This window comes from Methylobacterium sp. D53M, from assembly GCF_053345625.1.
This window is the reverse complement of sequence record NZ_JBKFAL010000009.1, coordinates 114141-168293: the sequence shown is the minus strand read 5'-3', so window position 1 is coordinate 168293 and position 54153 is coordinate 114141. Positions and strand designations below refer to the sequence as shown.

Sequence of the window (54153 nt, the reverse complement as noted above, 5' to 3'; positions counted from 1 at the left end):
CAGCGTCTCGGTCACGGGCCGCCTGCGCGGGTCCGCCGGGACCGGCCGCTGGACGCTGTCCGGGCTCGGTGCCTGCGCGGGGCGCTGGACGGCCCGCCGCACCGGCTAGGGAGAGCGGGCGGTCGGCCCCTTTCCGGCCCCTTTCCGGCCGAGGCGCGGCGGTTAGACGGTCAGGACGGCCCAGCCGTGGGCCGGAAGGGTCACGCAGGCGCCGGTGCTGCCGGCCTCGGCGAGATCGCCGGTGCCGGCCTCGATCGCCCGGGCTTCCGGCACCGGCAGCGTCGCGTCCGCGTCGGCGAGGTTCAGGGCCGTCAGCACCCGCGCGCTCCCGTCGCCCAGCGCGAGCACGATCTGCGCGTTGGCGAGATGCAGCGCCCGCGCCCGCGCGCGGTGGAGCCCGGCGTGGCGCCGCCGGAGGGCGATCAGGTCCCGGTGCAGCCGGTAGATCGGCCAGCCGTAGGGAGCGAGATCCGCGGGCGTCGGCGGGAAGGCCGGCCGGATGGCGTCGTCGCCGCCGACCCGCTCCTCCTTCACGCCGCGGAAGGCCTGCTCGTCGCCGGCGTAGATCGAGGGCGTCCCGCCGCAGGTCAGCAGGATCGCCAGCGCGTGCGGCAGGTGCCGCTCGTCGGTGAGCCGGCTCGCGATGCGCGTCACGTCGTGGTTGCCCACGAAGGTCAGGGGCGCGAACCTGTCGAGAAGGCCGTTGTGCCGGTCCAGGGCGTGGGCCAGCTCGAACAGGTTGCGATCGTTGAGGGCGCTCCAGATCGCCTTCCAGAGCTCGTACTGGGTCACCGAATCCATGCCGGTGTCCTGCACGATGCGGGCGTAGTCGCCGTGGATCACCTCGCCGACGATGTAGGCCTCCGGATGCGCGAGGCGGACCTGCCGCAGCGCGCGCGCCCAGAAGCGCGGCGGCACCGCGTAGGCCGCGTCCAGCCGCCACCCGTCGGCGCCCCGGGCGAGCCAGTGGCCCATGACGGCGGCGACGTGGTCGGCGACGCGCGGGTCGTCGTGGTTGAGCGTGACGAGCTGCCGGTGCCCCTCGAAGCAGGCGTAGTCCGGCTCGACGCCCGGGCCGGAGCCCCGCGGCCAGGACAGCCGGAACCAGCCGGCCCGCTCGGATTCGGGCCCGTGCCGCAGGACGTCCTGGAAGGCCGGGTGCGCCCGCCCGACATGGTTGAACACGCCGTCGAGCAGGACGCGGAGGCCGCGGGCCCGGGCCGCCGCGACCAGGGCGTCGAAATCGGCCGCGTCGCCGAGGCGCGGGTCGATGCGGAAATGGTCGACCGTGTCGTAGCCGTGCGTGGAGGCCGCGAAGATCGGCCCGAGCGCCAGCCCGGACGCGCCGAGCTCGACCGCGTAGTCGAGCCAGCCGTGCAGGTGGGCGAGGCGGTGCGTGACCGGTGCGGCCGGATCGGCTTCGTCGGGGGCTCCGACGAAACCGAGGGGAAAGACCTGCCACCAGACTGCCTGTTCGATCCAGGACGCCACGCGACCTCCTCCGTCTCCGATCGGGACCGAACCCTGCCGCGCCGCGATGGTTGCAGGCTCGCCGCCGGCCCGGACGCGGCCTCGGCTCGCGGCGGGGGATCTCCGGGCAGCCCGGACCGAGACCTGGAGCCAGGCGCGGTCACGGGTCGGGATGTGGAATCGGGCAGGTGGCGCGGGGCGGGAAGCGATCTCCGCGGACCGGCGCTAAGTCCCGGCCGCGCCAGCGTTATCGCTGCGGAACCGGGACGCAGTCTTGTCACCAGGAAAGCCTGGTGGAGCTGAGGGGATTCGAACCCCTGACCTCCGCAGTGCGATTGCGGCGCTCTCCCATCTGAGCTACAGCCCCGTCGAGGCGCCGGCCTTGTAGGCGCGGGCGGCTCAGCCTGTCAATTCCCTGTTTCAACGTCGCCCGCCGCGCGCCGCTCCGGCGCTGGGGTGCGGGCGGCCCGAAGGATACGCGCGGACCCGCATGAACGCCCTGATCTGGCTCTTCGACACGGTCGTCCAGCTTTTCATCTACGTCCTCATCGCAAGCGCGGTTCTCAGCTGGCTCGTCGCGTTCAACGTGGTGAACGTGCGCAACCCGATCGTCGCGCAGATCGGCGAGGTGCTCTACCGGCTGACCGAGCCGGTGCTGCGGCCGATCCGCAACCTGCTGCCCAATCTCGGGGGCGTCGACATCTCGCCGATCATCCTCATCCTGCTGCTGCTGTTCATCAGCCGTCTGCTGCATGAATACGCCGTGCCCGCAGCTTACGTTTACACGCAGTAGGGTCGAACGCCCGTGAAGACGAATCCCGGCCGCTTCTTCGAGGATTTCCGCCTCGGCGAGACCATCCGCCACGCCACCCCGCGCACCGTGACGGTGGGCGACGTGGCGCTGTACACGGGCCTCTACGGGCTGCGCTTCGCCGTGCAGTCGTCGGACGCCTTCGCCCGGGCCATCGGCTACCCGAAGAGCCCGCTCGACGACCTGCTCACCTTCCACATGGTGTTCGGCAAGACCGTCCCGGACGTCTCCCTCAACGCGCTGGCCAATCTCGGCTACGCCGAGGGCGGGTTCCGGCGGCCGGTCTACCCGGGCGAGACGCTCTCCACCGTGTCGGAGGTGATCGGCCTCAAGGAGAGCTCGAACCGGCAGACCGGCGTGGTCTACGTCCGCTCGGTGGGCTCCGACGAGCGCGGCGAGACCGTGCTGAGCTATTGCCGCTGGGTGCTCGTGCGCAAGCGCGACCCCGAGGCGGCGATCGCCGAGGAGCACGTGCCGAGCCTCGCCAAGGTGGTCGACCCGCAGGACCTCGCGGGCGCGCTGCCGAAGCTCTCGGCCGCCGCCTACGACACCGACCTCGCCGGCAGCCCGCACCGCTTCGCGGATTACGCGGTGGGTGAGAAGATCGACCACGTCGACGGCATGACCGTCGAGGAGGCCGAGCACCAGATTGCCACGCGCCTGTTCCAGAACACCGCCAAGGTGCATTTCGACGGGCTGGCCGCCAAGGACACCCGCTTCGGCCGGCGCCTGATCTACGGCGGCCACGTGATCTCGCTGGCGCGGGCGCTGAGCTTCAACGGGCTCGGCAACGCCTTCGCCCTCGCGGGCATCAACGCCGGCCGCCACGTGGCGCCGCTCTTCGCCGGCGACACGGTCTATGCCTGGAGCGAGGTGCTGGCGACCGCCGATGTCGGCCGCGACGATGTCGGGCTCCTGCGCCTGCGGACGGTCGCCACCAAGAACCAGCTCTGCGGCGCCTTCCCGGACCGCGCCGGCGACGGCTATGACCCGGCGGTGATCCTCGACCTCGACTACTGGGCGTTCGTGCCGAAATAGGCGGCCACGCCCCGGACGGCACCGCTCGGCGAGGCCGGCGGGGGCGCGCCTCAGCGGATCCCGCCGCCGACCACGCCCGCCTCGACCGCCAGCGACAGGCGGTCCGTGACCGCCCACTCGACGCCCACGCCGGCCACCGGTCGCACCGCGATGTCCTGGCGCGCGAACGGCAGCGACCCCGGGGTCGGCCCGACGCGCAGCGTCTGGTGCAGGGCCAGGGCGCCGGTCTTGGCGTAGACCAGCACGTCCGGCGCGACGAGGGTGCCGACCTTCACCTCCAGGGATCCGGCGAAGTCGTTGGAATAGGCGAGCCGCCCGTAGCCCGGCGTGAGGTTACCGCCGAGGCCGGCGAGATAGTCGAACCCGCCGCTGATGCCGTAGAGGATCGGGCCCTCCTGCCACATCCGGCCGCCCTCGAACCCGATGGTCGGTCCCGAATAGCTGCCGAGATGCCGGGACGTGCTGACCGCGTAGCCGGTCGACAGGCGGGCATAGGAGCCGGTCCAGCGGCCATACGCGTCCTCGGGCATCTGCGGCCACGCGAAGGAGGGCAGCGGCGCGAAGCCGATGGACGGCCAGAACAGCGCCTGGGCGGCGGCGGGACCGGCCGGGAGCCAGCAGGCCCCGAGCACGAGGCCGGCCGCGAGGCGGCGGAACGGACGGGAATCGGCGCGTCTGCTCATGCCGCCATCCTACCCGAAGGCACCGGATCGGGACAGGCTCGGCCGTGGCCGCCCGCGGGATCGTGCGCGCCCCGCCCGCCGCTGACCGGGCGACGCCGCAGGGCGGTCGACCGCCGCGGCGCCGGGCGCTCAGATTTTTCCGTCGAGGCCCATCTGGTAGTACTTGTGCGTGATCTTGTCCTGGTTCTCGAGGAGCCAGTCGATCGAGGGCTCGTTGGTCATGGCCTTGCGGATGGCCTCGGTCATGCCCCGGCGCTGGATGTCGAACAGCGCCTTGTGGTCGACGTGCTGAGCCTCGATGACGCCGGGGCTGAGCCAGACCGAGCAGATGATGCCGAGGTCGTTGGCCTTGTGCTTGGGGATGTAGCCGGCGCGCACGGCGTCCAGCACGCCGTTGGCGATGGCGAACTGGACGGTGCCCATCAGGATCGAGGTGTACTTGCTCTCGGTGACGCTGACCTTGGACACGCACAGGGTGACCGGGCGGACCATGATGTCGGTGTTGAGCAGGGCGAAGACGCGGCTGTGGCCGACGACCTGATCGCCGGTCAGCGTGGCCAGGGCGGTGCCGACCGGCCCGTCGAGCTCGCCGATGATGACCTCGGGCTCGGAGGCGGTGTTGGGCGGCCCGCCCGCGACCAGGGCCTCGCCGGCCCGCAGGATGATGCGCTCGTTCATGCTGTCCCTCGTGGCGGTCGGGCGATCCGGCTCTGCCCGACGGCGCGGCTCCTAACACCGGCCCGCCGCGCCTGTCGACGCGGGCGGGCGCACGCCACCGGCTGCGGCTCCGCGGCGCGGGAGGAGGGGGCGGCCGGAGGGGGGCGGCCGTCGCGGCCGCCCGCCCGGTCAGTCGCGCACGATGACCTTGGTGCCGACGCGGACCCGGTCGTAGAGGTCGGTCACGTCCTTGTTGGTCATGCGGATGCAGCCAGACGAGACCGCCGCGCCCATCGTCTCGGGCTCGTTCGAGCCGTGGATGCGGTAGAGCGACGAGCCGAGATAGAGGGCGCGGGCGCCCAGCGGGTTGTCCTGGCCGCCGGCCATGTACCGCGGCAGGTCGGGGCGGCGGGCCAGCATCTGCTGCGGCGGGCGCCAGTCCGGCCACTCCTTCTTCATGGTGACGGTCTTGGTGCCGGACCACGAGAAGCCCTGCCGCCCGACGCCCACGCCGTAGCGGACCGCCGCGCCGCCGCCGAGCACGTAGTAGAGCCGGCGCTGGCGGGTCGAGACCACGATGGTGCCGGGCTTCTCCTTGCCGGTCCACGCCACCGTCTCGCGCGGGATCGCCTGGCTGCGGAAGATGTTGAGGAAGTCCGCGATCGGACCCCTGTCCAGCGGATTGGCGGCCGCCGCCGGGGCGCTCCCGAGCAGCAGGCCCGCGAGCCCGAGTAGCGCGATCCGTCTCGCCATGGTCTTCCGTCCTCCGTTCGTCGCGGCGCGGTTCTTCGCGGATCTCGGCGAGTCTTCGCAGATCTCGGCCAAGCCCGCGCGGAACCCCTGCGCGCATGGGGCGAGCCGGCCCGGACTTCACGGCAAGGTTGAGGCCGGGCCGCCGGTATGGCCACTTCCGGGCGCAGCTGTGTGCTGCGCGCAACACTGGGCGGGTGGCGCGACGCCGTGGGTGATTGCGCGCGGCGACAGCCGTGCTTATCTCAGACTCGTGATCCGATCCGCCGCTCTCCTGACCCGCCGCGCCGCGGGCCTGCCGGACCGCCTCGCCCGGGGCCTCGCCGCGCTGGCGCTGCTCGTGCTCGCGACGGCCGCGCTGGTGGCCGCGCCCGCGCGGGCCGAGGCCGCGCGCCCGGAGGGCCCGGCCTGCGCCATCGCGAGCCCGCGCCTGACGATCCTGTCCGGCACGCCGGACGCGCAGCCCGAGGCCAAGCGGTCCGAGGCGAAGCGTTCGGTCTTCGGCCGCACCGATCTCTGCGCCGCCGACAGCGAGATCCTCACCGAACTGGGGCTGCCGCGCCCGCCGGTCGACGCGCCGCGCCCCCGTCACACTGTCAACGCATCGTTCGACTACAGGTCCGACAGCGTACCGGCCTCCGCGCCGGACGGTTCGCCGCACCGGCCTCCACGCCGGGCCTGACGCGCGCGCCGGTCTCGCGGCCGGCATGATGGCGCGCCCGTCCTGATCTTCGTCCGACCGGCCTCGTGACCGGTCCCGGGATCTGACTCGACGATGCGCGGGCCCACGCTCCGCGCCAGCCTCAGCAGACGCATGCTTTCAGGAGCGTCGGTAATCGTGACCCGCACTTTGTCCGCCAGAATCCCGTCGTCGTTCCGCGCCTCGGCCCGCGCGACCGCCCTCCTGCCCGCGGCCCTGCTCCTGCTGGGTGTCGCCGCCTGCAACCCGAAGCAGGTCGCCGCGCCGACCCCGCCGGTGCCGGAGGTCGGGTTCGTCAAGGTCGAGCCCCAGGCGATCCCCTACCTGCGCGACCTGCCGGGTCGCGTCGCGCCGATGCGCATCGCCGAGGTCCGCTCCCGGGTCTCCGGGCTCGTGGTCAAGCGGCTCTTCGAGCAGGGCAGCCAGGTCAAGGAGGGCGACATCCTCTACAAGATCGACCCGGCACCCTACGAGGTCGAGCTCGCCAGCGCCGAGGCGGCCCTCGCCCGCCAGGAGGCCGCCCTGGTGCTCGCCCGCCAGCAGGCCGACCGGCTCGAGCAGCTGCTCTCCCGCGCCACCGCGAGCCAGGCGCAGTACGACGCCGCCTTCGCGGCCAAGAAGCAGGCGGAGGCCGAGGTGGCCGGCGCCAAGGCGACCCGCGACCGCGCGCAGCTCAACCTCGGCTGGACCGACGTGCGCGCGCCGATCACCGGCCGCATCGGCCGGGCGCTGCTCACCGAGGGCACGCTGATCGAGCCGGGCTCCACGGGGGCGCTCGCCACGATCCAGCAGCTCGACCCGATCTACGTCGACATCACCCAGTCGGTCGGCGAGCTGAACCGCCTGCGCCGGGACCTCGCGAGCGGCGAGCTGGCGCGGCTGGAGGACAACACCGCCAACGTCCACCTGATCATGGATGACGGCTCCCTCTACCCGCTGGCGGGCCGGCTGCTGTTCTCGGACGTCACCGCCGACCCGAGCACCGGCCAGGTGACGCTGCGGGTGCAGTTCCCGAACCCGCACGACGAGCTGTTCCCCGGCATGTACGTGCGGGCGCGGATCAAGCAGGGCATCGATTCCGACGCGATCGCGGTGCCGCAGCAGGCGATCCAGCGCACCGACGACGGCCGCGCCGAGGTCTGGATCGTGCGCGCCGACGAGACCGTGATGCGCCAGCCCGTCGAGGTCGGGCCGGTGGTCGGGCAGAACTGGCTGATCCGCTCGGGCCTCAAGGCCGGCGAGCGCGTCATCATCGACGGCTTCCAGAAGATCACCGTCGGCGCCAAGGTGAAGCCCCTCGACCAGACCCCGGTCCACGGCGAGACCGGACCGAAGCACGACACCGACGAGGCACCCGACGTGCCGGGCGACAAGGCGGAGGTCACCCCGCGGGCCGCCGCCGTCCAGCAGCGCCACTGAGTCCGGGAGAGCCCGATCATGGCACGCTTCTTCATCGACCGCCCGGTCTTCGCCTGGGTGGTGGCGCTGTTCATCTGCCTCGGCGGCGCGCTCGCCATCCCGAACCTGCCGGTGGCGCAGTACCCGGTGATCGCCCCGCCCTCCATCGCCCTGTCCACGGCCTATCCGGGCGCCTCCGTGGAGAGCCTCTACATCGGCACCACCCGGCTCATCGAGGATGAGCTGAACGGCGCCGCCAACATCATGAGCTTCGAGTCGACCACCGACTCGTTCGGCTCGGTCAACATCACCGCCACCTTCCAGCCCAGCACCGACCCGTCGCTCGCCTCGGTCGAGGTGCAGAACCGGCTGAAGCGCGTGGAGGCGCGTCTCCCGGCCGAGGTGCGCCAGCAGGGCATCCTCGTGGAGGAGGCCTCGGCCGCGACCCTCAACATCATCACCCTGGTCTCCAAGGACGGGTCGATGGACGAGGTCGGCCTCGGCGACTTCCTGATCCGCAACGTCATCAACGAGATCCGCCGCATCCCCGGCGTCGGCCGCGCGACGCTCTACTCGACGGAGCGGTCGCTGCGCGTCTGGGTGGATCCCGACAAGCTGCGCGGCCTCTCGCTCAGCGCCTCGGACGTCACCGACGCGATCCGCAACCAGAACGTCCAGGTCGCCTCAGGCTCGGTCGGCGCGCAGCCCAGCCCGACCCGGCAGGCGCTCACCGTGCCGATCATCGTGAAGGGCCAGCTCGGCACGATCGAGGAGTTCGGCGCCATCGTGCTGCGGGCCAATCCCGACGGCTCGAACGTGCGCCTGCGCGACGTCGCCCGGATCGAGCTCGGCGGCGACGCCTACCAGTTCTCCACGCGCCTCAACGGCGGCCCCGCCGCCGGCATCTCGGTGACGCTCGCCCCCGACGGCAACGCGCTCGAGACCGCCAAGGCGATCCGCGCCAAGATGGTCGAGCTGTCCCAGTTCTTCCCGCCGGACCTGAAGTGGGACATCCCCTACGACATCACCCCGGCGGTGGAGGCCTCCATCGAGAAGGTGCTGCACACGCTGGTCGAGGCGGTGGTGCTGGTCTTCCTCGTGATGTTCCTGTTCCTGCAGAACATCCGCTACACCCTGATCCCCACCATCGTGGTGCCGATCGCCCTCATGGGCACGGTCACGGTGATGTGGATCTCGGGCTTCTCGGTGAACGTGCTCACCATGTTCGGCATGGTGCTGGCCATCGGCATCCTGGTCGACGACGCCATCGTGGTGGTGGAGAACGTCGAGCGGATCATGAACGAGGAGGGGCTGCCCCCCAAGGAGGCCACCAAGAAGGCCATGGGGCAGATCACCGGCGCGATCATCGGCATCACCCTGGTGCTGATCGCCGTGTTCATCCCGATGGCGTTCTTCCCCGGCTCGGTGGGCATCATCTACCGGCAGTTCTCGATCGCGATGGTGACCTCCATCGCCTTCTCGGCGCTGCTCGCCCTGTCGCTGACGCCGGCGCTCTGCGCGACCTTCCTGAAGCCGATCGAGAAGGGCCACGGCCACGCCAAGGGCGGCGTGTTCGGGATGTTCAACCGTTTCGTCGATCGCGAGACCGCCCGCTACGGCCGCGGCACCGCGGCGTTCATCCGGAAGTCCGGCCGGGTGATGCTGGTCTACGTCGCGCTGGTGGCGGGCACGGCCTACGCCTTCGTCAACCTGCCGGAGGGCTTCCTGCCGGTGGAGGACCAGGGCTTCTTCACGGTCGACATCCAGACGCCCCCGGGCGCCTCCTACAACCGCACCCAGGAGGCGGTGCGCAAGGTCGAGGAGCACCTGCTGGCGCAGCCCGGCGTCGCCACCGTGACGATGCTCAACGGCTTCTCGTTCTCGGGGCAGGCCCCGAGCACCAGCCAGGCCTTCGTCACCCTCAAGCCGTGGAGCCAGCGCGACGCCAAGAACTCGGCCGCCGCGCTCGTGGCCGGCACCAACGCGGCGCTCGCCACGTACCGCGACGCCACGGTGGACGCGCAGGAGCCGCCGCCGGTCGACAACCTCGGCAACGCGGCGGGCTTCTCGTTCCGCCTGCAGGACCGGGCCAACCGCGGCTACGCGGCCCTGCTGTCGGCCCAGGAACAGCTCCTGAAGCTGGCCTCGCAGAGCCCGGTTCTCCAGAAGGTGAAGATCGAGGGCCTGCCGCCGACCCCGCAGGCGGAGCTGGTGATCGACCGCGAGAAGGCGGCCGCGCTCGGCGTGAAGTTCGAGGACATCAACAACACGATCCAGCTCAACCTCGGCTCGGTCTACCCGAACGACTTCCCCAACCGGGGCAAGATGCAGCGGGTCTACGTGCAGGCCGAGCAGCTCCAGCGCATGAACGCGTCGGACATCCTCAACTACGCGGTGAAGAACGCCACCAACACGATGGTGCCGATGTCGTCCTTCGCGGAGCTGAAATGGAGCATGGGGCCGAGCCAGATCGTCGGCTTCAACGGCTACCAGTCGGTGCGCTTCACCGGCGAGCCGAACCCCGGCTACACGTCGGGCGACGCCATCGCCGAGATGGAGCGGCTGATGCTGCAGCTGCCGAAGGGCTTCGGCTACGCCTGGACGGGTCAGTCCTACCAGGAGAAGCAGGCGGGCAGCCAGGCGAGCCTGCTGCTCGCCCTGTCGGTGCTGATCGTGTTCCTGTGCCTCGCCGCGCTCTACGAGAGCTGGGCGATCCCGGTCTCGGTGATGCTGGTGATCCCGCTCGGCGTCATCGGCGCGGTGGCGGCCGTGTACCTGCGCGGCATGCCCAACGACGTGTACTTCAAGATCGGGCTGATCACGATCATCGGCCTCTCGGCCAAGAACGCGATCCTGATCGTGGAGTTCGCCAAGGACCTCTGGAAGCCCGGCACCTCCGTGGTGCGGGCCGCGGTCGAGGCGGCGACGCTCCGGTTCCGGCCGATCGTGATGACCTCGCTCGCCTTCATCTTCGGCGTGGTGCCGCTGGCCATCGCCACCGGCGCCGCCTCGAAGAGCCAGCAGGCGATCGGCACCGGCGTGATGGGCGGCATGATCACCGCGACCGTGTTGGCGGTGTTCTTCGTGCCGGTCTTCTTCGTCGTCGTCATGCGCCTGTTCCGGCGCAAGGCGGTGGCGGAGGGCGAGGCGGCGGAGGCCGAGGCGCGGCACGAGCCGGCGCGGGTGGCGGCCGAGTAGGCCGGCGCCGGCCGCGCGCTCCGTCATCGCGAGCGGAGCGACGTGACCCGGGGCAGCGCGCCGTCGCGCGGCGCCGCCCTGGATGGCTTCGCTGCGCTCGCCAAGACGGGGCGCGTCGAAGCCGCGATTCTGTAACGGGGATGAAGCGGGGAAAACGCGCTTCGGAACGCGCTTCGAAAGACACGAGATGTCGCGCCCCCGCGACAGGCTCGGCCCTCGTCTTGTATACAGATGGTCCGATGCTTGCTGACGCCGCGGTGGACACCGCCGGGGCAGCCGGCCGGTGGCGCATTCACGGTCTCGGAGATCCGCTTGTCCCGCTCAGCCCTGAAGACCCTCGCCCGCGGCGTGGCCGCGAGCACGGTCGCGACGTTCGCGCTCGCCGCGCTGCCCGCGCAGGCCGCCAACGTCTTCCGCTTCGCCTTCCAGGGTGACCTGAAATCCCTCGACCCGTACTCCCTCAAGGAGAGCTTCACGGAAGGGATGCAGCAGGCGGCCTACGAGTCCCTCGTCACCCTCGACAAGAACCTGAAATTCGCCCCCGGCCTCGCGGAATCCTGGGAGACGCCCGAGCCGACCCGCTGGCGCTTCCACCTGCGCAAGAACGTGAAGTTCCACGACGGCACGCCGTTCACCGCCGACGACGTGATCTTCTCCGCCCAGCGCGTCCGCGCCCCGGGCTCGAACTTCACCACCAACGTGCCCGCCGACGCCGAGTTCGTGAAGGTCGACGACTTCACCGTCGACATGGTGCTGAAGAAGCCGAACCCGATCGCCATCGCCCAGTTCCCGACCTGGGTGATCATGTCGAAGGCGTGGTCCGAGAAGAACGGCGTCGTGCAGCCGACGCCCCCCAGCGCCACCAGCCCGAGCTACGCCACGCTGCACGAGAACGGCACCGGCCCGTTCGTGATCACCGAGCACCAGCCCGGCGTGAAGACCGTCTTCAAGAAATTCGACGGCTACTGGGGCAAGGTCGAGTCGAACCTCGACGAGGCGGTGCTCACCACCATCGCCAACCCGGCGACCCGCGTCGCCGCGCTCCTCTCCGGCGAGGTCGACTGGATCGACCCGGTGCCGCTGCAGGACCAGCAGCGGGTCAACGCCAGCGGCACCGCCACCGTGATGGCGGGACCTGAGCTGCGCACGATCTTCCTCGGCATGGACCAGGACCGGGACGAGCTGAAGGATTCCAGCGTCAAGGGCAAGAACCCGTTCAAGGACATCAAGGTGCGCGAGGCCTTCTACCTCGCCATCGACGAGGACACGATCGCCAAGCGCGTCATGCGCGGGCAGGCGGTGCCCTCCGCGCTGATGATCGCTCCGGCCCTCTACGACCGCGGCGCCGAGTTCAAGCGCCCGGCCACCGACCTCAAGCAGGCCAAGGAGCTGATGGCCCAGGCCGGCTACCCGGACGGGTTCTCGCTGACCATGGATTGCCCGAACGACCGCTACGTCAACGACGAGGCGATCTGCCAGGCGGTGGTCTCGATGCTGGCTCGCATCAACGTCAAGGTGAACCTGAACGCCCAGCCGAAGGCCAAGTACTTCGCCAAGGTGCTGGCGCCGGCCTACGACACCTCGTTCTACCTGCTGGGCTGGACCCCGTCCTCGCTGGACAGCCACAACATCCTCTACGAGATCGTCGGCTGCCGGAAGCCCGGCGACAAGTCGGGCCGGGGCAGCTGGAACCTCGCGGGCTACTGCGACCCGAAGATCGACGCGATCGCCGACAAGGTCGAATCCGAGACCGACAAGACCAAGCGCGACGCCCTGATCAAGGAGGGGTTCGACGTCCTCAACGCCGACTGGGGCTACATCCCGCTGCACCAGCAGGCGCTGGCCTGGGGCGTCTCCAAGAAGGTCCACCTGACCCAGCGCGCCGACAACCTGCTGCTGCTCTACTGGGTGTCGAAGGACCCGCAGTAGGGGCCGGGGCGTGCTCGCCTTCCTGCTGCGCCGGGTGATCCAGGCGGCCGCGGTCCTCGCGGTCGTCGGGCTCATCGCCTTCGCGATGTTCCGGTTCGCGGGCGACCCCGTGAACCAGATCGTCGGGCCCGACACCACCGTGGCCGAGCGGGCCCAGATCCGGACGGATCTCGGCCTCGACGACCCGGTCCTGGTCCAGTTCGTCCGCTACGCCGGCAACGTGGTGCGGGGCCAGTTCGGCATCTCGTACCAGTTCCGGCAGCCGGTCTCGCAGCTGCTCGCCGAGCGCATGCCGGCGACGCTGGAGCTCGCCTTCTGCGCCACGATCTTCGCCCTCGTGGTAGGGATCCTGATGGGCGTGTACTGCGCGCTGCGCCGCGAGTCCTGGCTCGCCGGACTGTTCCAGGCGGTCTCGCTGATCGGGATCAGCCTGCCGACCTTCCTGATCGGCATCCTGCTGATCTACCTGTTCTCGGTGACGCTCGGCTGGCTGCCCTCCTACGGGCGCGGCGACACCGTGCGGCTCGGCTGGTGGACCACCGGCTTCCTGACCGCCTCCGGGCTCAAGGCGCTGATCCTGCCCTCGGTGACGCTCGGCCTGTTCCAGATGACGCTGATCATGCGGCTGGTCCGCGCCGAGATGCTGGAGGTGCTGCGCACCGACTACGTCCGCTTCGCCCGGGCGCGGGGGCTCACCACCCGGGCCGTCCACCTGCGGCACGCGCTGAAGAACACGCTGGTGCCGGTGATCACCATCGCGGGGCTGCAGCTCGGCTCGGTCATCGCCTTCTCGATCATCACCGAGACGGTGTTCCAGTGGCCCGGCATGGGCCTGCTCTTCGTCCAGGCCGTGCAGAACGTCGATATCCCGATCATGTCCGCGTACCTGCTGCTCGTCGCCCTGATCTTCGTGACCATCAACCTCGTGGTCGACATCCTCTACACGGTGGTGGACCCGCGCCTGCGGCTGCCCGCCGGGCGGACGGCGTGAGGTCGGACATGACGGACTCCTCCGCCTGGCCACCCCGTCATCGCGAGCGCAGCGAAGCGACCCAGGGTAGCGCGCGTCCGGTCGGCGTGGCGCTGCTGGATTGCTTCGCTCCGCTCGCGAGGACGGTGGCTGCCTCCCTGAGCTTCCCAATCGGACACGGCGTGAGGGGCGGCCGATGAGCGGATACGACCTCGACGCGGGCGACGCCCCGCCGGTCCCGCTGCCGGAGGCGAAGCCCTCGCGGCTCGCGCGCTGGCGCGACTCCGACCTGCTGGCGAACTTCCTGCGCTCGAAGGTGGCGGTGGCGGCGCTGGTCGCCACGCTGCTGATGGTCGGCCTCGCCTTCGCGTCGCCCTGGATCGCCCCGCAGAACCCCTACGATCCGGCCCAGCTCGACCTGATCAACTCCAACCTGCCGCCGATCTGGCAGGCGGACGGTCAGGCGCCGTTCTACCTCGGCACCGACGACCAAGGCCGGGACGTGCTCTCGGCGGTTCTGTACGGCCTGCGCCTGTCGCTGATCGTCGGCGTGCTCGGGGTGCTGACCTCCGGCATCCTCGGCATCGCCCTCGGCCTGATCGCCGGCTACGCGGGCGGCTTCCTCGACACGCTGATCATGCGGGTCGCCGACGTGCAGCTCACCTTCCCGGCGATCCTGATCGCCCTGGTGGTGGACGGCGTCGCCAAGGCGAGCTTCGGCAGCGCCCTCGACGTCGGGCCCTTGATCGGGCTGATCGTGGTCTCGATCGGCCTGTCCTTCTGGGTGCAGTACGCCCGGACCGTGCGCTCCTCCGTGATGGTCGAGAAGGGCAAGGACTACGTCCAGGCGGCGCGGCTGATCGGCCTGTCGCCGCCGGTGATCATGGCCCGCCACGTCCTGCCGAACGTCACCGGCCCGGTCTTCGTGATCGCGACGATCAACCTCGCGCTGGCGATCATCACCGAGGCGACCCTGTCGTTCCTCGGCACCGGCCTGCCGGAGACCATGCCGTCGCTCGGCACGCTGATCCGCACCGGCAACCGGTTCCTGTTCTCCGGCGAGTGGTGGATCGTCGCCTTCCCGGGGCTGGCGCTCGCCGGGCTCGTCATCGCCATCAACCTCCTGGGGGATTGGCTGCGCGACGCGCTCAATCCGAAGCTGCAATGATCGGGCATCGTCATCGCGAGCGCAGCGAAGCGACCCAGGGCAGCGCGACATTGGTGACCATGGCGCCGCTGGATTGCTTCGCTCCGCTCGCAAGGACGGGAGTGGCCGTGCGACGGCCGGACGCCGGAACGGCCAAGGCATGACCGACACCATCCTCTCCGTGCGCGACCTGACGGTCGCCTTCGACACCCGCCGCGGGCCGCTCACCGCCATCGACCGGGTCTCGTTCGACATCGGCCGCGGCGAGATCCTGGGCGTGGTCGGCGAGTCCGGGGCCGGCAAGTCGGTGACCGGCTCGGCGGTGATCGGGCTGATCGACCGCCCCGGCCGGATCGCCGGCGGCGAGATCCGCCTGCGGGGCGAGCGCATCGACAACCTCTCCCCCGAGGCGATGCGGCGCGTGCGCGGCAAGCGCATCGGCATGATCTTCCAGGATCCGCTGACCTCCCTCGACCCGCTGTTCCGCGTCGGCGACCAGATCGTCGAGACCCTGCGCACCCACACCGACCTGTCCGCCAAGGCGGCCCGGACCCGCGCCATCGACCTGCTGGCCGAGGTCGGCATCCCGGCGCCGGAGCGGCGCATCGACGGCTACCCGCACGAGTTCTCCGGCGGCATGCGTCAGCGGGTGGTGATCGCGCTCGCGCTCGCAGCCGAGCCGGAGCTGATCATCGCGGACGAGCCGACCACGGCGCTCGACGTCTCGGTCCAGGCCCAGATCATCACGCTGCTGAAGCGCCTGTGCCGCGAGCACGGCACCGCGGTGATGCTGGTCACCCACGACATGGGCGTCATCGCCGAGGCCGCCGACCGGGTGGCGGTGATGTATGCCGGGCGGGTGGCCGAGATCGGCCCGGTCGCCTCGGTGATCGCCAAGCCCCACCACCCCTACGCGGTCGGCCTGATGGGGGCGATCCCGACCCTCTCGCAGGAGGCCGACCGGCTGAGCCAGATCCCGGGCTCGATGCCGCGGCTCACCGCCATCCCGAAGGGCTGCGCCTTCAACCCGCGCTGCCCGAAGGTCTTCGCGCGCTGCCGGGTCGAGCGGCCCGAGCCGATCCCGGTCGACGCGAGCCGGGTGGCCTGTCACCTGTACGATGCAGCGGAGCGCGCAGCGTGAGCGCCTACGTCGAAGTCACCGACCTGCGCCGCCAGTTCGACGTCTCGAAGCCCTGGCTCAACCGGGTGATCGAGCGCGAGCCGCGGAAATTCCTCACGGCGGTCGACCGCGTCGGCTTCGAGATCCGGAAGGGCGAGACCTTCGCGATCGTCGGCGAATCCGGCTCCGGCAAGTCGACGGTGGCCCGGATGGTGGTCGGCCTGCTGCCGCCGAGCGCCGGCGAGGTGCGGATCACCGGCGTCTCGATGACCGACCCGCGCCAGGCCGCGGCGCGGCGGCGCCTGCGCGCCCGGATCCAGATGATCTTCCAGGACCCCTACGCGTCCATGAACCCGCGCTGGCGGGTGGGGAAGATCATCGCCGAGCCGATCCGGGCCTTCGACCTGATCCAGGGGGAGGGGGCGATCCGCGCCCGGGTCGGCGAGCTTCTCGGCCTCGTCGGCCTCCACGCGGATGATTCCAAAAAATACCCGCACGAATTCTCAGGCGGGCAGCGCCAGCGGGTGGCGATCGCGCGGGCGCTGGCGAGTCAGGCCGAGTTCCTGGTGGGCGACGAGCCGACCTCGGCGCTCGACGTCTCGGTGCAGGCGCAGATCCTCAACCTGATGCGCGACCTGCAGGACCGGCTGGGGCTGACCTACCTGTTCATCTCCCACAACCTCGCCGTGGTCCGCCACATGGCGACCCGCGTGGGCGTGATGTATCTCGGCCGCCTCGTGGAGGTCGCGTCCGCCAGGGACCTGTTCGCGACGCCGCGCCACCCCTACACGCGGATGCTCCTCGACGCGGTACCCGACCTCGCCCATGTCGGCCGCGCCCGGGTGCCGGTCTCCGGCGAGATCCCGAACCCGATCGACCCGCCGCCCGGCTGCACCTTTAACCCGCGCTGCCCGCTCGCCAACGACCGCTGCCGGACCGAGGTGCCGGCGCTCCTCGACGGCGTCGCCTGCCACGCCGTGCAGGAAGGGCGGGCCTGACAAGCGGACCCGGGGGGCGGCCCCGGCCGGCCGTTGCGCTCGGCCCGCGCAGGCGCTATGGGCCGTCCCCGATGGGGATGGAGTTCCCCGAAACCGCCCGTCAGGGCTGATGACTCCTACCGCGAAACCGGCGGTGGGAGTGCGTCTTGCAAGCACCCGCCGCGACGGCGGGTTTCTCATGCCCGCCCGACGTACTGGAGCGCGCATGTCCTTCACCACCTGCATCCTGGTCATGATCGGCGGTGCCCTCGGCACCCTGGCCCGCTACGTCGTCTCGGTGCTGGCGCTGCCCATCAGCCGCGACCTGCCCTGGGGCACGATCCTCATCAACGTGACGGGCTCGTTCATCATCGGCCTGTTCGGCACGCTGACCCTGGCGCACGGGCGCTTCCCGGTCTCCGAGAACGTCCGCCTGTTCGTGATGATCGGGCTGTGCGGCGGCTACACGACCTTCTCGTCGTTCAGCCTCCAGACCCTCGACCTCATGCGGAACGGCGCGGTGGTCCGGGCCATGGTCAACGTGTTCGCCTCGGTGGTGCTCTGCGTCCTCGCGGTCGCGCTGGGCCACGTCGTGGCGGCCCACTGGAACGGCGGCGCCGTGCAGATCGCCCAGGTCAGCATCGAGGAGGACGGCTGACCGGGCGGCGGCCGCGCGCATCGGCGCGGCCCGGCCCTCACGCGTCGCGCCACTGGGCGAAGGTCGCGGCCTGCCCCACCGTCGCGCCGTCGCGGTCGAGCTGCCAGACCACCGCCTCGTCGATCCAGAAGCGCCGGCCGTCCTTGGCGATCCGCAGGCCGCGATAGCCGCGGCTGAAGCCGTCCCGGGTGACCGCGTCGAGGAGCCGCTGCCGCTCGGCCCGCTCGGGGGCCTCGGCCGAGAGCCGCGAGGGCAGGCCGACGAGCTCGTCCCACGCGTAGCCGAAGCAGGCCTGCGCGGTCCGGTTGGCGTAGACGAAGCGCGGATCCGCGCCCCCGTCATGGGCGAGCACCGCGAACGGGGCCGCCGCGTAGAGCCAGTCCGCGTCCGCATCCGCCGGCACCAGAGGCTCGCCGAGGCGCCGCGCGTAGCTGCCGGTGAGCAGGGCGAAGAAGTCCGGGTCGTGCGAGAGGTCCGTCATGATCCGCTACAGGACTGGGTCGGCGTCGATGCGCATGCGCAGGATCGCGTAGGGCGGCTGCTGCAGGTCCCGGCCGCGGTTGAATTCCGGCCGCCGGTTGACCTGGGCCGCCGAGATATAGAGCCACCGGTCCGGGGTGATCCAGAACGTGTCGGCCCAGACCAGCCGGTCGTCGGCGGCCAGCACCTCGACGGTGCCGTCCGGCAGGCGCCGGCCGACCGCGTTGTGCTCCTGCAGGCTGAGATAGACCCGGTCCTGGGAATCGGTGGTCAGTCCCCCGGTCATGCCCTTCTCGCCGAGATCCGTGACGGCGGCGGCCACGGCCGCGTCCGCGACGCCCGGATCGCGCAGGGCCGCGGTCTCGACCGCGTAGAGCCGCCGGCTCATCAGCGGCGCGTAGTAGAGGCGGCGGCCGTCCGGGCTGATCGCGATGCCGTTGGCGCCGCCCTTCGGGCTCTTCTCGGGCGCGTCGCCCTTCCGCTCCATCACGGGGCGGCGCTCCACGAACTTGACCAGGCCCTCCTCGGACCGCGTGCTGACGTGGTCCGCGAGGCGCCGCACCACCCGCCCGCTGTCGAGGTCGACCGCCAGGATCGCGCCCGCGCCGGACTGGCCCTGGTCGGTGACGTAGGCCAGAGCCCGCCCGTCGCGCACGTCGACCCGCAGGTCGTTCAGGGAGGAATCCGGGCCGATGCCCGCGTCGAGGGGGATCGTCCGGCGGACGCTGTTCCGGCCGATATCGATCGCCAGGATCTTCGCGCCGCCCGGCACCGGCCGCCCCTTGCCCGCGGGCAGGCCGGCATCGAGGATCCAGAGGGTGTCGTCGCGGTCGAAGACGCCGTTGGGGACGTGGAACAGCGACGCCTGCGGCGCCCCCGAATCCGGGCGGTTGGTCGCCGCGTCCGGGTAGGGCTTCACCGACCCGTCGGGCAGCACCTCGCCGAGGGTGATCGGCTCCGCGCCGGTGAAGCGCGGCATCATCACGAAGATCCGGCCGCCCCGGGCGATGGCGAGCCCCGTGGGGGTCGAGGGCGCGTCCGCCGCGATGGCGAGCTCCAGCGTCCCCACGGGCCGGCTCGTCGGGGGCGACGGCGTCGCGGCGCGCGCCGCGGGGGCGGCGAGGGCCAGGAGACCGGTTCCGAGCAGGCGGCGGCGGTCGAGGCGCATGGGGATCCTGTCGCGGAGCTTGTCGGGGCGAGGGTCTTGGCGCGCCGCTCAACCTGTGGGGATGCCGGCCCAACGCGCGGGCCCGGCGCGCGATCCCGCGATGCGGTAGCGCGGCGGCCTCGCGGCGTAATTCCGGGACCGGTCCCCGGGCCCGGTGATCGGGAGCCGCCTCGGGGCGGTCCACAGGTGCCGGGGCGCGACGCTGGCTCCGGCCCACGCCGTCACGCTAAGCACGGTCGTGCCGGGCGTTCGATTCGGCGCCGCCCGGGCCGCGGCCCGGCTGGCAGATGTGGAGAGGTGGGACACGCATGGATCCCGAAGGATCCGAACCGGCGCCGGAGACCGCGGCCCGGCCCGCCGCCGGGCCGCTGCGGGTCCTCGCCCTGGCGGTGCAGAAGGGCGGGACGGGCAAGACCACCCTGGCGGCCTCCCTGGCGGTCGCCGCCGCGGAAGCGGGCGAGCAGGTGACCGCCCTCGATCTCGACCCGCAGAGCTCGCTGGCCGGCTGGGGGGCCCTGCGCAAGGCCGACGGCAGGAGCGACCGCGCGCGCGACGCCGTCGCGGTCGACCGGGTCCAGCCCTGGGAGATGGGCCAGCTCTCGGAGATCCTCGGCATCCTCGCCGAGCAGGGCACGACCCTCGCCGTCCTCGACACCGCCGGCAGCGCGTCCGGCCTCGCCCCGGCCCTGAAGGACGCCGATTTCGTCCTGATGCCGGTCCGCCCCTCCCGGCTCGACATCGTGGCCGCCCGGCCGACGCTCCAGGCGCTGGTCGGCCTCGGCCTGCGGGAGCGGCTGGCCCTGGTGCTGAACCAGTGCCCGCCGCCGCCCTCGCCGCGCACCAGCGCCTACGCGGCGCAGCTGCGCGCCCTGGGCGTCCTGGCCGAGCCCGGGATCATCCACCGGGTCGACCACCAGGACGCCCTGGCGACCGGGCTCGGCGTCACGGAATTCGCCCCCGGCAGCCAGGCCGCCGAGGAGGTTCGGGCGCTCTGGGCCTGGGTCGACGGGAAGATGCGGGCGGCGCCCGCCCGCTGAGATCGGCCTTCCGCCGGGATCAGCCCTGGCCGAGGGCCGCGAGGATCCGCGCCCAGGAGCGCGTGCCCTTGTGGAAGCTCGTCAGGTCGTACTTCTCGTTCGGCGAGTGGATCCGGTCGTCGTCGAGGCCGAAGCCGATCAGCAGGGTGTCGCGCCCCAGGATCCGCTTGAAGTCGCCGACGATCGGGATCGAGCCGCCCGCGCCCACGGTCACCGCCGGCACGCCCCACTCGTCCTGCAGCGCCGCCTTGGCGGCCCCCAGCTGCGGCATGTCGAAGGGCAGGCTGATCGCCCGCGAGCCCTTGTAGGTGATGACCTCGACCTGGCAGTCGGCCGGCACCCGCGCGCGCACGAAGGCCTCGAAGCTCTCGGCGAGCCGCTTCGGGTCCTGGTCGTCCACGAGGCGGAACGAGACCTTGGCGGAGGCGGTGGAGGCGATCACCGTCTTGGTGCCCTCGCCCGTATAGCCGCCGATGATGCCGTTGGCGTCGCAGGAGGGGCGGGACTGCACCAGCTCGATCGGCATCCGCCCGCGCTCGCCCGCGGGCTCCTTGAGACCGATCGGCCCGAGCAGCGTCTCCGGCGTCAGGCCGAGGCCGCGCCACTGCTCCAGCACCTCCGGCGGGCGCTCGTGCACGCCCTCGTAGAAGCCCGGGATCGTCACCCGCCCGTCGGCGTCGTGCAGGTCGGCGATGATCTTCGACAGAACGTGGATCGGGTTGCGCGCCGCGCCGCCGAAGAAGCCGGAATGCAGGTCGCGGTCGGCGCAGGTGACCTTCACCTCGAAATAGGCGAGCCCGCGCAGCGACGACGTGATGGCCGGGGTCTTCCGGTCCCACATGCCGGTGTCGCAGACCAGCACCACGTCGCAGCCGAGTCTCTCGCGATTGGCCGCGACCCATTCGGGCAGGCCTTGTGATCCACTCTCCTCGGCGCCCTCGATCAGGATCGTGACGCCGCAAGGCAACTCGCCGTGCATGGCGATATAGGCCCGGCATGCCTCCACGAAGGTCATCACCTGACCCTTGTCGTCGGAGGCGCCGCGCCCGACGATCGTCTTGCCGCCCTGGCCGTCGTCAGCGATGTGCGGCTCGAAGGGCGGCGTCTTCCACAGGTCGAGGGGATCGACCGGCTGCACGTCGTAATGGCCGTAGAACAGGACGTGCGGCGCGCCCGGCTTCGGCCGGTGGGCCAGGACCACCGGGTGGAGCGAGGTCTCCTCCACCGAGGTCTCGAAGCCCAGCGCGGTCAGGTCCTGGGCGAGCCAGGCGGCGGCCTCGCGGCAATGCCCGGCATAGGCGGGATCGGTGGAGATCGACGGGATCCGCAGGAAGGCGAACAGCCGCTCCAGGGCGTTCTCCAGGTCCGTGTCGATGTCGTTGAGGATCGCGTCGAGCGCGGCCATCGGTGGCTCCGGGGTGCGGCGTGGACTCTGCGGGAAGGAGGGTTAGCCGAGGCGGGGTGGGGCCGGCAATGTCGGACGGTGCGGCGGCCGATATGCGCGCCGCAGGCGCGCCACCCTCGCTCACGGGTTGAGACGGCGCGCTCCGGAACAGGCGCAGATTGGAATGGTTATCGACCGGAAGCCCAGGCCGCGGCCCGCGCGTCGCTGCCGGTCGCTGCCCCGGACCGATCCGCTCCCGCCCGGCCCCGGCCGGCCCAGACCGTGGACGACATCATGCGCCTCGAGACCCAGCCGCCGGTGTCGGCGGACACGCCGATCGGCATCACGCTGACGATCAACGGGCAGCGGCGCGAACTGCAGGTCGCGCCGTGGACCACGCTCCTCGACCTCCTGCGCGAGCGGCTCGACCTCACCGGCACCAAGAAGGGCTGCGACCACGGCCAGTGCGGGGCCTGCACGGTGCTGGTGAACGGCACCCGGGTGAATTCCTGCCTGACGCTGGCGGTGATGAAGGACGGCGCCGAGATCACCACGGTCGAGGGGCTGGCCGCCCTCGGCGACCGGGCGGGCAGCAACGCCCTCCACCCGATCCAGGAGGCGTTCATCGAGCACGACGCCTTCCAGTGCGGCTACTGCACGCCGGGCCAGCTCTGCTCGTCGGTCGGCCTGATGAACGAGGGCCACGCCCACACCCGGGACGAGATCCGCGAGGCGATGAGCGGCAACATCTGCCGCTGCGGCGCCTACACCAACATCGTCGACGCCATCGAGGACGTCATGCAGGGAGGCGCCCGATGAACCGCTTCGACTACGTCCGTGCCGGCACGGTGGCGGAGGCGGTGCAGGCCTTCGGGGCCGGGGCCCGCTTCATCGCCGGCGGCACCAACCTGATCGACCTGATGAAGTACGAGGTCGAGAAGCCGGGCCGGCTGATCGACATCACCCGCCTGCCCCTCGACCGGATCGAGGACAGCGGGGACGGCCTGCGGATCGGGGCGCTCGTGACCAACGCCAAGGCGGCCTACGACGATCGGGTCGCGGCCCGGTACCCGCTCCTGCGCAACGCCATCCTGGCCGGCGCCTCGGCGCAGCTGCGCAACGCCGCCTCCACGGGCGGCAACCTGCTCCAGCGGACCCGCTGCTACTATTTCTACGACGTGGCCACGCCCTGCAACAAGCGCGCGCCCGGCTCCGGCTGCCCGGCGATCGGCGGGATGAACCGCATTCACGCGATCTTCGGGACGAGCGCGCACTGCATCGCCACGCACCCCTCCGACATGTGCATCGCGCTGGCCGCCCTGGAGGCCACCGTGCGGGTGAGCGGGCCGCAGGGCGACCGGTCGATCCCGTTCTCCGAGTTCCACCGCCTGCCGGGGGACTCGCCCGAGCGGGACACGAACCTCGCCCCCGGCGAGATCATCGTGTCGGTCGACCTGCCGGAGAGCCGCTTCCCGCAGCACTACACCTACCTGAAGCTGCGCGACCGCCTGTCCTACGCCTTCGCGCTGGTCTCGGTGGCGGCGGCCCTGGAACTCGACGGCGACCGGGTGAAGACCGCGCGGCTGGCGCTCGGCGGCGTCGCCCACAAGCCCTGGCGCAACCGCGAGGCCGAGGCCCTGCTGGAGGGCCGGCCCGCGACCCGCGAGAGCTTCCAGGCGGCGGCCGACCTGATCGTCGCGGAGGCCAAGCCCCAGTCGGAGAACGGCTTCAAGATCGATCTCGCCCGGCGCGCCATCGTGCGCGGCCTCGAGCAGGCCGCCGCCGGCACGCCCCAGTCGCTCAGCGACAAGCGCATCCAGTAGGGCCCGCCATGACCCAGACCTTCAGCTCCACCGGCCGCGACACCTTCGTCGGCAGCCCGCGCAGCCGCATCGACGGGCCCGCCAAGGTCACCGGGCTCGCCAAGTACGCGGGCGAGTTCGCCGCGCCCGACCTCGCCTACGGCGTTGTCGTGTCGAGCTCGATCGCCAAGGGCCGGATCACCGCCATCGACTCCGCCGAGGCCGAGGCGGTACCGGGCGTGCTCAAGGTGCTCACCCACGAGAACCGGCCGCGCACCGCGTGGCGGGACAAGAACTTCCAGGACCAGGTGGCGCCCCCCGGCTCGCCGTTCCGCGCCCTCTACGACGACCTGATCGTGTTCAACGGCCAGCCGGTCGCCCTGGTGGTGGCGGAGGATTTCGAGACGGCGCGCTACGCCGCGTCCCTCGTCCGCGTGAGCTACGCGATGGAGGAGCCCGGGACCGACCTGGAGGCCCTGCGCGGCACCGCCTACGACCCGCCCTACAAGCGCACGGGCATCAAGCCGCCGCCGGAGCCCTGGGGCGACGCCGACAAGGCGTTCGGCAGCGCGCCGGTCCGCGTCCAGGGTGCCTACAGCCTCGCCGACGAGCACCACAACCCGATGGAGCCGCACGCCTCCACGGTGGTGGTCGAGCAGGACGGCACCTACACGGTCTACGACAAGATCCAGGGCGTCTCGAACAGCCACCAGTATCTCACCAACGTCTTCGGCCTGAAGCCCGATCAGGTCCGGGTGCTCAACCCCTATCTCGGCGGCGGCTTCGGCTCGGGCCTGCGCCCGCAGTACCAGCTGTTCCTGGCGATGCTGGCCGCCCAGGAGCTGAAGCGCTCCGTGCGCGTGACCCTGACCCGCGACCAGCTGTGGAGCTTCACCTACCGGTCGGAGGCGCTGCAGACGATCGCGCTCGGCGCCGAGCCGGACGGGAGGCTGACGGCCCTGCGCCACGACGCCGTCCAGGGCACCTCGCAGTACGAGGATTACCAGGAGGTCGTCGTCAACTGGTCGGGCGTCCTCTATCGCTGCGACAACGTCGCCCTCGGCTACCGGCTGGTGAAGCTCGACACGCCGACCCCCGGCGACATGCGCGCGCCCGGCGCGGTGACCGGCGTCTTCGCCATCGAGACCGCGATGGACGAGCTCGCCTACGCGACCGGGCTCGACCCGATCGAGCTGCGGCTGAGGAACTACGCCGAGTCCGACGCCACCGCCGAGGGCAAGCCGTTCGGCTCGAAGGAGCTGAAGAGCTGCTTCCGGCAGGGCGCCGAGCGGTTCGGCTGGACGAGGCGCAGCCCTGAGCCCCGCTCCATGCGCGAGGGCCGGGAACTGGTCGGCTGGGGCGTGGCCACCGGCATCTGGGAATCGATGATGATGCAGTCGAGCGCCATCGCGACCCTGACGCCGGACGGCCGCCTGACGGTCGGCAACTCCACCGGCGACATCGGCACCGGCACCTACACGATCCTGACGCAGATCGCGGCCGACACGCTGGGCCTGCCGATGGACGCGGTCACCACCAAGCTCGGCGACACCCGCCTGCCGGAGGCCCCGGTCGCCGGCGGCTCGTGGACGGCCGCCTCCTCGGGCACCGCCGTGATGAAGGCCTGCCGCAACGTCGGCGCGCGGGTGTTCAAGCTCGCCCGCGCCATGGAGAACTCGCCGCTGGCCAACGTCGACTTCGACCGCGCCGTGTTCGCGGACGGCCGCATCGCGGTCGCGGGCGATCCGGGCCGCAGCGTGTCGCTCGTCGAGGTGCTGCAGGCGGCGGGCGTCGACAAGGTCGAGGCGATCGAGGAGGCCGGGCCCGACAAGGACTTCAATCAGAAGTACGAGGCCTACACCCACTCGGCGATCTTCGCCGAGGTGAAGGTCGACGAGGAGCTGGGTCAGGTCCGGGTCACCCGCATCGTCTCGGCGATCGCGGCCGGCAAGGTGCTGAACCCGAAGACGGCGCGCAGCCAGATCCTCGGCGGCGTGGTGATGGGGATCGGCTCGGCGCTCGAGGAGGAGTCGATGCTCGACCACCGCATCGGCCGGTTCATGAACCACAACCTCGGCGAGTACCATGTGCCGGTCCACGCCGACATCTACGACATCGACGTGATCTTCGTGGAGGAGGAGGACAAGGCGAACCCGCTGGGCGTGAAGGGGCTCGGCGAGATCGGCATCGTCGGCACCGCGGCCGCCATCGCCAACGCGGTCTTCCACGCCACCGGCAGGCGGGTGCGCGACCTGCCGATCACCGTCGACAAGCTCCTGTGAACAGCGGATGTTTCACGGGAAACATTGACGGTTCGGCAAGGAGTCGTGCGGGTCACGCTGGGCCGCGCCGTCAGCGCGCGCGCAGCGAAGCGACCCAGGACGGCGCGACATCGTCGAGCGTGGCGCTGTCTGGGTTGCTTCGCTGCGCTCGCAAGGACGAGGATGCGTCCGAGTCCTGCGAATAGGGACGGCGTGGGAATTTCTGTGAGCCCCCTGCTGGAATCCTGGCGCTTCTGGGCGCTCGCCGCCGCCGGCTTCGCGGCGCTGACCGCGATCCTCGCCAAGGTCGGGGTCGCGGGCGTGCCGTCGGACGTCGCGACCTTCGTGCGCACCGCGGTGATCCTGGTCTTCGCCGGCGCGATCGTGGTCGCCTCCGGGCAGGCCGGCGGCCTCGCGCAGATCTCCGGTCGGAGCCTCGTCTTCCTCGTCCTGTCGGGGCTTGCCACCGGGGCGTCGTGGCTCTGCTACTTCCGCGCGCTGTCGCTGGGCGACGCTGCCCGGGTCGCGCCGATCGACAAGCTCAGCGTCGTGCTGGTGGCGATCCTCGGCGCCACCCTGCTCGGCGAGACCCTCAGCCTCGCCGCCTGGGCCGGCGTCGCGCTGATCGCGGCGGGCGCGGCCCTCGTCGCCTCCGGACTGTGAGATCGTGCGCGCTGGCGCACCGATCCCTTAACGCGATGCGCGCATCCTGCGGTTGCCTCGCGAAAGGGGACCGTCATGGAATGGGTTTATCGCGGCTTCGAGACCTCGATGCTCGGTCTCGCTCTCTGTCTCGGACTCGGCGCCTGCCTCACGCTCGGCACCGCGCGCGTGCCGGCCGGAACGCTCTCCGTCACCCTGCCGATGCTCACGGTGACCGCCCCCGCGCCCTGAGGCGCGGGACCGGTCCGGCGGGGCGTCAGGCGGCGCCCTTCACGGCGCGGAACATGAAGCCCCGCGCCTCGGCGTCCATCTCCGCCTTGAAGGCGTGGCGGCCCTTCAGCGCCTCGGCGGCCTGGGCGGCCGGCCGCGCGTTGAGCGCGTCGAGGTGGCGCTTGACGTTGGGCAGGTCCCCGAAGGCGCCCTCGCCGAGGACGAAGGGCACCATCCGGGCCCAGCCCCAGACCGCCATGTCGACGATCGTGTAGGTGTCGCCCAGCACGTAGGTGCGGTCGGCGAGGCGCTGGTCCAGGATGCCCCAGTGCCGGCGCGCCTCGAAGGCGTAGCGCTCGGTGGCGTAGGCGCCCCCGTCCTGCGCGAAGTGGCGGAAATGCACGCACTGGCCGGAGAACGGCCCGATGCCGGTCGCCACGAACATCAGCCAGGACAGCATCTCGCCGCGGACCGGCTCGCCCTCCGGCAGGAACCGGCCGGTCTTGCCCGCCAGGTACATCAGGATCGCGTTCGAATCGAACACGGTGACGTCGCCGTCGACGATCGCCGGCACCTTCCCGTTCGGATTGACGGCCGTGTAGGCCGGATCGAACTGCTCGCCCCTGCGGGTATCGACCGGCACCGGCTCGTAGGGCAGCCCCATCTCCTCGAGGCAGAGGGCGACCTTCATGGGGTTGGGGCTGAGATTGTAGAAGAATCGAATCACGGCGCTCTCCCTGAACGACCCGGGCAGGATGTCCGGGCCCCGCGCCCGCACAAGGCGCGGCCGCGCAGGGCGGCTATTCCGCGACGATCTTGTAGCCGCGTCCCGGCACCAGCGCGGCGCCCCGGTCCAGCCCGTTGAGGACGAGGAACCGGTCGAGCGCCCGGTCGGGCACCGCCATGCGGCGGGCGAGGTCCTCGGCGCTGGTCGAGGTCGCCTGGACCACCTGCAGCCGCAGGGGGCGCAGGACCGCCTCGTCGGGCGACACGGCGACGAGGGTCGCGGTCCAGCGGCGGAAGGCCGGGTCGGGATCGGTGGCGCCCTTGGCGGCCATGATCATCCGGTAGGTCGAGTCGCCGATCCGGATGGCCGCGAGGCGGAAGGTCCACTCCTTCCCCCGCGACAGCGCGAAGGCCGCGGGGTGGCCCGCGACGTCCCGGGTCTCGAAGCCGGCCGGGTCGAGGGCGTCGTTCCAGCTCGCCTTGAGCACCGCCTCGAGGGGCTGGCCGTCCTTGGCCTCGATCTGGTCGAACAGCAGGCGCCGGGCGCCGTCCGGGGTGGTCCCGAGCACCGCCGAGCGGGTGTTCTCCAGGGTGAAGCCCTCCGGCACCTCGAAGGCGATGCCGAGGCCGGGATGGATGAAGCGGTGCCCGCGCACCGCGCCGTCGCGCGGGTTGTCGCCGTAGGCGAGCCCGTCCACCGCCGCGAGGTAGGCGGCGCGGTCGTCGGTGCCGATGCCCGGCGCGCCGATGCGGCGGGCCGCGCGGGTGACCTGGGTGATGCGCTCGGCCGTGCCCGGATGGGTCGCCAGCATGTCGGGCGCGGCGGCGCTGCCGGCCTTCAGCCCCGTGGAGCGGTTGAGCGCGGCGAGGAAGCGCCCGGCCGCGAACGGGTCGTAGCCGGCCTTGGCGAGGGTGCGCACGCCGGTGGCGTCCGCCTCCAGCTCCTGCTCGCGGGAGAACCGGGCGAGGGCGAAGCGCGACTGGCTCTGCAACTGCGCGCCGGTATCGGGGTCGTTCAGCACGTCGGCCACGACGCGGCTGACGAGCGCCGAGCGCAGCTCGAGCTCGCTGCGGGCCGTGGCGTGGTTGAGGGTCACGTGGGCCATCTCGTGCGCCAGCACGGCGGCCACCTCGGAGGTGTCGCTCGCCAGGGCGACGAGGCCGCGGGTGACGTAGAGCCGCCCGTTCGGCAGCGCGAAGGCGTTGACCACCGGCGAGTCGAGGAGCGTCACCGTGTAGGCCTGGTCGGGCCGGTCGCTGGCCTTCACGAGGCGGTCGGTCACCTCGGTCAGCATCCGCGTGACGTTGGGGGCCCGGGCCTCGCCCCCGAAGGAGGCCACGAGCTTGAGGTGGTCGGCATCGGCGGCGCGCTCGCGGCCGGTGGTGCGCGGCGCCTCCGCGGGAACCCGCACCACGGCCGGCCGCACGGTCGCCTCGGTCTGGTCGGCCACGCAGGCGCCGAGCAGCAGGGCGAGGCCGCCCAACGCCGCCGCGCCGAGGGTGCGCCGCTCCGCCGCGCGAGTCCGCCCCGCGCCGATGTGCCCCGTGATCCCGCCCATCGCGATCAGCGCCGCAATCCCCGTTCCCCCTCCGGATCGGCCTCCGGCCGGTCCGTCTCCTCGAGCGTCTCGAGCCCGTCGAGGGCGACCTCCAGGGTCGGACCGCGCCGGACCTCCAGGAGGCCGCGCACTTGCACGCGCCGGCCCTCGAGCGAGGCCGCACTCAAACCACGGGCGCGCATCATTCGCCAAGTGCGTTTCGATACTGTCACCGTGAGGCCGTCCGTGCCGCGGGCCGCGAAATCGAGATAGGTGCGCGCGCCGCGCTCGCCGACATGGCGGATTCGGCCCTCCGCGACGACGAAATGTCCGACCTTCTCCCGGAGCGCCGGGCCGTCCTCCGCCGCAGGGCGCGCCGCGCCCCAGAGGCCGAGCCCGCGCGCGCGGGCGGCCGCCTCCACGAGGCGCAGGCCGGGCCGGCAGAGCGAATCGGCCTCGTTCGCGTCCGCGTACGCGAGGCCGGCCCCGATGAGGCCGCCCGCCAGATCCGCGCCCTCCGCGATGTCGCCCTCCGCGACCAGGAGGTCGGCCCGCGCGCGCTCCCACCGGTCGGGCTGCCCGCGGGGAGCCACCGTGACCCGGGCGCCCCGCCGGGTCTCGAGCCAGGTCCGCGCGGCGGACGCGGCCTCCGGCGTGTCCGGCCAGCGCAGCGAGTCCAGCACCGCCCGGAGGCCCGAGACCATACGGATCTCCCCGCGGGGCCCGATTTCCGCCACCACCTCGTCGCGCGCCGGCCCGGTCGCGCACGCCGACGGCCCGGCGCGCGACGCGGCGCGTGCCGGACAGGGCGGCGCCGCGGCGAGCGCCGCCGCCAACAAGGTCGCCATCGAGGTCGCCAGCGGGCGTCCCCGCACGACCGCCGCGCGCCCGCGCATCGGTTCCCCCCGCGATCGCGGGCTCCGGCACCGCGCCGCCCCACCGGTCGCGGTTGGCCTCGGCCGGCGAGAATGCTATGGAGCGCCGGTCGTCTCCGTAGCTCAGCTGGACAGAGCACAGGTTTCCTAGAAGGTTCAATTGGGCGTCGCGCCGGGAAACCGCGCGACGGATCCGCTCAAAGTCGGGGAAAGCTTCCGGCATCGACGCGCCGCCGTCCGATGCTCTGCCGATCCCGAGCCAAGCCCGCGCGGCGCCCCGGCGTTCTGCGGGAAGGTGTAGAGACTAGACGGGCGGCACCTACCGGTTGGATGCAGTCCAGCCCACGGTGAAGGGATAGTCCAGGCCACGAACGCGGTCCTTCGGGGCGCGGCGGCGAAAGCCGAAGTGGTATGAAACCTGGGGTCGCAGGTTCGAGCCCTGCCGGGGACACCAAGTTGTCTATTCTTGCAGATCTCCCGGCCGCAGAGCCGTGAGCAAATCGTCCACCACGTCGAACGCCTGCCGGTGACAAGTACCGAGGGGCGCGCTAAGCTTTGCCGCCAGGATTCATGGCAGGGGGTGGACGAGCACTTCATGGCGGGCCAGAAGACCGATCAGCGCGACGTCTATGTCGGGCAACGCATCGCCGAGCAGCGCCGCAAGGCATCGCTCACACAGCGCCGCGTCGCGCAGAGCTTCGGTATGTCTGCAGCTCAGCTCCAGAAGTACGAGAAGGGAACCAACCGGATCAGCGCCGTCCATCTCGACATCTTCTCGCGCATGACCGGGGTGCCGATGGATTACTTCTTCAAAGGAATGCCCCGGAACGATGACTTCATCGCGCCGGGCTTCAGCGAGCGCGAGCAGTCGACCCTGTCGGAAGCCGGGCTGAAGGGGCTGGCGGAAGTCGTCGGCCGCCACATCACCGAGAACTTCTCCGAAGAGGCGCGCCGCGACGTGGCCGACGCCATCCGGGCCCTCGAGAGCAAGCTCGGCGGCTGAGCGCGGGGGCGGGCCCCGGGGCGCCGGGTGATCGTTTTTCCGGTCGCTTCGTCCGGTATAGCGGATCCGTTCGTTCCTCCATCTTGACCGGCCCCCGGCCGGGTGCGAGAACCCCGGCCCCATGAAGGGTCAAACGCCGCGATCGCGACGGCGTACCTCTGCAGCCGAGGCCGTCCGATGCCGCGTTCCAACTACCTGTTCACCAGCGAGTCCGTGTCCGAGGGACACCCCGACAAGGTCTGCGACAGGATCTCGGACACCGTGGTCGACGCCTACCTCGCGGCGATGCCGGAGGCGCGGCTCGGCGTCGAGACACTCGCCACGACCAACCGCATCGTCATCGCCGGCGAGGTGCGCGGACCCGATTCGGTGACCTTCAAGGACCTCGAGGCCCTGACCCGCGAGGCCGTGAAGGACATCGGCTACGAGCAGTCGGGCTTCCACTGGAAGAACAACGACGTCGCGATCCACCTGCACGCCCAGTCGGCCGACATCGCCCAGGGCGTGGACGCGGCCGGCAACAAGGACGAGGGCGCGGGCGACCAGGGCATCATGTTCGGCTACGCCGCCGACGAGACGCCCGAGCTGATGCCGGCGCCGATCTTCTACGCCCACAAGATCCTCAAGGACCTCGCCGACGCCCGCAAGGCGAAGCAGGGCGACGCCGCCAAGCTCGGCCCCGACGCCAAGAGCCAGGTCACGGTCCGCTACGAGAACGGCCGCCCGGTCGAGGTGACCCAGATCGTGCTGTCGACCCAGCACCTCGACGAGTCCCTCGATTCCGCGGACGTCCGCGCCATCGTCGAGCCCTACATCCTGAAGGCGCTGCCGCAGGGCTGGGTCAACGAGGGCACGGTCTGGCACGTGAACCCGACCGGCAAGTTCGTGATCGGCGGCCCGGACGGCGACGCCGGCCTCACCGGCCGCAAGATCATCGTCGACACCTACGGCGGCGCGGCCCCGCACGGCGGCGGCGCGTTCTCCGGCAAGGACCCGACGAAGGTCGACCGCTCGGCGGCCTACGCGGCGCGCTACCTCGCCAAGAACGTGGTGGCCGCGGGCCTCGCCAGCCGCGCCACGATCCAGCTCGCCTACGCCATCGGCGTGTCGAAGCCGCTCTCGATCTACGTGGACCTGCACGGCACCGGCACGGTCGACGAGGCCAAGCTCGAGGCCGTGCTGATGGACGCCATGGACCTGTCGCCCCGCGGCATCCGCACGGCGCTCAGCCTGAACAAGCCGATCTACGCGCGCACCTCGGCCTACGGCCATTTCGGCCGCGCCCCCGAGGCCGACGGCGGCTTCTCGTGGGAGCGCACCGACCTCGCCGGCAAGCTGAAGTCGGCGCTGGCCTGAGGGCGGCTTCCGCTCGGCCCCGGGCCGACGCGCGGGCCGGAGATCGGCGGCGCGCCGGGGCGACGTGAATGCGGTGCGGGCGGTGCTTCGAGCGCCGCCCGGTCCCGGATGCTCCGCGGTCCCGCGGCCCGCGTTCCCGATCGGGCGCTGGCGGCGCGGTGCGTTCGGCGCCGGGCGACCGCGCGGGTGCCGCGCCACCCGATCGTGCCGCGTCGCGGCGTGCCGGGCGCGGTGTCCCGGACGGCATCCCACCGACGCGCCCCGTCTCCGGTCGTGACCTGGGACGCGTCCCATCTCCGAGGTAGACTGAGCCGGTGGACACCGACGCCCCTGGACGCTCCGACCACCCGGTCGAGGAGCCGGAGCGCGCCTTCTTCGGGCGCCGCAAGGGCAAGCGCCTGCGCGGGCAGCAGGAGCGCCGGCTCGCCGAGCTGCTGCCGAGCCTGCGGGTCGACCTGCCGCCGGGCGACGGGATCCTCGATCCGCGCGCGCTGTTCCCCGCCATGCCGGCGCCGCCGGAGGCGCTGTGGCTGGAGATCGGCTTCGGCGGCGGCGAGCACCTCGCCGCCCAGGCGGCCGCGCATCCGGCCGTCGGCATCATCGGCGCCGAGCCCTTCGTCAACGGCGTGGTCAAGCTGCTGGCGGCGATCGAGGCGCGGGCGCTGCGCAACGTCCGCATCCGCGACGAGGACGTGACCGCCCTGCTGGCGCGCCTGCCGGATGCCTGCCTCGACCGGGTCTACCTGCTCTATCCCGATCCCTGGCCCAAGCGGCGGCAGCGCAAGCGCCGGTTCGTCTCCGACGCGTCGCTCGCCGAGATCGGCCGGGTCCTGAAGGACGGCGGCCTGTTCCGCTTCGCCAGCGACATCGACGACTATGCCGGCTGGACGCTCGTCCGGGCCGCGCGGTGCCCGGTCCTCGCCTGGACGGCGCGGGACGCGCGGGACTGGACGCGGCCGTTCCCGGGCTGGCCCGGCACGCGCTACGAGGCCAAGGCGCTGGCAGCGGGCCGCCGGCCCACCTATCTGGAATTCGCCCGCCGCCCCCGCTGAGAGCCCCCGCGGTCGGGTCGCGCGGGTGCCCGGTCGCCGCAGGCGGAGCGGAACGCCTTGCCACAGTCACGCTCGGGCGCCATCCTCAGGGCCCGCCGCGGTCCGGGATCGTGGCGGGAGGGGGCTCATCTCCGGCGGGAGCGCGCCACGGCGCGTTCGAGGATTCTTCCGAGTGAATGAGAGGGTGGGTCAGGACCCGACGGCGGAGGACCCGTTGCGCGCCGGCTTCGACGAGGCCGCGATCGGCCTCGCCGTGCTGTCGGCGGACGAGGCGGGGATCGTCGCCGCCAACCGGGCCCTGCACGATCTCGCCGGCTGGCCGCCCGGCACCCTGCCCGGGCGCGCGGCCGCCGAACTCCTGGGCGAGGGGCCGGAGGGGCTCCGGGACGGTCTCCAGGTCTGGCGCCGGGCGGACGGCACGCCCCTCGACGTGCGGGTCCGGCGCGCGGGCCGGACCCTGGCGGTCGAGACGGTCGACGTGGACGCGGCGGCCCATTCCGAGGCGAACCGCGAGGCCCTCGCGGCCGCCGGGCTCGGGGAATGGCGCTGGGACCGCGCGACCGGCCTCCTCACCCTGTCGCGCCGCGCCGCCCGCATCCTCGGGCGCCCGCCGGGCCGCTCCGTCTCGTGGGAGGAGCTGAAGACCGGCCTGTCGCCGGCGGAGCTCGCGCGCCTGAGCGCGCTGATCGCCGAGGCGGACGGAACCGACGAGCCCTACCAGTTCGACACGGCCACGACGGTGGCAGGGCGGACCGTGATCCTGCGGGTGCGGGGGCAGGCCGTGCCGGGCCCCGACGGCGCGCCGATCGGCATGGTCGGCGTCCTCCAGGACATCACCACGCGGGTCGAGGCCCGGGACGAGATCCTGTCCCGCGACCAGCGCCTGCGGGTCGCCACCACGGTCGCCCGGCTCGGCATCTTCGAGTGGCACATGCTCGAGGACCAGGCGATCTGGGAGAACGAGCACATGTACGAGATCTTCGGGCACGCGCCCGAGGACGGGACGATCGGCAAGACCGAGTTTCTCAACGACATCCTCCACCCGGACGACCGCCCCGCGGTCCGGCGGGCGATCTCCAAGGCGCTGCGCGAGGACGGGGACCTGCACATCAGCGGCCGGATCCGGCGCAAGTCCGACGGCGTGTGGCGCACGATCGACATGGCCGGCCGGTTCGAGCGCGACGCCCCCGGCCGCCTGCCGCGCCGCCTGATCGGCGTCGTCGCGGACGTGACCGACCGCCGGGTCGCGGAGGAGCGCCAGAGCCTGCTGATCCGCGAGCTGCACCACCGGGTGAAGAACACGCTGGCCACCGTCCAGGCCATCGTGGGCTCCACCGCGCGGACGGCGTCCAGCATCGAGAGCTTCTACGAGGCCTTCGTGGGGCGGATCAAATCCCTGGCGCACACGCACTCGGTGCTCACCGAGGACACGTGGCAGACGGCGTCGATCGCCAATCTCCTGCGCAATGAGCTGAAGCCCTACGCGGAGGTGGCCCCGGACGGCGCCGCCGAGGGGCGCATCAGCCTCGACGGGCCGGCGATCGACCTGCCCTCCGAGATCGCGGTGCCGATCGGCATGGCGATCCACGAGCTGACCACCAACGCGGCGAAGTACGGGGCCCTGTCGAACCGCACCGGCCGGGTGGCTGTGGAATGGTCCCTGGAGCCCGGCGGCCCGGCCGGGATCCTGCGGTTCTCCTGGCGCGAGACCGGCGGGCCGCCGGTCTCACCGCCGAGCCGCCAGGGCTTCGGCTCGCGCCTGCTGCAGCGGGTCCTGATCACCCAGGTCCAGGCCGAGGTGACCACCGACTACGCCCCCGGGGGTTTCTCCCTGACCATGCGGGCCCCGATCCCGCCGCGCAACGACAGCCTCAACCCGCTGGTGTGACGCCGCTGCCGCCCTCGGGGCGGGTTCAGGCCGCGCCGCGGGTCCCGGACTCGCCGCCGCCGTCCACGAAGGCCTTCAGCTCGTCGAGGGACGCGAAGGTGAAGCGGCCCTGCGGCGTCTCCGCCTCGATCGAGCCGTCCTCGAACATCACGTAGGTGTTGCCGCCGGAGGCGTAGCGCCCCACCACGGTGCGCGGGGTGGCCGGCGGGTCCGGCTCGGGCTCGGCGGGCGTGTCGAGGCTCGGGCGCAGGGCCGGCGGCTCCTCCGCGGCTGCCTTCTCGGGCTCTTCCCGCGGCGGCGGCTCGGGGGCGGCGAACAGGTCGTCCTCGGGCGCGATCGCGCGCTCGGTCGGCGTGTCCGGCTCGGGGCGGCGGTCCGCCTCCGGGACGAGGACGGGCGGGACCGCGTGCGCCGGCTCGGCCGGAACCGGCTTCGGCGCTTCGACCGCGCCGGGTTCCGAGAAGGGGGCGCGGGCCTCGTCGGCCCGGAGCTCCAGGCTCGGCTCGATCCGGGGACGCTCGGGATCGAAGGCCGGCTCGACCACCGACGGCACGATGAAGGCGGGCGCCGCCGGCAGGACCGGCGGCAGCCGGGTCCGACCCTCGTCGACGGGCGCCGGTGCCGGCGCTGCGGCGGGGGCCGGCCGCGCGCCGGCCGCCGGGGCGCGCCCGAGCGCGCGCTCCACCCGCCGGAACCCGAGCGCCACGACGCCGAGGCCGAGCAGCACCGCGCCCGACGAGGCCGCGACCGACCCCGCGATCACCATCGCGAGCCCGCTCTCCAGACGCACGTACGGGAAGCCCTGGATCACGGCGGCGCAGCCCCCGATGATCATGGCGGCGGCGAGCGCGAACAGCGCAGCGATCATGTTACTCTCTGACACGGGCCGGCTGACGGCCGGCGCTCAAGGCGTGCCGCACAGTAAGGCCTAGCCGTCATATTGCAAAACTCGGGACCGAGATGCCGGGGAAACCGGAATAGTCCGGATCTGCGCCGGCTATCTCCGGGTCGGCCGAGCCGCCGCGTGCCGGCGATCTGCGGAACTTCCCGCGCCGCCGTGGCGGAACGGCGTTGCCGTCCCGCGGCCACCGACTTACCTAGCGGGCTCTCGACTCGGGAGCCCCCGCCGGGGACGAGGCCGCCCCCTGCTTAGCGGAGATAGACGCGATGACCTTCACCCTGCCGGAACTGCCCTACGCCTACGACGCGCTGGGGCCGTACATGTCGAAGGAGACCCTCGAGTTCCACCACGACAAGCACCACAAGGCCTACGTCGACACGGGCAACAAGCTGCTTGAGGGTACGGATCTCCAGGGCAAGAGCGTCGAGGAGATCGTCAAGGCCGCCTACAACACGAATCAGCCGCTCTTCAACAACGCCGGCCAGCACTACAACCACATCCACTTCTGGCAGTGGATGAAGCCGAACGGCGGCGGCGCGATCCCGGGCGCGCTGGCCAAGAAGATCGACGAGGATCTCGGCGGCGCCGAGAAGTTCAAGGCGGACTTCATCCAGGCGGGCGTCGGCCAGTTCGGCTCGGGCTGGGCGTGGCTCGCCGTCAAGGACGGCAAGCTCGCGATCATGAAGACCCCGAACGGCGAGAACCCGCTGGTCCACGGCGCCAAGCCGATCCTCGGCGTCGACGTGTGGGAGCACTCCTACTACATCGACTACCGCAACCGCCGTCCCGACTACCTGAAGGCGTTCATCGAGAACCTCGTGAACTGGGAGCACGTGGAGAAGATGTACACCGAGGCGACCCGCTGAGGCGTATCGCCGGTGCCGCGGATCCTGTGTCCGCGGCACCCTTGAGGTGGCGCACGAAACCGGCTCTTGATGCGCGCGACGCCGGCTGACCCGGTGCAGATGGGGCCGGCCATTTCCTCTCGATCGACACGCGCGACGCTTCGACCGTGCTCCCGCCCGCCCCCGTTGCGGGGGGAGGTGGTGGGCGAGCGCCCCAACCCATGATCCGCTCGATCCTGTCGGTCGGCGGCTGGACCCTGGTCTCCCGCGTCACCGGCTTCGCCCGCGACGTGGTCATGGCCGCCGTGATGGGCGCCGGGCCGCTGGCGGACGCCTTCGTGGTCGCCTTCCGGCTCCCGAACCATTTCCGCGCGATCTTCGGCGAGGGCGCGTTCAACACCGCCTTCGTGCCGGCCTATGCCGGGCTCGCGGAATCCGGCGTGCCCGGGGAAGCCCACCGCTTCGCTGACCGCGTCTTCACCCTGATGCTGATCGTGCAGCTCGTGCTGCTCAATCTCGCCCTGCCGGCCATGCCCTGGGTGGTCCACGCCCTGGCGCCGGGCTTCGCCGAGGACGGCGAGCGCTTCCAGCTCGCCGTGGCGCTGACCCGCATCACCTTCCCGTACCTGCTGTTCATGACGCTGGTGACGCTGCTGTCGGGCATCCTGAACGCCCACCGGCACTTCGCCGTGGCGGCGGGCGCCCCGGTCCTGCTCAACCTCGCCATGCTGGCGGCCCTGGGGTTGAGCTTCCTGTTCCCGAACGCGGCCTACGCCGCCGCCTGGGGCGTCGCCGTCTCGGGGGTGCTCCAGTTCGGGCTGCTGTGGTGGGGCTGCCGCCGCGTCCGCGTGATGCCGGACCTCGCGGTGCCGCGCCTCGATCCAGCGCTGAAGCGCTTCTTCACGGTGCTCGGGCCCGCGGTGATCGGCGCGGCCGGCTTCCAGATCGCCACCTTCGCCGACACGATCATCGCGAGCTGGCTGCCCACCGGGGCGGTCTCGGCGCTCTACTACGCCGACCGGCTCTACCAGCTGCCCTTCGGGGTCATCGCCATCGCGGCCGGCACCGTACTGCTGCCGGAGATGAGCCGCCGGATCGCGGCCGGCGACGTGGCCGGAGCCCACGCGGCCCAGAACCGGGCCGCGGGCTTCTCCCTGGCCCTCTCGGCGCCGTTCACCGTGGCGTTCCTGACCATCCCGGGCCTGATCATGGCGGCGCTGTTCCAGCGCGGCGCCTTCAGCGCCGAGGACGCGGCGCGGGCGGCCTCGGTGCTGGCGGCCTACGGCCTCGCGCTGCCGGCCGTCGTGCTGGTGCGCAGCGCCGTGGCGAGCTTCTACGCCCGCCAGGACACGAAGACGCCGCTCTGGGCCTCCCTGACCGCGATCGGCGTCAACGTCGCCCTGAAGCTGTGGCTCACCGGCCCCTACGGCGTCACCGGCCTCGCGCTCGCCACCGCGGTCGCCCAGTGGGTGAACCTGCTGCTGCTGCTCGTCCTGGCCAAGCGCCGGGACTGGACGGCGCCGGGGCGCACGCTCGGCCTCACCGTCGCCGGTGTGGCGCTGGCCTGCCTGGGGCTCGCGGCGGTCGCCGTCTACGGGCAGGGGCTCGTCCAGGCGCTGGTGCCGGCCCTGCCGCACGGGCGCGACCTCGTCGTCCTGGCGGTGCTGGGGCTCGCCGGAGCCCTGGTCTACGGCGGCCTGCTGGCGGGCCTGCTGCACCTGTTCGGCCTGCGCCTGCGCCGGGCTTGAGTGACCCGGCCGGGCTCGCCGCCGCGCGGGTCCGGCCCCAGATCGGGCGAGAGCACCCAGTGAGGACCGCCATGACCGACGCACCGAATCCCCTCGCGGGCGTGAAGGCCGCGGTGTTCGACGCCTACGGCACGCTGTTCGACGTGAACGCCGCGGTCCAGCGCTACGCCGAGGCGGTGGGGCCGGACGCCGCCCACCTCTCCGAGGTCTGGCGCAACAAGCAGCTCGAGTACAGCTGGACCCTGTCGCTCATGGGCCATTACGCCGCCTTCTGGGACCTCACCGTGCGGGCCCTCGACTACGCCCTGGCAGTCCACCCGAACGTCGATCCCGGCCTGCGCGAGCGGCTCCTCGACGCCTACCGGGACCTCGAGGCCTACCCGGAGGTCCCGGGCGTGCTGGCGGCCCTGCGCAAGCGCGGCATCCGCACCGCCGTCCTCACCAACGGCAACGCCGCCATGGTCGACCGGGCGGTGGCCTCCGCGGGACTGGCCGACCACCTCGACGCGGTCCTCTCGGTGGACGACGCGCAGGTGTTCAAGACCCATCCCGACGCCTACCGGATCGCCCTGACCCGGCTGGCGGTGGGGCAGGGCGACGTGCTGTTCTGCTCGTCGAACCGCTGGGACGTGGCGGGGGCGGGGGCCTTCGGGTTCCGGACCGCCTGGGTCAACCGCAGGGGCCTGCCCGACGAGTACGCGGATCTGGCGCCCACGACGGTGGTGGGATCTCTCGACGGGCTGCTCTGAGGGGGGATCTGCGGCAGCCGCGTCCGGCGCGGGAAGTGCCCATTCCGTCCTTGCGAGCGCAGCGAAGCAATCCAGGGACACGGCTACTTCCGGGCAAAGCGCGCTGCCCTGGAGTTGCTTCGCTGCGCTCGCGAGGACGGCAGCGCCTCGCCTCAGACCGGAGCGACTGCGGGCCGCCTTATCCGGCACACAATTCAATTGGCCCACTTCGCGGATTCTTAATCCTCCCGGTGTTGGATCATCCTCAACACGAACGGGAGATGTTTCGCGTGTCCTTGAACGGTTCCTTCACGACGATCCGCGCTGGGGCCGCAGCCCTCGCGGTCACCCTGGTGCTCGGGGCGGTCGCCCCGGCCACCGCCCGCGACCAGACCGGCGCCATCGTCGGCGGCCTCGCGGCCGGCGTCGTCGGCGGCATGGTCGGCAGCGCCCTCGTCAACGGCGCGAACCCGCCGCCCCCGCCGCCGCCGCCGGAGTACCGCCCGCGCCGGGTCGTGGTCGAGGAGCCCGAGACCATCGTGGTGCGCGAGCGCCGCGGCCCGATCTGCCACTACGAGCGCCGCAAGGAGTGGCTCGGCGACGGCGAGTTCACCTACCGCCGCGTCGAGGTCTGCGAGTAAATCGCGTCCGCGGTTATCGGACCGGCGCCGCGTCCCCCGGGGGGCGCGGCGCGTCTCATTTCACGACCAGCCAGTCCTCGACCACGAGGGCGTCGAGGCCGGTGGTATAGAACATCAGGATCGCGTCCTCCGCGCCGTGGAGGATCGGCTTGCCCATCACGTTGAAGCTCGTGTTGAGCAGGATCGGCACGCCGGTGATCTCCGCGAAGGCGCCGATCAGGGCCGCGTAGGCCGGGTTGCGCGCCGCCGTGACGCTCTGGAGCCGGCCGGTGCCGTCTTCGTGCACCACCGCCGGGACGCGGGCGCGGACCGCCTCGCGCCAGACCAGGGTCCGCTCCATGTAGGGGCTGTCGGCGTAATCCTCGAACCAGTCCGGCCCGGCCTCCGCCAGGATCGACGGCGCGAACGGCCGGAACGCCTCCCGGTACTTCACCTTGGCGTTGAGCGCGTCCTTGGCGCCCTCCGGCCGCGGATCGGCCAGGATCGACCGGTTGCCGAGCGCCCGGGGCCCGAACTCCGCCCGGCCCTGCACCCAGCCGACGAGGCCGCCCTCGGCCAGGATCCGCGCCGCCGCGCGGGTCGCCTCCGCGTGGCCGACGCGCCGGGCCCGGGGCTCCTGCTCGGCGAGCCGCTCCATCGGCGCCGTGGAGACCCGCGAGCCGAGATAGGGCGTGAGCGGCCGGGCGGCGGGCGGCGGACCGGCCCAGTCCGGATGGTCCTCCGCGTAGGCGAGCCACGCCGCGCCGACCGCGTTGCCGTCGTCCGCCGGGGCCGAGGGCACGTGCAGCCGGGTGAAGCCGGACCGGCCGAGCACCCGGCCGTTGTAGGAGGAGTTCAGCCCGCAGCCGCCGGCGATCACGAGGTTCTCGGACGGCGCCAGCGCGTGGGCCTCCGCCACCAGCGCGTCCATCAGCGTCGCGAACAGGTCCTGGCCGCAGCGGGCGAGGTCGGGCCAGCCGTTCTCCAGGGCATCGGCCGGACGGCGGGCGCGGATCTCCGCAGCGACCGCCCGGATCGTCTCCGCGTCGGCGTAGCGCAGGCGGTGGCCCTCGACCGTGCAGAGCCGGCCGAGCAGGGCGGCGAGGTCCGGGTCGGGCCGGCCGTAGGGGGCGAGCCCCATGATCTTCCACTCCTCGCCCTTCACCTGATCGAAGCCGGCGAGGTCGGTGATCAGTCCGTACAGGAAGCCCAGCGAGCCGCGCCCGCGGTGGCGGCGCAACTCCGTGATCCGGCCGCCCTCCAGGCGGTAGATCGCCGCCGCACCGGTCTCGCCCATGCCGTCGACCACCAGGGCGGTGGCCGTCTCGAAGGGGCTGCCCCAGAGGCCGTAGGCGGCGTGGCACAGGTGGTGCGGGTAGCGCCGCTGCCCGGCGATCGTCGCCCGGGGCGCCGCGCCGCTGATCCGCGCCTCCTGGTTCAGGGCCAGCAGGGTGCCGTGGCCGGCCCGCTCCTGGGCGCCGTGGAGGTCGGCGATGAACACCCGCTCGGCCTGCTCGGGCACGAAGGAGCGGTTGAGCGCCGTGGTGTGGGCGGCGAGCGCCATCAGGTCGAAGGCCCCGGCACCGGCCTGGCCGCGCAGGAAGTCGGTGAATTGCGGGCCCCAGGTCGAGGCGACGACGAGTTCCGAGCCCGGCGGGACGTGCGCCTTCAGCAGTGCGGCCATCTGCGACGGGGCGTCCGGCTCGCAGTTCGGCGCGCGCTTGTACTGCAGGGCGCGCTCCGCCGCCTCGGCGAAGAGCAGGGTGCCGTCGGGCCCGACCAGGGCGAGGGCCGGGTCGTGGAAGGTGGTGGCGAGGCCGAGATAGAAGCGCATGCCCACGGGGGGTAGCGCATTTTCGCGCCGGACGGAGCCCGGCACGTGGAAGAGGTGCCGTCCTTGCGCCGCCGTCATTGCGAGCGGAGCGAAGCAATCTAGACGGCGCCACGCTTCCCGATGTTCCGCTGCACTGGGTTGCTTCGCTGCGCTCGCAATGACGAAGCGCGCCGCCCGCTAGTGCGGGGCGACGCGGCGCTTCGCGACGAGGAGGATCGCCGCGCCGGCGACTCCCGACAGGGCCGAGCCCGCGAGCACGCCGAGCTTCACGGCGGTCTCGTGCTGCGGGTCCGGGAAGGCGAGGCCGCCGATGAACAGGCTCATGGTGAAGCCGATGCCGCACAGGACCGCGACCCCGTAGACCTGCCCCCAGCCGGCCCCGGCCGGGCGCTTGGCCCATCCCAGCGCCACGGCCAGCCGCAGGCTCGCGAACACGCCGGCCTGCTTGCCGAGGAACAGGCCCGCCGCGATGCCGAGCGTCACCGGCTGGAGCAGGGCCTCGGGGGTGAGGCCGGAGAGGTCGACGCCGGCATTGGCGAAGCCGAAGACCGGCACCACCCCGTAGGTGATCCAGGGGGCGAGGGCGTGCTCCAGCCGGTGCAGGGGCGAGTGCGCGTCCTCCGGCCGGCCCGGGCTGACCCGGATCGGGATCGTGAGCGCGAGCAGCACCCCCGCGATCGTCGCGTGGATCCCGGAGCGCAGCACGAGGACCCACAGCACGAGGCCGAGGAGCCCGTAGGCCGGGAGCCACCCGATCCCCGCCCGGTTGAGGCCGTAGAGGGCGGCCAGCACCAGGGCGGCGAGCGCCAGCATGGTGAGGTCGAGGCCGGAGCTGTAGAACAGCGCGATCACCACCACGGCGCCGAGGTCGTCGACGATGGCGACCGCGCTGAGGAAGATCTTGAGGGAGACCGGCACCCGCGACCCGAGGAGCGCGAGGACGCCCAGCGCGAAGGCGATGTCGGTGGCGGCCGGGATCGCCCAGCCCCGCAGGGTGCCGGCCCCGAGATTGGTGAGCGCGTAGAATGCGGCCGGGACCGCCATGCCGCCGAGCGCCGCGAAGCCCGGCAGGACCCGGTCGGGCCAGGTCCGCAGCCGCCCGTCGAGCGCCTCGCGCTTGATCTCCAGGCCGACCAGCAGGAAGAACCCGGCCATCAGGCCGTCGTTGATCCAGTGCTGCACGCTCATCGGGCCGAGTTCGGCGTGGAGGGCGTGCGCGTAGGTGTGCGCGAGCGGCCCGTTGGCGACGACCAGCGCCAGGGCCGCCGCCGCCATCAGGATCAGCCCGCCCGCCGCCTCGCCGGCGAGCAGCGTGCGGATGATCGAGAGGGGGCGGGGCCTCCGCCTCGGAGGGGCGCGGTCAGGGGCGGGCGAGGTCATCGCGACACGCCTTGCCGCGCATCGGAGACGCGCGCAACCGCGCGGCCGCGACCGTTACGACGTCCGCCCCAGCGCCGCGCGGATCAGAGCCAGCCCGTCCGCGCTCGACCACGCGGCCGGCCCCTTCATCACCCCGATCGTGCAGCCCTGCGCGTCGACCAGCATCGTGGTCGGCAGGCCGGGCGACTGCGTGTCGCGCTGGAGGATCGGCAGCACGCGGCCGCCGGGATCGGCGTAGAAGGCGAGGTCGTGGATGCCCGCCTGCTTCAGCCATTCCGACGGCTTCTCGAGGTTGCGCGTGTCGACGTTGATCGCGACGACCTGGAAATCGGGGCCGCCGAGCTGCGCCTGGAGCCGGTCGAGGGCCGGCATCTCGGCCTTGCAGGGCGCGCACCACGTCGCCCAGAGATTCACGAGGAGCAGCCGGCCCCTGAGGTCGGCGAGGCCGGTCTCGGCGCCGTCCGGCCCCTTGAACCGGATGTCCGGCGCGGGCCGGGCCTGCGGCGGGGCCTGCATGGCGGCGACCTCGCCCTTCGCGGCCGCATCGACCCGGGCGAGCGCCGGCTTGGCGGCGGCGCAGGGCTGAAGGGCGCCGCCCGTGTTGCCGGGCAGGAGACCGCTCCCGTATAGGGCGAGGCCGAGGACGGCGAGCGCGGCGACGCCCGCGCCGGCCAGGATGGGCGTGCGGCCGGGCATCAGGCTCGGGCCTCGGGACGGTCAGGGCGCGGAAGGATCGACATGAGCAACCGGATGTGGGGCGGCCGCTTCGCGAGCGGCCCGGCGGAGATCATGGAGGAGATCAACGCCTCCATCGGATTCGACAAGCGCCTCGCGCCCCAGGATATCCGCGGCTCGCTGGCGCATGTGGCGATGCTGGGCCAAGCCGGCATCCTGCCGGCGGAGGATGTGGCCGCGATCGAGGCCGGGCTCAAGTCCGTGCGCGACGAGATCGAGGGCGGCACCTTCGCGTTCAAGCGCGAGCTCGAGGACATCCACATGTCGGTGGAGAGCCGGCTGACCGAGATCGTCGGCCCGGCCGCCGGGCGCCTGCACACGGCGCGCTCGCGCAACGACCAGGTCGCCACCGACATGAAGCTCTGGGTGCGCGACACCCTCGATTCCCTCGACCAGCAGGCCGCCGACCTGCAGCGCGCCCTCAGCCAGGCGGCGCTGAAGCACGCCGGCACCGTGATGCCGGGCTTCACCCATCTCCAGTCGGCCCAGCCGGTGACCTTCGGCCATCACTGCCTCGCCTATGTCGAGATGCTGGCCCGCGACCGGGGCCGGTTCCGCGACGCCCGGGCGCGGCTCAACGAGTGCCCGCTCGGCGCCGCCGCGCTCGCCGGCACCTCCTTCCCGATCGACCGGCACGCCACCGCGGCGGCCCTCGGCTTCGACCGGCCGACCGCCAACTCCCTCGACTCGGTCGCCGACCGCGACTTCGCCCTGGAGGCGCTGGCGGCGGCCTCGATCTGCGCCGTGCACCTGTCGCGCTTCGCCGAGGAGCTGGTGGTCTGGACCTCGGCCCAGTTCAACTTCGTGCGGCTGTCGGACGGGTTCACGACCGGCTCGTCGATCATGCCGCAGAAGCGCAACCCCGACGCCGCCGAGCTGGTGCGCGCGAAGAGCGGCCGGATCATCGGCGCGCTGACCGGCCTGCTCATCGTCATGAAGGGCCTGCCGCTCGCCTACTCGAAGGACATGCAGGAGGACAAGGAGGGCACCTTCGACGCCCTCCAGGCCCTGTCCCTGTGCCTCGCCGCCATGACCGGCATGGTGAAGGACCTAGAGCCCAACGCCGAAGTGCTCGGCCGCGCCGCCGGCTCCGGCTACGCCACCGCCACCGACCTCGCCGACTGGCTGGTGCGCGAGCTCGGGCTGCCGTTCCGGCAGGCGCACCACGTCACCGGCCGCCTCGTCGGCGCGGCCTCCGCCAAGGGCGTCGGCCTCGAGGCGCTGTCGCTGCCCGAGATGCAGGAGGCGGAGCCGCGGATCACCGAGGCGGTCTACGCGGTGCTGGGCGTCGAGAACTCGGTGGCGAGCCGCACCAGCTACGGCGGCACCGCGCCCGACAACGTCCGGCGCCAGGCGCAGGCCTGGATCGAGCGGCTGGGCTGAGCCGCCGCGGCCGACGGCGACCGGCGCCGGCTGGCGCTTCGCGCCGCTAGCCCCCGAGGGTTGCCGGGGGCCTGCGGCCCGCCGCTCCGACCGTGGGGTGGCCCCCCCGGTCGCCTCGGATCGGGTAACGGGCCCCCGCTCATCCACAGGACCGTTCAAAATTGTGCATTGCAACCCTCGGCCCGCCCGCGCGTTCACCGTCTGGCTAAGTCCGCTCAGCTACAAGCTTCGCCGTCTGGATCGGAGTTCGCAGGATGCCTGTCGAGAGTTGGCTGAACACGGAGGAGGTGCCGGATTTCGCGGCGCACGCCACGGCGATGATCGACGCCGCCCTGACCGGTTCGGGCCTGACGCGCGAGTCCTACTGGGCCGCCGTGCGCAAGGGCTACAACACCCCCTACAACGATCCGCCCCGCAAGGCCGCTCCGCCGGTCCGGCCGAACGCGATCGCGGTGCCCGCCGGCCCGGCGGTCGAGGCGCTGCCGGTCCCGGCCGTCGTCATCGCGGCCCGGGCGACGGAAGCCCGCGCCGTCTGATTGTCGACGGATCCCGCCTCGCCATCTTGCCGACGTTTTACGCAAGCTTCACTAATCCCGAACCCCGGTCCGGCTCCTGACGGAGCCGCCCGTCGTCAGGAAGTGAAGATGGTCCGCGTCCCCCGCTCGCTCCCGGTCGGAGCTCTCGCCCTGCTCGCCTCCGGGCTGGTTACCGGCCTCGTCGGAGGTGTGCTCGGCGGGACCTGCCTGGTCGCGACGGCGGCCCACGCCCAGGACGCGGCGGCGGCCCCGGACGCCGGCGGTGGCGACGCGGCCCCGTCGCGGCGCGGGCGGCGGCACGGTCGCGAGCGGAGCAAGCGCGCCGAGAAGAAGACCGCGACCCCGCCGGGGATGCAGCAGGCCACCCCGGTGGCGATCTTCGGCGACTGGAACGTGTTCGTGAACGGCGACGGCCGCAACAAGCTCTGCTACGCGATCGCGCAGCCGCAGACGCGCTCGCCCAAGACCCTGAAGCGCGACACCGCCTACCTGTTCGTGAGCGTGCGCAAGGGCGAGAACATCCAGAACGAGGTGGCGGTGATGCTGGGCTTCCCGTCGAAGCCCGCGGCCTCCCAGGTCAAGCCCGGCTCCGCGGCCGCGCCGACCGACCCGAGCCTCAACCTCGGCGCCAGCCGCTACGGCCTCGTGGTCAAGGACGGCAATGCCTGGCTGCAGAACCCCGCCGAGGAGGCGCGGGTCGTCTCCGAGATGAGCGCCCGCAACCCGAAGATCATCATCAAGGCCACGTCGATGCGCGGGAACCCGACGAGCGACGAGTACGCGCTCGGCGGATTCGCGGAGGCCATGAAGCGCACCCGGGACGAGTGCAGCAAGTAGCGGGCGGGTCAGGCCCGCCGCAGCGCGGGCCGGTGCGACCGGTCGGGGGACCGGGCGCTCATGCGCGCGCGAGCCGCGCGCGCGGCCTGCTCGGCCGTGCGGAACACGGCGCCGTCGAGCCCGTCGAAATCGCGCGCGGACGAGAAGAAGCGGACGCCGCGCCCCTCGGGGACGGCGATCCCGGCGGTGACCTCACCGATCTCGATCACCCGGGCGGGTTCGCTCGGGCCGAGGGCCGGGTCCGCGAGGTCGGGACGGTCTTCGGGTTTGTACTCTGCGAGGCTGTGCATCGGATCGGGAACTCCCTGGGCCGGCCGGTCGCCGTGCCGGATCGCGTTGGCTGCTGCGGAGGATCGACGGGGCTCAGCGTCGACAGCGCCGGCGGGCGGCGGGGCAGCAGGGGGCGATCGGGAGCGGGTATCGAAGGGACGATGTGCGAGTGACCATCGGACGTCCTCCAGACTGAAGGACCGCGCGGCGCGGGGCCGGCGCAGTGCTTTAGCGTTTGATCACGCGGCGCAAGCTACGCTTCTCAAAGGACCGCGGCCGGCCCTGTCGCGCACCCGAGGTGCGCGGCCGGGCCGGCACCCCTGAAGATGGGCGCGGCACGGCGCACCGTCAACGGAACGGACTTCCGATTTCGAGGGCCGGCCTGGCAGGAAGCCGGTCCCGGGCGCGCGTCCGGGAGGCGGATCGTTCAGGCCGCGGCGATCACCGCGGCGAGGTCGGAGAAGTCCGAGAAGATCCGGGCCGCGCCGGCCTCCGCGAGCCCGGCGCCCGCCGGGTCGTGACCCCAGTGGCCGCCGCCGGTGAAGCCCGCGACCCGCATGCCGGCGCTCCGGGCCGCCGTGACCCCGGGAACGCTGTCCTCGATCACGAGGCAGGCCGCCGGAGCGACGCCCATCCGCTCGGCGGCGAACAGGAACAGGTCGGGGAAGGGCTTGCCCCGCGCCACCTGCGCCGAGGAGAAGACGCGGTCGCCGAACAGGGGGAGCAGCCCGGTCAGCGTCAGGGAGTGGCGCAGCCGCACCGGGTCGCTGCTCGACGCGACGCAGACCGGCAGGCCCACGGCGGCGACCGCCTCGGCGACGCCGCGCATCGCCCGCAGCTCCGCGTCGAACAGCGCGAGGGTCTCGGCCTTCACCGCCTCGACGAAGCCGGCCGGGGCGGTGACGCCGTAGTCGCTCGCGATATGCGCCATGATCGAGGGCATCGCGGTGCCGGTGAAGCGCGCCCGCACGGTGGCGAAGTCGATGTCCACGCCGATCCGGTTGAGCCCGGCCGTCAGGCAGGCGAGGCTCAGGGGCTCGCTGTCCACCAGGACGCCGTCGCAATCGAAGATCACGAGGCCGAGATTCGTCGCGCGCGCGTCCAAGGTCGACCGTTCCCGCACGGCCCGCCGCCGCCGGGCGACCCTGTGGCACGGGCCCGAGGGCCCCGCAACCGCGCGGATCGACGCTCGCCCCGGGCGCTTGCACCTTGCGGCGCGGCCCCATACTCCCGGGGCGGGCGCGCCGATCCGGCACCCACGGCCCGTAAGGCAAGGCTCAGAAGGCCCCGCGATGTTCCGCTTCCTGGCCCGCGTCCTGGGCTTCCTGCTGATGGCCGGCGGCTTCGTCGCGCTGGTCTACGACGGCGCCCGCTCCATCGCCAACAACGGGCTGCGGGTGACGCCGCTCTCCGACGTGATCGCCACCCTGTTCAAGGACAAGGCCAGCGCCCTGCAGGGCAGCGTGGAGGGGGCGGCGCCCTGGCTCTGGCACATCCTGGGCCTGCCGCTCACCCTGGCGCCGGCCTCCCTGATCGGCCTCGGCCTCGGCGCGGTGCTGCTCTGGCTCGGCCAGCCGGGCCGCGAGCCGATCGGGTTCCTGACGAAGCCCTGATCCGACGAAGCCCTGATCCTCCGGGCGGCCTAGCGGGCGGCGAGCTTGGCCTCGGCCTCGGCCAGGGCGGCCTTCAGCCGCTCGATCTCGGCGGTCAGCGCGTAGTGCTCGCTGACGTCGAGCTGCGAGGCGAAGAAGTAGACCACCCGTCCCGCCTCGTCCCGCACCGGGCCGACGTAGAGGGCGTTCTGGAAGGTCGAGCCGTCCCTGCGGTAGTTGAGGAGGTCGACCCGGATATCCTCCTCCCGCCGGACGGCCGCGCGGAGGCGGTCGACGGCCGCCGCCTCGGTGTCGGGCCCCTGCAGGAAGCGGCAATTGCGGCCGACCACCTCCATCCGGGTGTAGCCGGTCAGCTTCAGGAAGGCGTCGTTCACGAAGACGATCGGGTTATCGTGCTGGGCCGGATCGGTGATGATCATCGGCATCCGGGTCGCCCGCACGGCGGCCGCGAAGGGATCGCCCCGGTGCGCCTCCGCCTTGAGGTCGTCCGGCACGTGGCTCGTGGCGGTCCCGCCCGTCTCCATCCGGATCAGCCCCTCACAGCGCTGCGCAGGGCGGCCGTCCGACCCGCGTCGTCGGGGCACCAAGCCGGAATTTGCCCGCGCGGTCCAGTCTCCCGCGGCTCGGTTCGCGGAGGGCGGGCGCCGAACGTCGTCCGGCGGTCCCCGCCTTCCCGTATCGGGCGGCGCCCGAGACCGGGAGGCGGGCCGCTGGCGCACCGCTTCGCGGGGGCCTGCCACCAGCAGGCCCCGGCCAAGAACCGGGCCAAGAACCCGGTCGAGAACCCGGTCGAGAACCCGGCCGGCTGTTGCGGCCCGGCGGGAACCGGCGGCGCCGCCCGAGCCTCACGGGCTCCGGCTGTCGGGCCGCGTCTGCGGGCCCGGCGCCGGGGCGCCGGCGGCGCCGCCCCGCAGGGGCGGCGTGCTGTTCGGGCTGCGCAGCACGATCAGGACGCTGCCGAGGACCGAGAGGGCGAGGGCGGTCGCGAGGAGGATGAAGAGCCAGCGGGGCATCCGGGGCGGTTAGCACATCGGAGCCGGCGCGCCGAGCGGCCCGGCCGGTGACGGGCCGAACCAGCGGCCCACCGCCTCCCGCAGGCCGTCGAGGGCGGTTGCCGCGCCCGTCCAGGCGATGCAGCCGTCGGGGCGGACCAGCGTCGAGGGCCCGTCCGGGACCGCCACGCAGGTCACCCGGCCCGTCGCCGCGGCGACCATCCGGGAGGCGGCGCCGTCGGCGCTGCCGTCGACGAGGAGGCCCCGGCCGTCCTGCATCGCGCCGTAGAGCGTCGCGCCGCCGGCGCCGAGCGGCCCGTCGCCGGCCATCCGGCCGACCGCGTCCTCGGCCCAGCCGAGATCGTACCGGGCGCCCAGGCCGCGCATCAGGCCGCCGAGGATCCGGCTGACCTCGTCGCTCTCCAGGAGCCGCGCCATCAGGTCGCGCAGCGCGCCCGATTGCGGATCGGGCCGCAAGATCGCCGCCTGGGCGCGGGTGTTGGCCGTGACGGCCTCGGCCACCGGGCGCCGCTCGGCCGTGTAGGTGTCGAGCAGGCTCTCGGGCATCTCCCCGCGCAGAACGGCGGCGAGCTTCCAGCCGAGATTGGCGGCGTCGCCCAGGCCGAGGCTCAGGCCCTGGCCGCCGAAGGGCGCGTGGACATGCGCCGCGTCGCCGGCGAGCAGCACGCGGCCCCGGCGGTAGGTGTCGACGAGGCGCGTGTTGTCGGCCCACCGGTTCGCGACCGCGACCCGGGCGACGCGGACGTCCGTGCCGCTGACCCGGCGCAGCGCGGTCTCGATCTCGTCGCGCGTGACGGGCGCCTGCCGGTCGGCCGGCGGGCCGCTGAAATCCAGCATGAACAGGCGGCGCGGGAACGGCCCGTGGCCGTAGACGCCCCCCGGCCCGCGGTGCCAGCCGACCGGCAGCGTGCCGGCGGGATCGTCGAGATCGGCGATCGCCTGGTACATGGTGAGCGTCGGCGGCGTGCCGGGGAAGGCGAAGCCGGCCATCTTGCGGACCGCGCTGCGGCCACCGTCGCAGCCGACGAGATAGGCGCAGCGGACGCGCGCGTCGCCCGCCGGCGCGGTCCAGGCCACCTCGACCCCGTCGGCCGACTCCGTGAAGCCCGTGAGCGTGCAGCCGCGGCGCAGGTCGATCCCGAGCGCCGCGGCGCGGTCGAGCAGCATGGCTTCGAGGCTCTGCTGATCGACCGCGCGCATGCGCCGGTCCGGCTCCGCCTGCGGGCCGCGGCGGATGAACAGGAAGCCGAAATGGCCGCTGAACTGCGCCCCGCGCGGGCCGCCGCCGACCTGACCCGGCAAGCGGCCCATCGCCGCGAGGCTCCGCGCCTCGGCGGCCTCGATCGCCGCGCCCATCCCCCGCCGCTGCAGCGCCTCGACGCCCAGGGGGCCGAGCCCCAGCGCCTTGATGGCGGTGCTCGGCTCGGTGAGGCGCTCCAGCACCCGGACGCGCGCGCCCCCGAGGGTCAGCTCGATGGCGGTGAGGAGCCCGACCGGCCCGGCTCCAACCACGACGACGTCGACAGGCTCATCCATGGACTTAATCCATTTCTATACTCAGTCCGTGAATGGATGTGGTATGAGGCGGCGCATGTCAACGCCTCCCGACCGCCGGTCCCGCAAGCGCCTCGCCACCCGGCAGGCCATCTCCGACGTCGCCACGCGGCTGTTCCTGGAGCGCGGCTTCGACGCCGTGACGGTGGATGAGATCGCGGCGGCGGCGGATGTCGGCCGGATGACCGTGTTCAACCATTTTCCCCGCAAGGAGGACATGTTCTACGACCGCGACGAGGAGGGGCGCGCACTCCTGCGCGAGACCCTGCGGCAGCGCGATCCCCGGGTCGCGCCGGTCGAGACGCTCCGCCAGCTGGCGCACCGGCTGGTGACGGGCCGGAACCCGGTCGTGGAATTCTCGGCGCGCAGCGGCGCCTTCGTCGCGACGGCGGCCGGGAGCGAGACGCTCAAGGCCCGGGCCCGGGCGATCCGGGACGAACTCGCGGGCGTGGTGCGGGTCGCGCTCGCCGAATCCGTCGGGCGCGGGCCTGAGGATCCCGACGCCGACCTGGCGGCCGGCCTGCTGCTGGCGACCTGGAGCGTGGCCTTCCTCCGGGCGCACCGGACCTTCCGGGCGACGCGGCGGACGGAGGCGGCGAATGCCGCCTTCCTGGCGGTCATCGACCGGGGGACGGCCGGCCTCGCGGCGGCGCTGGCCGGCACGCCCTACGCGGAGGCGGCCGCGCCCTGAGCGGCGACCATCCCCGGGGTCCCGGCCTACGGTGCCTTCAGCACCGCCCGGCAGGCGGCGGGCAGCGCCGCCATGGTCATGGCGGGCTTGGCCTTCGGCGGCGTCTTCGGGGGCTTCGGGTGGAGCACCGCGTCCGAGAACCAGTAGCTGAGGTCGTCGCAGCCGTCGCCCGGCGGCGGCGCGCCCTGGGGCTGGCAATCCTCCTGGCCGGCCGGGCAGGAAAGCCGGATATGGTAGTGGTAATTGTGCCCGTACATCGGGCGGACCTTGGACATCCAGCGGCTGCCCGCGGCGTCGCGGCAGAGGGCCTTCTTGATCGCCGCGTTGACGAAGATGCGCTCCACCTCCGGCTGCTCGGCGGTGATCTTGATCAGCTGCAGGTGCGTGGGCGTCCAGACCTGGGGATCGATGTCGAGGCGGTCGCGGCGGACCATGTCGGTGGCCGAGGTCTCCTCGCGCTCCGCCCGGCTCATGCGGTGGTCGGGCATCGGCGTCAGCCAGACGTCGGCGTCGATGCCGATCTGGTGCGAGGCGTGGCCGGTGATCATCGGGCCGCCGCGGGGCTGGGCCATGTCGCCCACGAGGAGGCCGGGCCAGCCGACCCGGGCGGCCTTCTGCGACAGCCGCTCGATGAAGTCGACGAGGTAGGGCGTGCCCCACATCCGGTTGCGGGACGGGCGCATGACCTGCCAGTTCGGCCCGTCGAGCGGCAGCGCCTCGCCGCCGGCGAAGCAGCCCTTGGCGTAGAAGCCGTAGATGTGGGCCGGACCGGAGGACGCCTTGGTGACCCGCCCGAACAGCGCCTTGGCGGGCGTCGAGGGCGCGTCCGGATGCTCCAGGGGCGGCAGCGGCTTCGGATTGACGCTGCCGCGATCCTGGGCCTGCGCGGCGGCGGGCAGGAGCAGGGCGGCGAGCGCGAGGCTCGGGGCGAAACGCGGCATCGGCATGCGGGGGCTGTTCGTCCGGCTGGAGAGGGCGGGCGCGGGCGCCCGCCGGAACGTGGCCCAGGGGCGGGGCGTTTTTCGGGCAGACGGCGCGCGTCGCGCGGAAACGGTCGGGAGGCGGCGATGACGGCCACGGGAACGGGAACGGACACCGGTCAGCCCGGCACGGCGAACCCGGCCGGCCGGGAGCCCCGCCGCCTGATCGCCAGCGATCGGGTCATCGGGACGGATGTCCGACGGCCCGACGGGACACGGGTCGGACGGATCGAGCGGCTGATGCTCGACAAGGTCTCGGGCCGGGTCGCCTACGCGGTGATGAGCTTCGGCGGGTTCCTGGGCCTCGGCGAGGACTTCTACACGCTGCCCTGGTCGGTGCTGCGGTTCGAGCCGCAGCAGGACGCCTACGTGGTCGACATCACCGAGGCGCAGCTGCGCGCCGCCCCGGCCCGCACCCCCGAGGGCACCGATCCGGCCGCGGACGGCGCCTGGGAGGAGCAGATCCACCGCTACTACGACGCGGCGCCCTACTGGGGCATCTAGGCGGCGCCGCGACCGTCTGCGGGTCTCAGCGGACGTGGCGCGTGACAGGCCCGCACCAGCCGGGCAGGTAGTCGGCGTCCTTGGACTTGGCCAGCGACATCGCCCGCTCCAGGGCGGAGGAGAAGTCGTTCTCGATCCGCTTCTCCTTGATGTTCCGCCGCAGGAAGTCGGCCCAGAGGAACTCGCTGAACGGCGTCGTGTCCTTCGCGAAGCCGCCGGCCCGGCGCAGCTCGCCGGCGAGGCTGCGATAGGGGTCGTCCACCAGGGCGTCGACGGATTTCGGGATGTCGTCGAAGTGTTGGCGCACGCCGTCGGCGTCGTAGGGGTGGGTCCAGGATTTGTGGTCGCAGACCGTCCAGAACGCGTCCTTGTCGAGGTAGTGCAGGTCGGCCACCACGGTGACGAGCACGTTCTCGACGCCCTCCTCGTGCAGGGCGCGGGAGAGGTGGTGGTGATCGATGATGTAGTGGCGCTTCTTTGGCCCGAGCAGCGTCGGAATCATGTGGGCGCCGAGGAATTCCTTCTTCTTCTCGCCGTCGTACTCCCGCCAGCGCCGCCGCTTCTCCGCCACTTCCCGGTAGCCCACGGTCATCTGCGTCGGGCGCAGCTCCGCGATCGGGATGGTCTTGAGCAGCGGCTCTCTACTGGCCATGGGGTCTCCTTCGTGCGTGGATTTGTCACGCGATCGTCAGACACCTATTCAGGATCGGGTGAGCGGCCAGGGCGTGCGGCGCTCACGTTTCCGGCATCGCGCGGACGGCCTCCAGCACGAACACGCGGATCGCCGAGGACAGGTTCTGGCCGTCGCGGCCGGCGTCGATGTGCCCGATGAGGGCCTGGACAGACTGGCCCCGCGCCTCCGCGATCGCCCGCAGGGCCGCCCAGAACGGGTCCTCCAGGGACACGCTGGTCCGGTGGCCGGCGATCATCACGGAGCGCTTGGTGATGCCCGGGCTCATGGCGAGGCGGCTGCGCGTCCCGTCCTCGCGAGCGGAGCGAAGCGATCCAGGGCAGCGCGACCCTGGTCGGCGT

54 protein-coding genes, 1 tRNA gene and 1 riboswitch (1 of these 56 cut by a window edge) are annotated in these 54153 nt (G+C 72.4%); of the genes, 32 read left to right on the top strand and 23 right to left on the bottom strand.

The annotated features are described in order from the left end of the window. Positions 1–109, top strand: partial view of a hypothetical protein gene (locus tag ACLBYG_RS15570; protein WP_447682022.1) — the end only. Its footprint begins 275 nt before the window's first position; 109 of the gene's 384 nt are visible here — the last part of the coding sequence; its start codon lies off the left edge, out of view; the stop codon is at positions 107–109. Positions 110–162: 53 nt separating this feature from the next. Here the strand turns inward: ACLBYG_RS15570 and ACLBYG_RS15565 are convergent, their stop codons facing one another. Then, on the bottom strand, positions 163–1491 hold the full coding sequence (locus ACLBYG_RS15565) for an alpha-amylase family glycosyl hydrolase (protein ID WP_447682021.1): 1329 nt from the start codon (positions 1489–1491) through the stop codon (positions 163–165). A 270-nt stretch (positions 1492–1761) separates the two neighbouring features. Next, positions 1762–1837: transfer RNA gene (locus ACLBYG_RS15560), tRNA-Ala, on the bottom strand. Between the two features lie 123 nt (positions 1838–1960). Here ACLBYG_RS15560 and ACLBYG_RS15555 point away from each other — a divergent pair. Continuing rightward, positions 1961–2263: a YggT family protein gene (locus ACLBYG_RS15555; RefSeq protein WP_020091350.1), complete on the top strand. Its 303-nt coding sequence runs from the start codon at positions 1961–1963 to the stop codon at positions 2261–2263. Positions 2264–2275: 12 nt separating this feature from the next. Continuing rightward, positions 2276–3319 (top strand): MaoC family dehydratase, encoded by a 1044-nt coding sequence (locus tag ACLBYG_RS15550; protein WP_447682020.1) that lies wholly within the window; start codon positions 2276–2278, stop codon positions 3317–3319. A 50-nt stretch (positions 3320–3369) separates the two neighbouring features. Here the strand turns inward: ACLBYG_RS15550 and ACLBYG_RS15545 are convergent, their stop codons facing one another. The 3 genes from ACLBYG_RS15545 to ACLBYG_RS15535 all read right to left on the bottom strand — a co-directional run bounded on the left by ACLBYG_RS15545 (position 3370) and on the right by ACLBYG_RS15535 (position 5412). After that, positions 3370–4002, bottom strand: a complete 633-nt coding sequence (locus tag ACLBYG_RS15545) for an outer membrane protein (RefSeq protein ID WP_020091348.1) — start codon at positions 4000–4002, stop codon at positions 3370–3372. Positions 4003–4131: 129 nt separating this feature from the next. Continuing rightward, positions 4132–4680, bottom strand: coding sequence for a formaldehyde-activating enzyme (locus ACLBYG_RS15540; protein ID WP_012321386.1), 549 nt, complete (start codon positions 4678–4680; stop codon positions 4132–4134). A 168-nt stretch (positions 4681–4848) separates the two neighbouring features. Next, positions 4849–5412 (bottom strand): L,D-transpeptidase, encoded by a 564-nt coding sequence (locus ACLBYG_RS15535; RefSeq protein ID WP_020091347.1) that lies wholly within the window; start codon positions 5410–5412, stop codon positions 4849–4851. 250 nt (positions 5413–5662) lie between these two features. Here ACLBYG_RS15535 and ACLBYG_RS15530 point away from each other — a divergent pair, with 250 nt between their 5' ends. The 9 genes from ACLBYG_RS15530 (at position 5663) to crcB (ending at position 17506) form a co-directional block, all read left to right on the top strand. Beyond that, entirely contained in the window at positions 5663–6091 is a 429-nt protein-coding gene (locus tag ACLBYG_RS15530) for a hypothetical protein (protein ID WP_020091346.1), read from the top strand. Positions 6092–6247: 156 nt separating this feature from the next. Further along, positions 6248–7528: an efflux RND transporter periplasmic adaptor subunit gene (locus tag ACLBYG_RS15525; RefSeq protein WP_103985950.1), complete on the top strand. Its 1281-nt coding sequence runs from the start codon at positions 6248–6250 to the stop codon at positions 7526–7528. A gap of 18 nt (positions 7529–7546) precedes the next feature. After that, positions 7547–10705 carry a multidrug efflux RND transporter permease subunit gene (locus tag ACLBYG_RS15520; protein WP_447682019.1) on the top strand — a complete coding sequence of 1053 codons (3159 nt, stop codon included), beginning with the start codon at positions 7547–7549 and terminating at the stop codon, positions 10703–10705. Between the two features lie 312 nt (positions 10706–11017). Continuing rightward, positions 11018–12634, top strand: a complete 1617-nt coding sequence (locus tag ACLBYG_RS15515) for an ABC transporter substrate-binding protein (protein ID WP_447682018.1) — start codon at positions 11018–11020, stop codon at positions 12632–12634. Positions 12635–12644: 10 nt separating this feature from the next. Then, positions 12645–13625, top strand: coding sequence for an ABC transporter permease (locus tag ACLBYG_RS15510; RefSeq protein ID WP_020091342.1), 981 nt, complete (start codon positions 12645–12647; stop codon positions 13623–13625). Between the two features lie 175 nt (positions 13626–13800). After that, positions 13801–14772 (top strand): ABC transporter permease, encoded by a 972-nt coding sequence (locus tag ACLBYG_RS15505; protein WP_447682017.1) that lies wholly within the window; start codon positions 13801–13803, stop codon positions 14770–14772. A 139-nt stretch (positions 14773–14911) separates the two neighbouring features. Continuing rightward, the gene (locus ACLBYG_RS15500) at positions 14912–15892 is read left to right on the top strand and encodes an ABC transporter ATP-binding protein (RefSeq protein ID WP_056524459.1); all 981 of its coding nucleotides are present in this window, start codon (positions 14912–14914) and stop codon (positions 15890–15892) included. Next, positions 15889–16869, top strand: a complete 981-nt coding sequence (locus ACLBYG_RS15495) for an ABC transporter ATP-binding protein (protein WP_447682016.1) — start codon at positions 15889–15891, stop codon at positions 16867–16869. Before ACLBYG_RS15500 ends, ACLBYG_RS15495 begins: the two co-directional genes overlap by 4 nt. 64 nt (positions 16870–16933) lie before the next feature. Then, a riboswitch (Fluoride riboswitch) is annotated at positions 16934–16995 on the top strand. Between the two features lie 79 nt (positions 16996–17074). Next, positions 17075–17506: a fluoride efflux transporter CrcB gene (crcB, locus tag ACLBYG_RS15490; protein WP_020091338.1), complete on the top strand. Its 432-nt coding sequence runs from the start codon at positions 17075–17077 to the stop codon at positions 17504–17506. 37 nt (positions 17507–17543) lie between these two features. Here the strand turns inward: crcB and ACLBYG_RS15485 are convergent, their stop codons facing one another. Together ACLBYG_RS15485 and ACLBYG_RS15480 are read right to left on the bottom strand one after the other, a co-directional pair. Then, positions 17544–17987 (bottom strand): MEKHLA domain-containing protein, encoded by a 444-nt coding sequence (locus ACLBYG_RS15485; protein ID WP_020091337.1) that lies wholly within the window; start codon positions 17985–17987, stop codon positions 17544–17546. A 6-nt stretch (positions 17988–17993) separates the two neighbouring features. Further along, positions 17994–19154 carry an SMP-30/gluconolactonase/LRE family protein gene (locus tag ACLBYG_RS15480; protein ID WP_447682015.1) on the bottom strand — a complete coding sequence of 387 codons (1161 nt, stop codon included), beginning with the start codon at positions 19152–19154 and terminating at the stop codon, positions 17994–17996. Positions 19155–19462: 308 nt separating this feature from the next. Between ACLBYG_RS15480 and ACLBYG_RS15475 the strand changes: the two genes are divergently transcribed. Next, positions 19463–20191: a nucleotide-binding protein gene (locus ACLBYG_RS15475; RefSeq protein ID WP_447682014.1), complete on the top strand. Its 729-nt coding sequence runs from the start codon at positions 19463–19465 to the stop codon at positions 20189–20191. Positions 20192–20210: 19 nt separating this feature from the next. Here the strand turns inward: ACLBYG_RS15475 and ACLBYG_RS15470 are convergent, their stop codons facing one another. Continuing rightward, the gene (locus tag ACLBYG_RS15470) at positions 20211–21596 is read right to left on the bottom strand and encodes a M20/M25/M40 family metallo-hydrolase (protein ID WP_042672005.1); all 1386 of its coding nucleotides are present in this window, start codon (positions 21594–21596) and stop codon (positions 20211–20213) included. Between the two features lie 273 nt (positions 21597–21869). Here ACLBYG_RS15470 and ACLBYG_RS15465 point away from each other — a divergent pair, with 273 nt between their 5' ends. The 5 genes from ACLBYG_RS15465 (at position 21870) to ACLBYG_RS15445 (ending at position 26532) form a co-directional block, all read left to right on the top strand. After that, positions 21870–22394 carry a (2Fe-2S)-binding protein gene (locus ACLBYG_RS15465; RefSeq protein WP_026604649.1) on the top strand — a complete coding sequence of 175 codons (525 nt, stop codon included), beginning with the start codon at positions 21870–21872 and terminating at the stop codon, positions 22392–22394. Next, positions 22391–23398, top strand: coding sequence for an FAD binding domain-containing protein (locus ACLBYG_RS15460; RefSeq protein ID WP_091927861.1), 1008 nt, complete (start codon positions 22391–22393; stop codon positions 23396–23398). Before ACLBYG_RS15465 ends, ACLBYG_RS15460 begins: the two co-directional genes overlap by 4 nt. A gap of 8 nt (positions 23399–23406) precedes the next feature. Beyond that, on the top strand, positions 23407–25659 hold the full coding sequence (locus ACLBYG_RS15455) for a xanthine dehydrogenase family protein molybdopterin-binding subunit (RefSeq protein ID WP_447682013.1): 2253 nt from the start codon (positions 23407–23409) through the stop codon (positions 25657–25659). A gap of 204 nt (positions 25660–25863) precedes the next feature. After that, entirely contained in the window at positions 25864–26301 is a 438-nt protein-coding gene (locus ACLBYG_RS15450) for an EamA family transporter (RefSeq protein ID WP_091675525.1), read from the top strand. Between the two features lie 75 nt (positions 26302–26376). Beyond that, positions 26377–26532, top strand: coding sequence for a hypothetical protein (locus ACLBYG_RS15445; protein WP_020091329.1), 156 nt, complete (start codon positions 26377–26379; stop codon positions 26530–26532). 25 nt (positions 26533–26557) lie between these two features. On the opposite strand, the gene ACLBYG_RS15440 is transcribed toward ACLBYG_RS15445, so the two are convergent. The 3 genes from ACLBYG_RS15440 to ACLBYG_RS15430 form a co-directional block, all read right to left on the bottom strand. After that, on the bottom strand, positions 26558–27238 hold the full coding sequence (locus ACLBYG_RS15440) for a glutathione S-transferase family protein (RefSeq protein ID WP_091676440.1): 681 nt from the start codon (positions 27236–27238) through the stop codon (positions 26558–26560). A 73-nt stretch (positions 27239–27311) separates the two neighbouring features. After that, the gene (locus tag ACLBYG_RS15435; RefSeq protein ID WP_447682012.1) at positions 27312–28796 is read right to left on the bottom strand and encodes a M48 family metalloprotease; all 1485 of its coding nucleotides are present in this window, start codon (positions 28794–28796) and stop codon (positions 27312–27314) included. A gap of 5 nt (positions 28797–28801) precedes the next feature. Further along, positions 28802–29671, bottom strand: coding sequence for a thermonuclease family protein (locus tag ACLBYG_RS15430; protein ID WP_447682011.1), 870 nt, complete (start codon positions 29669–29671; stop codon positions 28802–28804). Between the two features lie 574 nt (positions 29672–30245). On the opposite strand from ACLBYG_RS15430, the gene ACLBYG_RS15425 reads away from it, so the two are divergent. The 4 genes from ACLBYG_RS15425 (at position 30246) to ACLBYG_RS15410 (ending at position 34949) form a co-directional block, all read left to right on the top strand. Then, positions 30246–30653: a helix-turn-helix domain-containing protein gene (locus tag ACLBYG_RS15425; protein WP_012321411.1), complete on the top strand. Its 408-nt coding sequence runs from the start codon at positions 30246–30248 to the stop codon at positions 30651–30653. A 177-nt stretch (positions 30654–30830) separates the two neighbouring features. Next, on the top strand, positions 30831–32009 hold the full coding sequence (metK, locus tag ACLBYG_RS15420; RefSeq protein WP_020091324.1) for a methionine adenosyltransferase: 1179 nt from the start codon (positions 30831–30833) through the stop codon (positions 32007–32009). Positions 32010–32323: 314 nt separating this feature from the next. Continuing rightward, positions 32324–33061, top strand: coding sequence for a tRNA (guanine(46)-N(7))-methyltransferase TrmB (gene trmB, locus ACLBYG_RS15415; protein ID WP_447682010.1), 738 nt, complete (start codon positions 32324–32326; stop codon positions 33059–33061). A 172-nt stretch (positions 33062–33233) separates the two neighbouring features. After that, entirely contained in the window at positions 33234–34949 is a 1716-nt protein-coding gene (locus tag ACLBYG_RS15410; protein WP_447682009.1) for a sensor histidine kinase, read from the top strand. A gap of 25 nt (positions 34950–34974) precedes the next feature. On the opposite strand, the gene ACLBYG_RS15405 is transcribed toward ACLBYG_RS15410, so the two are convergent. Continuing rightward, a complete protein-coding gene (locus ACLBYG_RS15405; protein WP_447682008.1) occupies positions 34975–35817 on the bottom strand; it encodes a hypothetical protein in 843 nt (280 codons plus the stop codon). Positions 35818–36116: 299 nt separating this feature from the next. On the opposite strand from ACLBYG_RS15405, the gene ACLBYG_RS15400 reads away from it, so the two are divergent. The 4 genes from ACLBYG_RS15400 (at position 36117) to ACLBYG_RS15385 (ending at position 39812) form a co-directional block, all read left to right on the top strand. After that, a complete protein-coding gene (locus ACLBYG_RS15400; RefSeq protein WP_447682007.1) occupies positions 36117–36716 on the top strand; it encodes a superoxide dismutase in 600 nt (199 codons plus the stop codon). Positions 36717–36916: 200 nt separating this feature from the next. Beyond that, positions 36917–38443 (top strand): murein biosynthesis integral membrane protein MurJ, encoded by a 1527-nt coding sequence (gene murJ, locus ACLBYG_RS15395; protein WP_447682006.1) that lies wholly within the window; start codon positions 36917–36919, stop codon positions 38441–38443. Positions 38444–38514: 71 nt separating this feature from the next. After that, entirely contained in the window at positions 38515–39192 is a 678-nt protein-coding gene (locus ACLBYG_RS15390) for a haloacid dehalogenase type II (protein WP_447682005.1), read from the top strand. A 260-nt stretch (positions 39193–39452) separates the two neighbouring features. Further along, the gene (locus tag ACLBYG_RS15385) at positions 39453–39812 is read left to right on the top strand and encodes a hypothetical protein (RefSeq protein ID WP_447682004.1); all 360 of its coding nucleotides are present in this window, start codon (positions 39453–39455) and stop codon (positions 39810–39812) included. A 55-nt stretch (positions 39813–39867) separates the two neighbouring features. Here the strand turns inward: ACLBYG_RS15385 and ACLBYG_RS15380 are convergent, their stop codons facing one another. From ACLBYG_RS15380 to tlpA, 3 genes are all read right to left on the bottom strand, one after another. Continuing rightward, complete coding sequence (locus ACLBYG_RS15380) at positions 39868–41625, bottom strand: carbamoyltransferase family protein (RefSeq protein ID WP_447682033.1); 1758 nt, start codon at positions 41623–41625, stop codon at positions 39868–39870. A 177-nt stretch (positions 41626–41802) separates the two neighbouring features. Next, positions 41803–43005, bottom strand: coding sequence for a Na+/H+ antiporter NhaA (gene nhaA / locus ACLBYG_RS15375; RefSeq protein WP_447682003.1), 1203 nt, complete (start codon positions 43003–43005; stop codon positions 41803–41805). Positions 43006–43059: 54 nt separating this feature from the next. Further along, the gene (tlpA, locus tag ACLBYG_RS15370; RefSeq protein ID WP_020091314.1) at positions 43060–43701 is read right to left on the bottom strand and encodes a thiol:disulfide interchange protein TlpA; all 642 of its coding nucleotides are present in this window, start codon (positions 43699–43701) and stop codon (positions 43060–43062) included. Positions 43702–43743: 42 nt separating this feature from the next. Here tlpA and argH point away from each other — a divergent pair, with 42 nt between their 5' ends. The 3 genes from argH (at position 43744) to ACLBYG_RS15355 (ending at position 46496) form a co-directional block, all read left to right on the top strand. Then, the gene (argH, locus tag ACLBYG_RS15365) at positions 43744–45123 is read left to right on the top strand and encodes an argininosuccinate lyase (RefSeq protein ID WP_020091313.1); all 1380 of its coding nucleotides are present in this window, start codon (positions 43744–43746) and stop codon (positions 45121–45123) included. 254 nt (positions 45124–45377) lie between these two features. Further along, positions 45378–45659 carry a hypothetical protein gene (locus ACLBYG_RS15360; protein WP_056524407.1) on the top strand — a complete coding sequence of 94 codons (282 nt, stop codon included), beginning with the start codon at positions 45378–45380 and terminating at the stop codon, positions 45657–45659. Positions 45660–45767: 108 nt separating this feature from the next. Beyond that, the gene (locus ACLBYG_RS15355) at positions 45768–46496 is read left to right on the top strand and encodes a hypothetical protein (RefSeq protein WP_056524404.1); all 729 of its coding nucleotides are present in this window, start codon (positions 45768–45770) and stop codon (positions 46494–46496) included. An 8-nt stretch (positions 46497–46504) separates the two neighbouring features. Here ACLBYG_RS15355 and ACLBYG_RS15350 read toward each other — a convergent pair whose 3' ends face one another. Together ACLBYG_RS15350 and ACLBYG_RS15345 are read right to left on the bottom strand one after the other, a co-directional pair. Next, the gene (locus tag ACLBYG_RS15350; protein ID WP_042673333.1) at positions 46505–46786 is read right to left on the bottom strand and encodes a hypothetical protein; all 282 of its coding nucleotides are present in this window, start codon (positions 46784–46786) and stop codon (positions 46505–46507) included. Between the two features lie 407 nt (positions 46787–47193). Beyond that, positions 47194–47871, bottom strand: a complete 678-nt coding sequence (locus ACLBYG_RS15345; protein ID WP_042673332.1) for an HAD family hydrolase — start codon at positions 47869–47871, stop codon at positions 47194–47196. 187 nt (positions 47872–48058) lie between these two features. Between ACLBYG_RS15345 and ACLBYG_RS15340 the strand changes: the two genes are divergently transcribed. Then, positions 48059–48379, top strand: a complete 321-nt coding sequence (locus ACLBYG_RS15340) for a hypothetical protein (protein WP_020091308.1) — start codon at positions 48059–48061, stop codon at positions 48377–48379. A 29-nt stretch (positions 48380–48408) separates the two neighbouring features. Here ACLBYG_RS15340 and ACLBYG_RS15335 read toward each other — a convergent pair whose 3' ends face one another. From ACLBYG_RS15335 to ACLBYG_RS15325, 3 genes are all read right to left on the bottom strand, one after another. Next, a complete protein-coding gene (locus tag ACLBYG_RS15335) occupies positions 48409–48903 on the bottom strand; it encodes a PAS domain-containing protein (RefSeq protein WP_020091307.1) in 495 nt (164 codons plus the stop codon). A 321-nt stretch (positions 48904–49224) separates the two neighbouring features. Next, a complete protein-coding gene (locus ACLBYG_RS15330; RefSeq protein WP_165923204.1) occupies positions 49225–49392 on the bottom strand; it encodes a hypothetical protein in 168 nt (55 codons plus the stop codon). 9 nt (positions 49393–49401) lie between these two features. Next, positions 49402–50928 (bottom strand): FAD-dependent monooxygenase, encoded by a 1527-nt coding sequence (locus tag ACLBYG_RS15325; RefSeq protein WP_447682002.1) that lies wholly within the window; start codon positions 50926–50928, stop codon positions 49402–49404. 55 nt (positions 50929–50983) lie between these two features. Here ACLBYG_RS15325 and ACLBYG_RS15320 point away from each other — a divergent pair, with 55 nt between their 5' ends. Beyond that, a complete protein-coding gene (locus ACLBYG_RS15320; RefSeq protein WP_447682001.1) occupies positions 50984–51637 on the top strand; it encodes a TetR/AcrR family transcriptional regulator in 654 nt (217 codons plus the stop codon). 26 nt (positions 51638–51663) lie between these two features. Here the strand turns inward: ACLBYG_RS15320 and mepA are convergent, their stop codons facing one another. After that, positions 51664–52584, bottom strand: a complete 921-nt coding sequence (gene mepA / locus ACLBYG_RS15315) for a penicillin-insensitive murein endopeptidase (protein WP_447682000.1) — start codon at positions 52582–52584, stop codon at positions 51664–51666. Positions 52585–52704: 120 nt separating this feature from the next. Here mepA and ACLBYG_RS15310 point away from each other — a divergent pair, with 120 nt between their 5' ends. Then, positions 52705–53121 (top strand): PRC-barrel domain-containing protein, encoded by a 417-nt coding sequence (locus tag ACLBYG_RS15310; RefSeq protein ID WP_020091302.1) that lies wholly within the window; start codon positions 52705–52707, stop codon positions 53119–53121. A gap of 25 nt (positions 53122–53146) precedes the next feature. Here ACLBYG_RS15310 and ACLBYG_RS15305 read toward each other — a convergent pair whose 3' ends face one another. Continuing rightward, entirely contained in the window at positions 53147–53773 is a 627-nt protein-coding gene (locus tag ACLBYG_RS15305; protein ID WP_020091301.1) for a ParB-like protein, read from the bottom strand. Positions 53774–53855: 82 nt separating this feature from the next. Continuing rightward, positions 53856–54080, bottom strand: coding sequence for a ribbon-helix-helix domain-containing protein (locus tag ACLBYG_RS15300; protein ID WP_020091300.1), 225 nt, complete (start codon positions 54078–54080; stop codon positions 53856–53858). Positions 54081–54153: the final 73 nt, after the last annotated feature.

What these genes read in the sequence shown, in the direction of transcription:
- ACLBYG_RS15555 (WP_020091350.1), top strand. Translation starts at nt 1,961, where the DNA reads ATGAACGCCCTGATCTGGCTCTTCGACACGGTCGTCCAGCTTTTCATC.
- ACLBYG_RS15545 (WP_020091348.1), bottom strand. Translation starts at nt 4,002, where the DNA reads ATGAGCAGACGCGCCGATTCCCGTCCGTTCCGCCGCCTCGCGGCCGGC.
- ACLBYG_RS15540 (WP_012321386.1), bottom strand. Translation starts at nt 4,680, where the DNA reads ATGAACGAGCGCATCATCCTGCGGGCCGGCGAGGCCCTGGTCGCGGGC.
- ACLBYG_RS15535 (WP_020091347.1), bottom strand. Translation starts at nt 5,412, where the DNA reads ATGGCGAGACGGATCGCGCTACTCGGGCTCGCGGGCCTGCTGCTCGGG.
- ACLBYG_RS15520 (WP_447682019.1), top strand. Translation starts at nt 7,547, where the DNA reads ATGGCACGCTTCTTCATCGACCGCCCGGTCTTCGCCTGGGTGGTGGCG.
- ACLBYG_RS15505 (WP_447682017.1), top strand. Translation starts at nt 13,801, where the DNA reads ATGAGCGGATACGACCTCGACGCGGGCGACGCCCCGCCGGTCCCGCTG.
- ACLBYG_RS15500 (WP_056524459.1), top strand. Translation starts at nt 14,912, where the DNA reads ATGACCGACACCATCCTCTCCGTGCGCGACCTGACGGTCGCCTTCGAC.
- crcB (WP_020091338.1), top strand. Translation starts at nt 17,075, where the DNA reads ATGTCCTTCACCACCTGCATCCTGGTCATGATCGGCGGTGCCCTCGGC.
- ACLBYG_RS15485 (WP_020091337.1), bottom strand. Translation starts at nt 17,987, where the DNA reads ATGACGGACCTCTCGCACGACCCGGACTTCTTCGCCCTGCTCACCGGC.
- ACLBYG_RS15480 (WP_447682015.1), bottom strand. Translation starts at nt 19,154, where the DNA reads ATGCGCCTCGACCGCCGCCGCCTGCTCGGAACCGGTCTCCTGGCCCTC.
- ACLBYG_RS15475 (WP_447682014.1), top strand. Translation starts at nt 19,463, where the DNA reads ATGGATCCCGAAGGATCCGAACCGGCGCCGGAGACCGCGGCCCGGCCC.
- ACLBYG_RS15470 (WP_042672005.1), bottom strand. Translation starts at nt 21,596, where the DNA reads ATGGCCGCGCTCGACGCGATCCTCAACGACATCGACACGGACCTGGAG.
- ACLBYG_RS15465 (WP_026604649.1), top strand. Translation starts at nt 21,870, where the DNA reads ATGCGCCTCGAGACCCAGCCGCCGGTGTCGGCGGACACGCCGATCGGC.
- ACLBYG_RS15460 (WP_091927861.1), top strand. Translation starts at nt 22,391, where the DNA reads ATGAACCGCTTCGACTACGTCCGTGCCGGCACGGTGGCGGAGGCGGTG.
- ACLBYG_RS15455 (WP_447682013.1), top strand. Translation starts at nt 23,407, where the DNA reads ATGACCCAGACCTTCAGCTCCACCGGCCGCGACACCTTCGTCGGCAGC.
- ACLBYG_RS15445 (WP_020091329.1), top strand. Translation starts at nt 26,377, where the DNA reads ATGGAATGGGTTTATCGCGGCTTCGAGACCTCGATGCTCGGTCTCGCT.
- ACLBYG_RS15435 (WP_447682012.1), bottom strand. Translation starts at nt 28,796, where the DNA reads ATGGGCGGGATCACGGGGCACATCGGCGCGGGGCGGACTCGCGCGGCG.
- ACLBYG_RS15430 (WP_447682011.1), bottom strand. Translation starts at nt 29,671, where the DNA reads ATGCGCGGGCGCGCGGCGGTCGTGCGGGGACGCCCGCTGGCGACCTCG.
- ACLBYG_RS15425 (WP_012321411.1), top strand. Translation starts at nt 30,246, where the DNA reads ATGGCGGGCCAGAAGACCGATCAGCGCGACGTCTATGTCGGGCAACGC.
- metK (WP_020091324.1), top strand. Translation starts at nt 30,831, where the DNA reads ATGCCGCGTTCCAACTACCTGTTCACCAGCGAGTCCGTGTCCGAGGGA.
- ACLBYG_RS15405 (WP_447682008.1), bottom strand. Translation starts at nt 35,817, where the DNA reads ATGATCGCTGCGCTGTTCGCGCTCGCCGCCGCCATGATCATCGGGGGC.
- ACLBYG_RS15400 (WP_447682007.1), top strand. Translation starts at nt 36,117, where the DNA reads ATGACCTTCACCCTGCCGGAACTGCCCTACGCCTACGACGCGCTGGGG.
- murJ (WP_447682006.1), top strand. Translation starts at nt 36,917, where the DNA reads ATGATCCGCTCGATCCTGTCGGTCGGCGGCTGGACCCTGGTCTCCCGC.
- ACLBYG_RS15390 (WP_447682005.1), top strand. Translation starts at nt 38,515, where the DNA reads ATGACCGACGCACCGAATCCCCTCGCGGGCGTGAAGGCCGCGGTGTTC.
- ACLBYG_RS15385 (WP_447682004.1), top strand. Translation starts at nt 39,453, where the DNA reads ATGTTTCGCGTGTCCTTGAACGGTTCCTTCACGACGATCCGCGCTGGG.
- ACLBYG_RS15380 (WP_447682033.1), bottom strand. Translation starts at nt 41,625, where the DNA reads ATGCGCTTCTATCTCGGCCTCGCCACCACCTTCCACGACCCGGCCCTC.
- nhaA (WP_447682003.1), bottom strand. Translation starts at nt 43,005, where the DNA reads ATGACCTCGCCCGCCCCTGACCGCGCCCCTCCGAGGCGGAGGCCCCGC.
- tlpA (WP_020091314.1), bottom strand. Translation starts at nt 43,701, where the DNA reads ATGCCCGGCCGCACGCCCATCCTGGCCGGCGCGGGCGTCGCCGCGCTC.
- argH (WP_020091313.1), top strand. Translation starts at nt 43,744, where the DNA reads ATGAGCAACCGGATGTGGGGCGGCCGCTTCGCGAGCGGCCCGGCGGAG.
- ACLBYG_RS15360 (WP_056524407.1), top strand. Translation starts at nt 45,378, where the DNA reads ATGCCTGTCGAGAGTTGGCTGAACACGGAGGAGGTGCCGGATTTCGCG.
- ACLBYG_RS15355 (WP_056524404.1), top strand. Translation starts at nt 45,768, where the DNA reads ATGGTCCGCGTCCCCCGCTCGCTCCCGGTCGGAGCTCTCGCCCTGCTC.
- ACLBYG_RS15350 (WP_042673333.1), bottom strand. Translation starts at nt 46,786, where the DNA reads ATGCACAGCCTCGCAGAGTACAAACCCGAAGACCGTCCCGACCTCGCG.
- ACLBYG_RS15340 (WP_020091308.1), top strand. Translation starts at nt 48,059, where the DNA reads ATGTTCCGCTTCCTGGCCCGCGTCCTGGGCTTCCTGCTGATGGCCGGC.
- ACLBYG_RS15335 (WP_020091307.1), bottom strand. Translation starts at nt 48,903, where the DNA reads ATGGAGACGGGCGGGACCGCCACGAGCCACGTGCCGGACGACCTCAAG.
- ACLBYG_RS15330 (WP_165923204.1), bottom strand. Translation starts at nt 49,392, where the DNA reads ATGCCCCGCTGGCTCTTCATCCTCCTCGCGACCGCCCTCGCCCTCTCG.
- ACLBYG_RS15325 (WP_447682002.1), bottom strand. Translation starts at nt 50,928, where the DNA reads ATGGATGAGCCTGTCGACGTCGTCGTGGTTGGAGCCGGGCCGGTCGGG.
- ACLBYG_RS15320 (WP_447682001.1), top strand. Translation starts at nt 50,984, where the DNA reads ATGTCAACGCCTCCCGACCGCCGGTCCCGCAAGCGCCTCGCCACCCGG.
- mepA (WP_447682000.1), bottom strand. Translation starts at nt 52,584, where the DNA reads ATGCCGATGCCGCGTTTCGCCCCGAGCCTCGCGCTCGCCGCCCTGCTC.
- ACLBYG_RS15310 (WP_020091302.1), top strand. Translation starts at nt 52,705, where the DNA reads ATGACGGCCACGGGAACGGGAACGGACACCGGTCAGCCCGGCACGGCG.
- ACLBYG_RS15305 (WP_020091301.1), bottom strand. Translation starts at nt 53,773, where the DNA reads ATGGCCAGTAGAGAGCCGCTGCTCAAGACCATCCCGATCGCGGAGCTG.
- ACLBYG_RS15300 (WP_020091300.1), bottom strand. Translation starts at nt 54,080, where the DNA reads ATGAGCCCGGGCATCACCAAGCGCTCCGTGATGATCGCCGGCCACCGG.